Genomic DNA, 54,809 nt, shown 5'->3' on the forward strand with positions numbered 1-54,809 from the left:
ACGCATGGTGTTTCTCCTGTCTCTTGTTGTAGTTGCAAAGACGCGGTTGGCCTTTGTTCCTACTGGAGCAAGGGTTGGGCCAGAGTGCCGGAAATGCCTTTCCAGAGCGGTTTGGCGACAGCATCGCGTGCCTCCGTGGCAAGGGCTGTGGCAGGCCTGGCACAACTGAGAGTGACACTCTGTCACGTATCTGGCACAGCGGCTGACCAGCGGGTCCGGCGGCCATTGCAAAGGTACCTGCGCTAGGGGATGCTGCGTCGATGCGGGTGCCGTTCGACGGCCAGGGCTGCCTCCCGGGAAGCCCGCACTGGAGAAGAACAACAATGCAGAATCCTCTCAGTCGTCACGCCCAACAGGTGATGACCCTGGCACAGGGGAAGGCGCAGGCCAGCGGGCCGGCAGCCGACCCGTCCATCGCTCGCTCCTGGCTGCGTTGCCTGGAGGACTACCACCTCGATCCAGCCCGGGCGGTGGCGCCCACGGTGCTGGAGCACGGGCGCATGCTCGAATGCCGCGAGCGCATGCAGCAGGTGCTGGAGGTGGCCAATGGCGAGATGAACAACCTCTACCGCCAGCTCTCCGGGGCCGGCCATGCCGTGCTGCTGACCGATTCGCGCGGGGTGATCCTCAACTGCGTGACCGCCCATGCCGAGCGCCCCACCTTCGAGCGCGCCGGGCTCTGGCTCGGCGCCGACTGGAGCGAGGCCAGCGAGGGCACCAATGGCATCGGCACCTGCGTGGTGGAGCGTCAGGCGCTGACCATTCACCAGGACGAGCATTTCCGCAGCCGCCACACCGGCCTCACCTGTTCTGCCAGCCCGGTGTTCGATCCCCAGGGCGACCTGATGGCGGTGCTCGATGTGTCATCCGCGCGACACGATGTTTCGCGCCAGAGCCAGTTCCACACCATGGCGCTGGTCAACCTCTCGGCCAAGATGATCGAGAGCTGCTATTTCCTGCGCCGCTTCGAAGGCGAATGGCTGCTGCGCTTCCACCTGCAGGCCGAGTACATCGGTCTGTTCAGCGAGGGCCTGCTGGCGTTCGACGGGGAAGGGCGGATCAGTGCGGTCAACCAGAGTGCGATCAACCTGCTGGGCCTGCCTCGCGAGCGGCTCATCGGCCAGCCGGTGGAAGCTTTCTTCGATTGCCGCCTGGACGATCTCCTGGGCCGCGCCACGCCGCAACCGGTGACCAGCTGGCCGCTGCGCACACGCAATGGCCGCTCCCTGTTCGCCGCCCTGCGCGGCCAGCCTCGCAGCGTACTGCAACCGATTCCGCCGGAACCGCCGAAAGTGGCGCGCCCCGGCATCTGCCTGGGCGATGCAGCACTGCAGAACGACTTCCGCCGCGCCCTGCGCGTGTACGAACGGGACGTGCCGCTGCTGATCAATGGCGAAACTGGTTCCGGCAAGGAAGCCTTCGCCCGCGCCCTGCATCAGGCCAGCTCCCGCGCCGAACGGCCCTTCGTGGCGTTGAACTGCGCGGCCATTCCGGAAACCCTGATCGAGAGCGAGCTGTTCGGCTATCGCGGCGGCAGCTTCACCGGTGCGCGCAAGGAAGGCATGCGCGGCAAGCTGCAGCAGGCTGACGGCGGCACCCTGTTCCTCGACGAGATCGGCGACATGCCGCTGGCGCTGCAGACCCGCCTGCTGCGGGTGCTGGAGGAGCGCCAGGTAGTGCCCATCGGCGGCGAGCCGCTGCCGGTGGACGTGCGCATCATCAGTGCTACCCACCGTGCACTGGAAGAACGGGTGCAGAGCGGCGGCTTCCGCGAGGACCTGTTCTACCGCCTCAACGGCCTGATCCTCGACCTGCCGCCCCTGCGTGAGCGCAGCGACAAGCCGGAGCTGCTGCACTACCTGCTGGCCGAAGAGGCGCGGGGGATGCGCGTCGTGCTCACCGAAGAGGCACGCCAGGTGCTGCTGGATTACCACTGGCCGGGCAACGTGCGGCAGATGCGCAACGTGCTGCGTACCCTGGCGGCATTGTGCGAGGACGGCATCATCCGCCTGTCCGACCTGCCCCGCGAAGTGCTGCGCGCAGCGCCCAGGCCCTCAGCCCCGGAGCCCGTGGCCAGCCCGTTGGACGACGCCGAGCGCACGGCATTGCTGAATGCGCTGGAGAGCCAGCGCTGGCACATGACCCGCACCGCCGAACAGCTCGGCATCAGCCGCAACACCCTGTACCGCAAGCTGCGCAAGCACGCCATCGCAACGCGGGGGTAACGAGATTCACCGCACCCCTGTGGGGGCGAATTCATTCGCGAATGAGTTCGCCCCCACAGAATCAGAAAAGCCCGGCCCCTGAAAAGGGGCCGGGCTTTTGCGTTGCAGGTGCGGGCATCCCTGCCCGCCGGGGAGGGGCCGACGGCAGACCCCGGTTCCAGTCAGGCGCCTTGCGGGGTTTCGCCGCGGGCCAGGCGTTTGTTGATGTCGTCGATCACATCCGGCAGGTCGGCGATGGTGTCGATCAGGTAGTGCGGGCGGGAGCCTTCGAACATCTGGCCGATGCGCGCGCGCTCCTGGTCCAGCTTGTCTTTGGGCAGCGCCTTGAACTGCTCCCAGGTCAGGCCCAGTGCGTTGCCCGAGCAGGTCAGGGCCACGGTCCACATGCCGGCGCTGCGGCCTTCGAGGATGCCCGGCCAAGTGTCATCCACCTTCACGCAGGCGGCCACGTCGTCGATGCCCAGGGCGATCACGTTGGCCAGGGCCTGGGCCGGGTGCGGGCGGCCGTTGGGCACTTCGTCGGTGGCCACCACGTGGTCCGGGGTGTAGCCGTTCTCGCGGGCCAGTTCCACCACCTTGGCCATTACCACCGCCGGGTAGCCGGAGCAGGTGCCGATCTTCAGGCCCTTGCTGCGCAGGCTGGCGATGGTGTCGAGGGCACCGGGGATCAGCGCCGAGTGCAGGCCGATCTTCTCGATCTGCAGCGGCATGAAGCGCTCGTAGATGGCGGTGACGTCATCGTCGGTGGGCAGGCGGCCGAAGGCGGCGCGATAACGCTCGGCGATGGCCGGCACGTCGCAGAGGGTGCGGATGTGGTCCCACTTGCCCATGCCCATCGGGCCGCGGGCTTCTTCCAGGGAGACGGCGACGCCGAACTCGGCGAAGGCCTCGACGAAGATCTGGGTCGGCGCGAAGGAACCGAAGTCGACGACGGTACCGGCCCAGTCGAGGATCGCGGCTTTCAGTTGAGTGGGTTGCTTGTAATGCATGGTGAGGACTCCAGCGGATGGCAGGTTATGTAAGGGCATTCAGGTTCTGGCCCCGGCGATGGCCGGTTGACCGTTGGCCGGGAGGTTGTCCGGCGTTTTCAGGGGTTGCGGGCGGCTGTTCCAGAAGGGCACCAGCATCAGGCTGGCCAGCAGCGCAGCGCCGGTGAACACCAGGAACACCGTGGTCGTGTCGAAGTAGCCCGGCAGCAGACCTCCGAGGATGGCGCCTACCGAGCCGCAGCCGTTGACGAAGCCCGCGGCGGTGCCGGCGGCTTCCTGGGTGCCGAAGTCGATGGCGGCGGAGCTGCTGATCATCGAGTCCGGCCCGTAGAGGGTGATGCCCATCATGAACAGCAGGCCGACCACCAGGTACAGGCTGCCGCTCTGCATGGCCGGGACGAACAGCGCCAGGCAGGCGGTGAGGGCGACCAGGCTGAACACGCAGGCCGGCATGCGGCGGGCGCCGAAGAGCTTGTCCGAAGCGATGCCGATGAGGATCGGGCCCACCAGACCGGCCAGCTCGAAGGCGGTGGGGACGATGGCCGACGCGACCTTGCCGATGGCGGGCATGCGTTCGTAGACGATCACCGGGCCCCACAGGAGGATGGCGTAGCGAGCGGGCTTGAGCAGGAAGTAGGCCAGGCCCAGGACCAGCACGGTGCGGTTGCGCATCACCTTGCGCAGTGCATCCCAGTGACCTTCACGCGGGCCGCTGCTGGTGGCTTCCACTTCAATCGGGGCGTGGCCCACGTCTTCCGGCTTATTGCGCTGCAGGAAGAAGAACAGCACGGCGACGGCACCCACCACCAGGGCGGAAGAAATGAACGCCATGCGCCAGTCGTGGAACACGTCATAGGCCCACCAGCCGGCGAAGGGCGTGGCCACCAGGCCGCCGAAGGCGTAGCAGGTGCTCCAGTAGCCCAGCACACGGCCGCGTTCGCGGGTGGCGAAGAAGCTGCCGATGTTCTTGCACAACCCCGACCAGCCGGTGGACTGCGCCAGGCCCTGGACCACCATGCAGGTGGCGAAGATCGGCAAGGTGGCGAAGGTGCCCATGGCGAGCGCTGCCAGGGCGGAGATCACCAGGCCGCCAAGCACCACCACGCGTGGGCCGAAGCGGTCGGCGAAGATGCCCCAGGTGAACTGGCCCACCGCGTAGGCGGCGAGGTAGAGGGCGTCGAGGTTGGCCATCGCGGCCTTGTCGAGTTCGAACCCCGGGTCTTCGCCAATGCCGAGCTTGGCGACGGAGAAGGCTTTCCGGGTGAAGTAGAAGGCCGCGTAAGCCAGCCAGGTGATGAGGAAAATCTGGACGCGCCAGCGCTGGAGGGATTTCCAGCCGCTTGCGAAGGCACCTGCATTGTTGTTCATGGTTCTGACCCCGTATGGGTATGCCGGACAGTGCACATGGGAAAGTTGTTGTTGTTTTGCTGCTGGGCTGTCTAAACGCACGACCTTGGTCAGATGGCAGCGGCCGTGGCGTCAGGCGGATGGATAAGGTTCTGCGTTACCGAGGCCCCCTGCCCGGCGTCTCCGAGCGATCGGTTTACTAAGGATTTGTTTCAGAAAAAGGTCACCGCACCACACTTCCGCTACCCGCAGCGGGAGCCGTCCAAGGACGGTGGGTGACCTTGAATGGGTTTGCCTCTCGACTCAGGCAGACCGTTTTGGCGCTGGGTTACTGCATGTCCACGCCCATCACCTCCAGGGTGTCGGTGATGGCGCGCAGCAGCTGGCGAACGACGTGCTCGTCGATCTGCCCGATGCAGCCGATGCGGAAACTCTCGGCCTGGGTCAGCTTCCCGGGGTAAATGATGAAATTGCGGGCCTTCAGCTCCTCGTAGAAGCGCTTGAACTCGAAGTTCGGATGCTCCGGACTGAAGAAGGTGGTGATGATCGGCGACAGCCACTGGTCTTCCAGCAGGGTCTTGAAGCCGATCTCGCGCATGCCGGCCACCAGCACGTCGCGGTTGTGGCTGTAGCGTGCCAGGCGGCCTGCCACGCCACCCTCGGCGGCGTGCTGTTCCAGCGCCGCGCGGAAGGCCACCACGCTGTGGGTCGGCGGGGTGAAGCGCCACTGGCCGGTGCGCTCCATGTAGAGCCATTGCTCGTAGATATCCAGGGCCAGGGAGTGGGCGCGGCCCTTGGCGGCTTCCAGCACCGAGCGGCGGATGATCACGAAGCCGAAGCCGGGGATGCCTTCGATGCATTTGTTGGCGGACGACACCAGCACGTCGAAGGCGATTTCATTCACGGTCAGCGGCACGGCGCCGAAGGAGCTCATGGCGTCGACGATCAGGCTCTTGCCGTGGGCCTTCACCACGTCGGCGATTGCGCGCAGCGGGTTGAGGATGCCGGAGCTGGTTTCGCAGTGGACCAGGAAGACGTTGGTGACGTCCGGATTGGCCTTCAGCAGGACGTCCACTTCGTCGGGCTGCGGCGGCAGGTAGTCGCCCTTGTCCAGAGTGATGTAGGCGCGGCCGAGGTAGTCCAGGGTCTTGGCGGCGCGCTGGCCGTAGGCACCGTTCATCAGGATCAGGCACTTGCCGTCGCGGGGGATGGCGGTGGCCAGGGCGGCTTCCACCGAGAAGCTGCCGCTGCCCTGCAAGGGGACGCAGGCGAAGCTGTCGTCCTGCACGCCGGCCATGGAAAGCAGTTCCTGGCGCACTTCGGCGGTGACCAGGTTGAATGCGCCGTCCCACGAGCCCCAGTCACGCAGCATGGCTTCCTTGGTGGCCTTGGACGTGGTCAGCGGACCGGGGGTGAGCAGGTAGGGTTCGCCGAGGGCGGGGGCCGCCAGCGGTTGGGTGTTGGTGGGGAATTCGGCTTTGGTCATGGTCGTCTCCGGCGTTCTTCTGGTGAGTGCGCGTTGCGATGGAGAGATAGAACCAATTCCCTAAAAATAAAAAAAATCGATTTATAGTATTTCAAATATAAGTTGGGCTTATTTGTAGAGGCACAGGCCGATGACGGTTTCCCAGGCACAGCTCAAGGCCTTCCACGCGGTGGCGGTGCACGGCAATTTCACCCGCGCGGCCGAGGCGCTGTTCCTCAGTCAGCCGGCGGTTTCCGACCAGGTGCGCAAGCTGGAGGAACGCTTCGGCATCCTGTTGTTCAACCGCAACAAGCGCTCGGTGCAACTGACCGACCTGGGCGAGCGGCTTCTGGCCATCACCCAGCGGTTGTTCGCCGCCGAGGCCGAAGCCGAGGAGCTTTTGTCCACCTCACGCGCTCTGGAAACCGGCAGCCTGACCCTGGCGGTGGATTCTCCGGTGCATCTGCTGGGGTATATCGCGCGCTTCTGCGAGCGTTACCCGGGCATCCGTGTGAGCCTGGTCACCGGCAACAGCGACGAGTGCCTGCGCCGGCTGCAGGAATACAAGGCGGACTTCGCGCTGCTCGGTCGGGTGGTGGAAGACGACAGCCTGATCACACACGTGCTGAGCAGTGACCCGCTGGTGGCCTTTGTCGCCCATTCGCACCCCTGGGCTACGCGGGACTCTATCGTCCTCGCCGACCTGGGAAACATGCCGATGGTGCTGCGCGAGCGCGGCTCGATGACCCGGCAGATCCTCGAAGAGGAGATGCGCCGGGCCGGCATCGCCATCCGCCCGGCCATCGAAGTGGAAGGCCGCGAGGCCACCTTCGAGATGGTCGCCGCCGGGCTTGGCGTCGGCCTGGTGTCGGCGGCGGAAGTGGGTGCCAGTGCCAACGTCCATGTGCTGCCGATCCGCGATTGCCTGCAGCGCATGACCGAAACCCTGGTATGCCTGCGGGAGCAGGGTTCCCGGCGCATCATCGAGGCCTTCTTCGAGGCGGTGCGCGGGAAGCGCCCCTAACGCCGCCTGGTTGGGCGCGGAATCTGCTCCAGCCTGCCGTGGAAGGCGGCCCGCAGGTCCTCGGTGGGCGGCGGGGTGAAACGCAACCTGGAGAACAGTCCGTTCAGGTGCCGGGCCATGAGTTCGCAGGCCTGATCCGTATCGCCTTCGGCCAGGGCATTGAGCAGGGCCTGGTGTTCGTCGCAGGACGCTTCGGTATAGGCCCGGCTGCGGCTCAGTGAGATGTTCAGCGCGGCGCGGGGCAGCAGCCTGGAGAGGAATTCCACCAGCCAGGGGTTGCCGGCATGCTCGGCCAGCCGGAGGTGGAACCGGTTGCTCTGGTTGAGCAGACCGGCATGGTCTCCGCTTGCCAGACACTGCCGCTGACCGTCGACCAGGGCGCGCAATTCGGCCAGTTGCTCCCGTGTGAGGCGGTTGCCGAGCAGGCGGATGACCCGGCTCTCGATCGTCAGGCGAGCTTCGAGGATTTCACGCGCATGCCGCTCGCTGGGGCGGGCGATGGACGCTACCTGGTTCGGCGCCAGTTCTACGGCGCCTTCTTCGGCCAGACGGTTGAGGGCGCGCTGGACGGTACCGGTGCTGACGCTGAAGATCCGCCCGAGGGTCTCCTTGCTGAGCCGGGTGCTGGGCGCCAGGCGGCGGTCGAGGATCGCCGTGTAGAGGGCTTCGTAGACCTGATGTCCGGGGGCGCGCGAATGGCCCGGGGCGGCGCTGCCCGTCATGCTGTGGCCGGCAGTGATTTCGATGTTGTGCATGGTCCCACCTCGCATCGCGTGAAGTGTCGACTGGGTGGCCCCTTCCGGGGCCGTTGGGAGAATCCGGCGCGCAGTCGCGCGTCGTGTCAGGTCTCTGGCAGGCGCAGGTCGATGTTCATCCGCACGCCCTCATTGAGAATGTGCTGGCGCATGGCCCGGCTGGCCTGCTCGCTGTCGTGGCGGCGAATGGCGCGCAGGATGGTCTCGTGTTCCTCGAGTACCTGTTCGGCATGCTCGGGGCTGTGCAGGATCTTTCCTTCGCTCTGCTCCAGGGCCGTGCCGATCTGCTGGGAAACACTGAGGAAAATGGGGTTGGAGGTGATCGCCACCAGCTTGCGGTGAAATGCCGAGTAGACGCTCGCCAGCATCGTGGGGTTGCGATCCTCCACCGCCTCGCGCATGTCCAGGATCAACAGGCGCAACTGGCTCAGGGCCGATTCGTCCACCGTCTGCGCCACCAGGCCGGCGATGAAGGGTTCCAGGGCATAGCGCAGCTGCAGCACATCTTCGGTGGTGGCCGCGCCCGGCACCTTCACGTCATCCAGGAGCTGGCCCTTGCGCTCCAGCACCATCACACCCTTGCCGGGGAGTGAACGGACCACACCGAGGGTCTCCAGCACCGTGATGGCTTCGCGCAGGCTCGGACGGCTGATCTCCAGCTGTTCGGCCAGTTCCCGTTGCCCCGGCAGCATCTGGCCGGCAGCCCACTGACCCTGCTCGATGGGCTCGAGCAGCTTCTGCACGATCGAGTTGACCCGTTTGGATGACGAGAACATTGAGCCTCCTGGTTGTTGGAATCCTCGACGGATCGGCGCCCCGCGCGGGGGCGCCGGTCGCCGTCAGGCATCCGTCTTGCCTGGTTGTGCCAGTTGCGTACGCAGTTGCATGGAGCCGTCGTCCTGGCTGGCCTTGCCACCGGCGAGCACATCCTGGGCACGCTGGATGTCGATGTCGTTTTCCCAGCGGGCGATGCTGACAGTGGCGACGCAATTGCCGATGAGATTGGTCAGGGCCCGGCCGATGCCCATGAACCAGTCGACGGAGAGTACCAGTACCAGGCCGGCGGCGGGGATGGCCGGCACGGCGGTGAGGGTTGCGGCAAGGATCACCAGAGCCGAGCCCGGGATGCCGTGGGCACCCTTGGAGGTGACCAGCGAGACCAGCAGGATGGTCAGCAGGTCGCCCGCCGACAGCGGCGTTCCAGTGGCATGGGCGATGAATACCACGGCCAGGGTCAGGTAGATGGAGAAGCCGTCGAGGTTGAAGGAGTAACCGGTGGGGATCACCAGGCCCACGGTGGAGCTGCGGATGCCCATGCGTTCGAGCTTGCGCATTACCTGCGGCAGCACGGCGTCGGAGGATGCGGTGCCGACGACGATCAGCAGTTCCTCGCGGAAGTAGCGCAGGAAGGGCAGCAGGGGAACGCCGCACAGGCGCAGCACCCCACCCAGTACCAGCAGGACGAAGAGCGCACAGGTCAGGTAGAACATGGCCACCAGGGCGCCGAGGTGGCTCAGCGAGTCGAGCCCGTAACGGCTGGTGGTGAAGGCGACGGCACCGAATACGCCGAGGGGCGCCAGGCGCACGATCATGCCCATGATGCGGAAGATCACGTGGCTGATTTCGCCGATGAGCCGGGAGACGCTGCTAGCCTGTTCGCCGACCAGGTTCAGGGCGCTGCCGAACAGCACCGCGAACAGCAGCACCTGGAGGATGTTGTTCTCGGCAAAGGCGCTGAACACCGATGAGGGGATCAGGCCCATGATGAAGTCCACCGGACCGTGCAGCTGCTTGTCGGCGGCCCCATAGATGGCCACGTCGCCGCTTTGCAGGCTGGACAGGTCGATGTTGGCGCCGGAACCCAGCCCCAGCCCGTAGGCCACGGCAAGGCCGAGCACCAGTGCGATGGTCGTCAGCACTTCGAAGTAGATCACCGACTTCAGGCCGATGCGGCCGACCTTTTTCAGGTCGCCGGCGCCGGAGATCCCGTTGACGACCACGCAGAACACGATGAGGGCGATGAGCATCTTGATCAGCTTGATGAAGCCATCGCCCAGGGGTTTGAGTTGAGAGGAGAATTCGGGGAGGCCGACGCCGAACAGCACGCCAATCACCAGGCCAATCACGACTTGCAGGAATATCGAGCGGGTGCAGAGCTTGAAGAGCATCGCAGGGGTCTCCGTTCGGCGTCTCCGTGCGGTCGGGATCGATGCAGGGAGACTTTTCATTGTTGTGGTATTACCGGTCAGACCAGTTCAGCCTATTGCCAATCCGGGAGTCTTGGCAAGCGCCATTTGTCATGGCGTCGTGAAACGGATTCAGGCGAGCCTGAGCAGCCGATCTTTTCTTCGGCGCCGAGGTCCAACGGCGGCTGGCTGCGGGCTTCCACAGAATCGTGGAGGCCCAATAGGGGCGGCAGGGCCGCTGTGCTAACCTGCGACAAGTTTTTTCCGGGCCGGGGCGGCCCGTTTCAGAGGTCATCCATGCATATCCACATCCTCGGCATCTGCGGCACCTTCATGGGGTCGCTGGCAGTGCTGGCCAAGGAACTTGGCCACCGTGTCACCGGCTCCGACGCCAATGTCTACCCGCCCATGAGCACCCAGCTGGAGGCCCAGGGAATCGAGCTGATGCAGGGGTACGAGCCCGCCCACCTGGAGCCGGCACCGGACCTGGTGGTGGTCGGTAACGCCCTGTCCCGCGGCAATCCCGCCGTGGAATACGTGCTGAACAAGGGCCTGCCCTATGTTTCCGGCCCGCAGTGGCTGGCCGACCACGTGCTGCAGGGGCGCTGGGTGCTGGCGGTGGCCGGTACCCACGGCAAGACCACCACCACCAGCATGCTGGCCTGGGTGCTGGAGCATGCCGGCATGAGCCCGGGCTTCCTGATTGGCGGCGTACCGCAGAACTTCGGCGTGTCGGCGCGCCTGGGCGGCACGCCTTTCTTCGTGGTGGAGGCCGACGAGTACGACAGCGCCTTCTTCGACAAGCGCTCCAAGTTCGTCCACTACCGTCCGCGTACCGCCATCCTCAACAACCTGGAATTCGACCACGCGGACATCTTCCCCGACCTTGCCGCCATCGAGCGCCAGTTCCACCATCTGGTGCGGACCATCCCCGGCGAAGGCCTGATCATCCATCCGACTTCCGAAACCGCCCTCAAGCGCGTGCTGGAGATGGGCTGCTGGACCCCGGTACAAACCACTGGCGAAGGCGGCCAATGGCAGGCGCGCCTGCTGGCCGAGGACGGCTCGCGCTTCGAGGTGCTGTTCGAGGGGGCGGTCGCTGGCACCGTTGACTGGGAACTGACCGGCCAGCACAACGTCGCCAACGCCCTGGCCACCCTGGCCGCCGCCCGCCATGTGGGTGTGGTGCCGGAGCTGGGCGTCGCCGCGCTGTCCGCCTTCAAGAGCGTCAAGCGGCGCATGGAGAAGGTGGCTGAAGTCAACGGCGTGACCATTTACGACGACTTCGCCCACCATCCCACTGCCATCGCCACCACCCTCGACGGCCTGCGCAAGCGCGTGGGCGACGCACCCGTGGTGGCGGTGATCGAGCCGCGCTCCAACTCCATGAAGCTCGGTGCCCACCGCGATGGCCTGCCAGACTCGGTGAAGCTGGCCGACCAGGTGTTCTGGTACGCGCCGCCGAATCTCGGCTGGGACCTGGCCGCAACCGCGATCGCCTGCCCGGTACCGGCGCAGGTCTGCACTTCGCTGGAGAGCATCATTGCCGAGGTCAAGGCGCTGGCCCGCCCCGGTACCCAAGTGGTGATCATGAGCAACGGCGGTTTCGGCGGCCTGCACGGCAAGCTGGCCAAGGCGCTCGAAGTGTAAGGAATTGGCGATGACCGGACCTTCCCGCATCACCCTGGCCATGACGGGCGCCTCCGGCGCCCAGTACGGCCTGCGCCTGCTGGACTGCCTGATCCAGGAAGACCGCGAGGTGCATTTCCTGATTTCCAAGGCGGCGCATCTGGTGGTGGCCACCGAGACTGACGTGACCCTGCCCACCAAGCCCCAGGCCATGCAGGCCTTCCTCAGCGAATACACCGGCGCCGCGCCGGGGCAGATCCGCTGCTACGGCAAGGAAGACTGGATGTCCCCGGTGGCCTCCGGCTCGGGCGCGCCGGCGGCCATGGTGGTGGTGCCCTGTTCCACCGGAACGCTTTCGGCAATCGCCACCGGCGCCTGCAACAACCTGATCGAACGCGCCGCCGACGTGACCCTGAAGGAGCGCCGCCAGTTGATCCTGGTGCCGCGCGAGGCGCCGTACTCCAGCATTCACCTGGAGAACATGCTCAAGCTGTCCAACCTGGGGGCGGTGATCGTGCCGGCCTCGCCGGGGTTCTATCACCAGCCGCAGACCATCGATGACCTGGTGGACTTCGTGGTCGCACGCATTCTCAACCTGCTGGATATCCCCCAGGACATGCTGCCGCGCTGGGGCGAGCACCATCAGGGCGTCGATGACTAAGCCGCTCGCCGCGCCCCTTCTTGCGCTGGCGCTGCTGCAGGGCTGCGCCAGCGTCGGCACCCTCAATGCCGCCAAGCCGGGGGCGCCGATCATCTATTCCGGCACCCGCCTGGACTGGTATGCGCTCAATGGCGGCTGCTGCCCGATGGACCGGTTCGGCGTCGAGCCGCCGGCCTATCCGGCCCTGGACCTGCCGGCCAGCGCCCTGACGGATACGCTGCTGCTGCCCTTCGCGGTGGCGGCGGAGCTGGGGGTGGTGCTGGGTGTCAGCGGTGGGTACTGACCTGTAGGGGCGGTTCCCGCTCGTGATTCAAGCCGGCTCCTGGCAGACATCCACCCAATTCGCTTCCACCAGCTCGGCCATGTAGTCCGGGGAGATGCGTACCGCGCTGTGCACGGCGCCGGCCGCCGGCACCACTTCGTCGAAGGCCTGCAGGGAACGGTCGCAGTAGACCGGCAGCGGGGTGGCCAGGCCGAACGGGCAGACGCCGCCTACCGGGTGGCTGGTCAGGGCTTCCACGGTTTCGGCATCCAGCATCCTGGCCTTGGTGCCGAAGGTTTCCTTGAACTTGCGGTTGTCGATGCGCGCATCGCCGCGGGCCACCACCAGCACGGCGTCTTCGCCAACGCGGAAGGCCAGGGTCTTGGCGATGCGGCCGGGCTCGACGCCGTGGGCCTCGGCGGCCAGGGCTACGGTGGCGGTGCTGGTATGCAGTTCGATGATGTCGATTTCCGGCGCCTTCCCGGCGAAGAAGGCGCGGACCGATTCAAGACTCATGGGCGATCCCTTCTGCTGAAAGGTCTGAATCCTTGTGCAGGCAGAGGGCCTGCGTCAATCCGGATTCAGCGGCCCAGCCGGCGCAGTTCGTCCGATTCGATGATACGGACCCCGTCGTCCTCCTCCAGCGCCAGGCGCCAGAGCGCGCGGGCCAGGGTGCAGACGTCGATGCCCCGGTACTTGCCCGGCAGCCAGCGCATGACGGCCGCCGCAAGTCGCTCGCCGAAGCGGAACTCGCTGCGCGGTCCCATCAGCAGAGAGGGGCGGGCGATGGTCAGCTGCGGCCAGTCCATGGCTTTGAGGGCCTCTTCCATTTCGCCCTTCACCTTGTTGTAGAAGATCGGCGATGTCTGGCTGGCGCCCACGGCGCTGATCACGATGAAATGCCGTGCGCCCAGTTCGCGGGCGCGCCGGGCGGCGGCCAGGACCAGATCCAGGTCGACCGCGCGGAAGGCTTCCTGGGAGCCGGCCTGGCGGATGGTGGTGCCCAGGCAGCAGAAGGCGACATCGATCCGGCCGTCCAGCTGCGGCAGCAGTTCGACCAGGGGCCCGACGGGATTCTGCAGGTGCGGGTGCTCGGCCAGAGGACGACGGGTCGGCGCCAGGACCCTCGCGACCGTGGGTTCGTTGAGCAGGCGGTCGAGCAGGTGCTCGCCGGTCAGTCCAGTGGCGCCGGCGAGCAGTACGTGCTGGGGCGTCAGATGCATAGTGTTTCTCCGCTGATACACCCTGAGCTTAGTGGTTGCGCGCGCTTTTGTCGGCGTTCGCGCTGCTCTGCGCGGTCAGGGCCTGTTCCGCCTGGCGTTCGCGCAACGCTCGCCAGTGGGCGGTGACGGCCTTCGGCGCCCAGATCTGCGGTTCCGACGCTTCGAAGTCGTCGGTCTTTTCGCGCTCGGCGACTTTTTCCCTGGCGATGCCGAAGGCGCGCTCCAGGTCATCGGTTTCGCTGAAGGCGTCGGCGAACAGGGCGCGGCCGAAGTAGGTGAAGTCGTTTTCTTCGGAGCAGCCGAAGGACACGCGATCGGAGCGGGCGGCGGTCATGATCAGGGTCTTCTCATCCTTCAGGGGTGGAATGAAACCGCCGGAGTAACAGGCGGAAATCACCAGCACCTTGTACCTGTCCTTGAGAGGAGCGAGCAGGCTCGCGAGTTCCTGCGCCGGCAGGTGGCCCAATTGCAGGCCGGGCTGCTCCAGGGCCAGTTCGTGGGTCGGCGAGCCGTGGCTGGTCAGGTAGATGAACACCAGGTCTTCCGGGCCGCTGCGCCGGGCGACCGCCTGGATGGCCCGGGCAAGACTTTCGCGGGTGGCCAGGGGGCGGTCGGCGATGTGCTCGCGGTGGTTGACCAGGGTGATCTGGCCATGGGCGCCGAAGCGTTCGGCCAGGAGCCTGGACACATAGTCGGCTTCCCGCAGGAACACGCTCTGGCGGCCGTCGCCGGCGAGGCTGATGGAGTAGAGCTCCACCTCCGGGGTGGAGGCCGGCATGGCTTCGATGGCCTGCTGGAGCAGATCGCCCTGGGCCAGCAGACCGACCTCCAGGGGATCGGGCAGGGCTTTTCCCTGTTCGTCGCGGATGCGTATGCCGTTCTGCCAGACGCCCGTTTCATGCGTGCCGTCCGCCCGTGTCAGCGTGCCGGTGCCGCTGTAGAGGCCATCGTCGAAGTGTCCCTGGTAGCGGCTGCCGTCGGCCAGGGACAGCTTGCCTTCACCCATGTAGCGCCAGTGCCTGAAGTGGCCCTGGTAATGACTGCCGTCGGCGCCGAAGAATTCGCCTTCGCCAACCAGGTTGCCTTCCTTGAACCGGCCGCTCCAGACATCGCCGTCGGCACTGGTGAAGCGGCCCTTGCCATCGAACAGGCTGTCCTTGAACTCGCCGATGTAATGGGAGCCGTCTTCGCCCTGGTAGGCACCCAGGCCCTGGAGCTGGCCGCGCTTGAAGCGGCCGCTGAAGCGGTTGCCGGCTTCGTCGGTGCGGACCCCTTCGCCGTCCGGCATGCCGGCACTGAAGAGGCCCTGGTAGTTGCTGCCATCGGGCCACTCGAGGCTGCCGAAGCCTTGGTACTTGTCGTTGCGGAACTGGCCGCGATAGGTGATGCCGTCCTGGCGCAGGGTGCCTTCGCCGTCGAACTGGTTGTGGGCGAAACCGCCTTCGTAGCTGGTGCCGTTGCCGTAGACGAGGCGGCCCTGGCCATGGAACAGGCCGGCCTTGAACTCACCGCTGTAGACCAGCCCGTTGGGGCCGTGCCATTCGCCCTGGCCGTCCGGCTGGCCATCCTTGAACCGGCCCTCGAACCAGGTGCCGTTGCTGTAGTCCAGGCGCCCCGGACCTTGCAGCAGGCCGTCGACCAGTTCGCCGCGATAACGGGAGCCGTCCGGCAGGCGGGCGTCCGGCGGGGTCAGGGGTTCTCCTTCGCCGCAGGCCGCGAGCAGCAGTGCGAGCGTGAGGGGCAGAAGCGGCTTCATCGGGTGTCCTTTACCTGGCATCTGCCCTTCAGTTTGGCGCAAAAAAGCCCGCTGCTGCGGGCTTTTTTGGCGGCGAGCCGGAACTCAGACGAAACAGAGGCTGAGGGATTCGGCGATGTAGGCGGGCTTCTGCTGGCCTTCGATTTCCAGGGTGCAGAGGGCCTTGATCAGCCACTGTCCGGGGTTCTTCTCGTTGACGTCGATGACCTTCACGGCCAGGCGCACGCGGGAATCCACCTTTACCGGCTGGATGAAACGCACGCTGTCGAGGCCGTAGTTGACCACCATCTTCGCCCCTTCGGGCAGGACCAGCAGGCCGTCGATCAGCTTCGGAATCAGCGACAGGCTGAGGAAGCCATGGGCGATGGTGGAACCGAAGGGGGTCTGCTTGGCGCGTTCCGGGTCGACGTGGATGTACTGGTGGTCTTCGGTGCAATCGGCGAACTGGTTGATGCGGTTCTGGTCGATGCTGATCCAGTCCGAGTGGCCCAATTCCTTGCCAACGTAGTTCTTCAGTTCCGCTACTGGTACATACGCCATACGTCATCCTCCGTGGATGCGGTGTTGTAATTCTTCTGGTCCGGGGCTGGGCCCCTCGCTTGCGTGCACGGCGTAGATCAACACGCCGGAAGGGACCGGTCAAGGCGACATGCCCCCTGCGAATGGCGGGCTATAGCGCGGCGGCGGGCAAGCCTATAATGCGCACCGTCCCGGCCGAGGCCCGCCTGGCCGGACCTGACCCGTGGAGAACCTCATGCTGTTGCGCGGACTGACCTGGCTGGTGCTGTTCCAGCTGATCGGTAGCGGGCTCAATGCCCTGTTCCTGTCCATGCTGCCCGGGCCCATCATCGGCCTGGTGCTGCTTTTCTTCTTTCTGTTGGCGCGTGGCGAAGTGGGCGAGCCGCTGAGCGTGGCCGCCAGCAGCCTGCTGCGTTACCTGCCGCTGCTGCTGGTGCCCCCGGCGGTAGGCGTGATGGTCTATGCCCAGGCCATCTGGGCGGACTTCTGGGCCATTGTCGGTGTCCTGGTGCTGTCCCTGCTGGCCACCTTCATCTTCTGTGGCTGGTTGATGCAGAAGCTCATCGAGCGCCAGGCGCGCCGTGGGGAGGATGCATGAGCCTCGATTGGCAAGCCGCCGTGCAGGCGGTGGTGCATCACCCCCTGTTCGGCTTCGGCATGACCCTGGCGGCCTACCAGCTGGCCCTGGCCGCCTATGAGAAGACCCGCTGGGTGTTCCTGCAGCCGGTGCTGCTGTCCATGTTGCTGCTGATCGGTGTATTGCTGGCGTTCGGCATCACCTACCAGGAGTACCGCCAGAGTACCCAGCTGCTGACGGTGTTCCTCGGCCCGGCCACGGTGGCGCTGGCGGTGCCGCTGTTCCTCAACCTGCGGCGGATTCGCCAGCTGTTCTGGCCCACCCTGCTGACGCTGGTGTTCGGCGGGCTCTTCGCTACGCTGTCGGTAGCGGCGCTGGGCTGGTGGTTCGGCACCGAGCGCATGGTGCTGATGACCCTGTTGCCGAAGTCGGTGACCTCGCCCATCGCCATGCTGGTGGCCGAACAGCTCGGCGGGGTAGCGGCCCTGGCGGCGGTGTTCGTGCTGCTCACCGGCGTGCTCGGCGCCATACTCGGACCGGAGCTGCTGCGCCGTTGCGGGGTGCGCCATCCGGCCGCCCAGGGCATGGCCCTGGGGCTCACCGCCCACGCAGTGGGTACTGCGCGGGCGTTGCAGGAAGGCGAGGAGTGCGGTGCCTTCGCTGCCCTGGCGATGAGCCTGATGGGCGTCGCCACCGCGGTGCTGCTGCCGCTGGCCGTTGCCATGATTGCTTGAGGTCGATGCATGAAGCTGCCGCTGTTTCCGCTCAACACCGTGCTGTTTCCCGGCTGCACCCTGGATCTGCAGATCTTCGAGGCGCGCTACCTGGACATGATCGGGCGCTGCATGAAACGAGGCGAAGGCTTCGGTGTGGTGTGCATCCTCGAAGGCCAGGAAGTGGGCGAAGCCGCCAGCCGTTTCGCCGCCATCGGTTGCGAGGCACTGGTCCGCGACTGGCAGCAGCGCCCCAATGGTTTGCTGGGCATTCGCGTGGAGGGCGGCCGGCGCTTCCATGTGAGCCGGGCGGAAGTGCTGCACGACCAGCTGACCCTGGCCGAGGTGGAATGGCTGGATGACGAGCCCGAGCGACCGTTGCGTCCGGAACACGCCGATCTCGCCGCCTTGCTCAATGCCCTGGCCGAGCATCCGATGGTCCAGGGGCTGGGCATGGGGGGCGTGGTGCATGGGCAGCAGGCGCTGGCCAACCAGCTGGCCTATCTGCTGCCCTTCCATATCAAGGAAAAGATTCATCTGCTGACCCTGGGCGATCCGGACGAACGCCTGGATTTCCTCCAGGGGTTGCTGGATCAGCTGCAGGGCGAGTCGATCGCCTGATCCAGGCAGGAGCCAGCCTGCTGGCGCAGTACGTTCGCCAGCAGGCAGGCCTCGCTCAATAGCTGTAGCGTGCCAGGGCTTCGGGCAGCGCCCAGACAGCGGCGGTGCCCAGCATGGCCAGGCAGGCCGGCAGGACCAGCAGCCAGATGCGCGGTGCTATCGCAGTGAGCGGTGCGGCGCGCTGCATCAGCGCCAGGCCCGCCGAAGCGATGCCCCCTGCCAGCAGGGCGCCGGCGAGGATGTCGGTGGGCCAGTGCACGCCGAGGTAGACCCGCGACAGGGCGATGGCCAGGGCCGGCAGGCAGGCCAGCAGCAGCCAGGTCAGACGCAGGCGTCCCGGCTGGCCGCGACCGGCCAGTATCCCCAGCACCAGGAAGAAGGCGAAGGCCGCCGAGCTGTGCCCGCTGGGGAAGCTGAAACTGGTCAGGGGCTCGGTGAGCACGTCCGGCCGCGCCCGCGCGAAGAAATACTTGAGCCCGGTATTGGCCAGTGCTGTCGTCACCAGGGTGCCGATGGCGAAGCAGGCGGCCCGCCACTGGCGCAGCAACAACAGCAGGCCCCCAAGCAGGGCGCCGGCGAGGAGCTGGGTGGTCAGGTCGCCGAGGCGCGTGACCAGCACCATCAGCTGGTCGAGACCGGTATGGCGCTGTTCCTGGACCAGCGCCATCAGGCCCTGGTCCAGGTCCTGCAGGTGCGGCCAGCCGATCAGCAGGGCACCCAGCGCCGCCAGGCACATGCCGGCCGCCAGGGGGTTGGCCCAACGCCTTTCATGCAGCGTGTTGTAGGCGATCAGGCCCAGCATGGCCAGCGCCGCGACTATCACCACCCCGGCTTCGCTCCAGAAGCCTTCTGGCAGCGGCAGGCGCAGGGCAGCGCCGGTGGCCCAGCCAGGGATCAGGTAGGCCACGGCCCAGCCGGCGGCGGCCAGCATGCTCACGGCGACGAAGCGCGGGAAGGGCATGTCAAGCATGCCGGCGACCATCGGCAACATGGGCCGCAGCGGGCCGATGTAGCGCCCCAGCAGCAGGCTGGCGATGCCGTAGCGCTGGAAGTAGTTCTCGGCGCTGCTGATCCATTCCGGATGGTCCCGCAGCAGCGGCAGGTTACGGATGTTCTGGTGGAAGCGGCGGCCCACACCATAGGAAATCACGTCGCCCAGCAGCCCGCCGGTGTAGGCCAGCAGCAGGGTTTCCCAGAGCTCCAGCGCGCCGTTGCCGGCCATCACGCCGACGGCGAAGAGCAGGGCGACGCCCGGTACCACGATGCCGGCGATGGCCAGGCATTCGATGCAGGCGATCAGGAAGATGGCCAGGCCCAGCCATTCCGGATTGGCGCCGAGCCAGGCGGTGACCTGGTCGAACCATTGACTCATGGGCGAAGGTCCTCGATCAGGGTGAAGTCGCGTCCTTCGACCTGCCCGCGGCGCAGCGGATTGCGCGTGCAGTGGCGGGCGTAGGCGGCATCGACGAAGCGGTAGGGCAGGTGTTCGTCGCGACCGTGGGGAATGCCCAGGCGCGCGGTCTGGATGATGGTGGCGGGGCGCTCGCCGACGTCTTCGACGAACAGGCGCTGCCAGTCGAAGCGCTGGCCGTCCCAGTCGGGCACCTTGAGGCCGAGGGCGCGGCACAGCAGGGTCTGGCCGGCGCAGAGGCGTTCGACCGGGCGCGGCCCGCCGCGGGCGTCGGGGTTGTTGCGCTGCATGGCGGCAAGTGCGCCGGCGGGGGATATGTCGTCCACCCAGGGATGGCCGGACTTGATCAGTACCGCGTTGCCGGCGCCGTGGGCGCTGAAGTTGAGCGAGTCGCCGCCGCGGGCGTAGTACATGTAGATGTGCCCGCCATCGAGAAACAGCGCGCGGCGCTTGTGGGTGTAACCGAGGGACGCATGGCTGCCCTTGTCCATCAGGTAGTAGGCCTCGGTCTCGATGATGCGCGCGGACAGCCAGAGGTCATCGACCCGGTGGCGGATGACCTTGCCCAGCAACTCGCGGGCCACCTGCTGGGCGTCGCGGTCGAAGAAGGCATCGGTCAGCGGGCGGGCGCCAGGCCAGGGCAAACTGAGGATGGGGTCGCGGGACATGGGGCTGTCGTTGGGTTACCGGTCGGAATTGGCTCGCGATTATACGGAAGCATGCTGAGCCGGAGCTGAAAGCCGGCGTCGGAATCGTCACGCGAAATTAACAAAGGCCCGGTGCCATGTCCCGGGCCCCCAGCGAGCCGAAGCCCCGGCGTCACCCCTTCGGGCGCTTGGCCCGGGGCTTGCTGGAATCGGCTGTCTACCATCCGCCCGACGTCGCTGGGCGCGGACGAGCGCGGTCGCTATAATCAGCCGCTTTCCCTTCGCCAGAACACGAGACCATGACCGAGTCCGTTCTCGATTACATGACCCGCCTGGGTCGCGCTGCTCGCGCCGCCTCGCGCGTGGCCGCCCGTGCCAGTACCGCGCAGAAGAACCGCGCCCTGCTGGCTGCCGCCGATGCACTGGACGCAGCTCGTGCCGAGCTGACCGTCGCCAACGAGCAGGACCTGGCCAATGGCCGGGCCAATGGCCTGGAGCCGGCCATGCTCGACCGCCTGGCGCTGACCCCGGCACGTATCGACGACATGATCGAGGGCCTGCGTCAGGTCGCCACCCTGCCGGACCCCATCGGCGAAATCCGCGACATGCGCTACCTGCCGTCCGGTATCCAGGTGGGCAAGATGCGTGTGCCGCTGGGCGTGATCGGCATCATCTATGAGTCGCGGCCGAACGTGACCATCGATGCCGCCAGCCTCTGCCTGAAGTCCGGCAACGCCACCATCCTGCGTGGTGGTTCCGAGGCCATCCATTCCAACCAGGCCATCGCCGCCTGCATCCAGAAGGGCCTGGCCGAGGCCGGCCTGCCCAGCGAGCTGGTGCAAGTGGTGGAAACCACCGACCGCGCCGCCGTGGGGGCGCTGATCAGCATGCCGGAGTATGTGGACGTGATCGTCCCGCGCGGCGGCAAGGGCCTGATCGAGCGCATCAGCCGCGAGGCCAAGGTGCCGGTGATCAAGCACCTGGACGGCATCTGCCACGTCTACATCGACGTTGCCGCCGACCTGGACAAGGCCATCCGCGTGGCCGACAACGCCAAGACCCAGCGTTACGCGCCGTGCAACACCATGGAAACCCTGCTGGTGCACGAGGGCATCGCCGCGCGCGTACTGCCGCCGCTGGCTGCCATCTACCGCGACAAGGGCGTGGAGCTGCGTGGCGACGCCGCCACCCGTGCCCTGCTGGGCGCTGATGTGCTGGAAGCGAGCGAAGAAGACTGGCGCACCGAGTACAACGCGCCGATCCTCTCGATCCGCATCGTCGACGGCCTGGAGCAGGCCATCGAGCACATCAACACCTACGGCTCGCAGCACACCGACGCGATCATCACCGAGAACTTCAGTGATGCGCGGCGTTTCCTCACCGAAGTAGACTCCGCCTCGGTGATGGTCAACGCCTCGACCCGCTTCGCCGACGGCTTCGAATATGGCCTGGGTGCGGAGATCGGCATTTCCACCGACAAGCTGCACGCCCGTGGCCCGGTCGGCCTGGAAGGCCTGACCAGCGAGAAGTACGTGGTTTTCGGCGACGGTCACGTACGTACCTGATGGGCAAGCGCATCGGCCTCTTCGGCGGCACCTTCGATCCCGTGCATATCGGCCACTTGCGGGGTGCCCTCGAGGTGGCCGAGCAGTTCGGCTTCGATGAGCTGCGCCTGATCCCCAGCGCCCGCCCGCCGCACCGCGGAGCTCCGCAGGTTTCGGCGGCCCAGCGTCTGGAAATGGTGCAGCTGGCGGTGGCCGGGGTCGCCCCGCTGGTGGTGGATGATCGCGAGCTCAAGCGTGAGCGGCCGTCCTGGACCATCGAAACCCTGGAATCCCTGCGGGCCGAGCTGGACGCCGATGACCAGTTGTTCCTGCTGGTCGGCTGGGACGCTTTCTGCGGCCTGCCGAGCTGGCACCGCTGGAGCGAGCTGCTGGACCATTGCCATATCCTGGTGTTGCAGCGTCCGGATGCCGACAGCGAGGCGCCGGAAAACCTGCGCGACCTGCTGGCAGCGCGCAGCGCGGCCGATCCGCAATCCCTGCAGGGACCGTCCGGGCAGATTGCTTTCGTCTGGCAGACGCCCCTGGCGATTTCCGCCACCCAGATCCGCCAATTGCTGGGGGAGGGCCGCTCGGTGCGCTTTCTCGTACCCGACGCCGTATTGGCCTATATCCATGCGCACGATCTGTACCGTGCGCCGAACTGATTCACTGAGGTAGTTGAACCCGATGCAAAACGAAGAACTCGTCAAGGTCGCCATCGCGGCCCTGGAAGACCTGAAAGGTCAGGAAATCACCACCATCGACGTACGTGGCAAGACCAGCATCACCGATTTCATGGTGATCGCCAGCGGCACCTCCGGCCGTCACGTCAAGTCCCTGGCCGAGAACGTCCTGGAAAAGACCAAGGAAAAAGGCGTGCGCGCCCTGGGTAGTGAAGGTCTGGACGGCGGCGAGTGGGCCCTGCTGGACCTGGGCGATGTGGTGGTGCATGTGATGCAGGTGGCCACCCGCCAGTTCTATGACCTGGAGCGCCTGTGGCAGGGCGCCGAGCAGAGCCGCGCCCACCACAGCCACGAGTAGGCGGGGCTCCCTTGCGTCTACGTCTGATCGCCGTTGGCACGCGGATGCCGCGCTGGGTGGAAGAGGGCTGGCATGAATACGTCAAGCGCCTGCCTTCCGAGCTCAGCCTGGAACTGGTGGAGATTCCCCTGACCACGCGCGGCAAGAATGCCGACGTGGCGCGCATGATCCGCCAGGAAGGCGAGGCCATGCTGGCCAAGGTCCAGCCGGGGGAACGCATCGTCACCCTGGAAGTCCAAGGGCGGCCCTGGAGCACCGAGCAGCTGGCGGCCGAACTGGACCGCTGGCGCCTGGATTCGCGCACCGTCAACCTCATGGTCGGCGGCCCGGAAGGGCTGGCGCCGGAAGTCTGCGCCCGTAGCGAGCAGCGCTGGTCGCTGTCGCCCCTGACGTTGCCGCACCCGCTGGTCCGCATCCTCATCGGTGAGCAGATTTACCGCGCCTGGACGGTGTTGTCCGGCCACCCCTACCACAAGTAAGCGCCGTCCATGCCGCAGCCGATTCGCCTCAAAGATCACGAGAAGGACGCCCGTCTGGTACGCCAGCGCGTGATCGTGGGCGCGGTGGCGGTGTTGCTGCTGACCTGCGTGCTGATCGCCCGTCTCTATTACCTGCAGGTGATCCAGTACGAGTACCACTCGACCCTGTCCGAGAACAATCGCGTCCACGTGCAGCCGATTCCGCCCACCCGTGGGCTGATCTTCGACCGCAACGGCGTGATCATCGCCGACAACCGGCCCAGTTTCAGCCTGAGCGTGACTCGCGAGCGTGCCGGCGATTGGCAGCAGGTGCTGGACGTGATTGTCGAGGTGCTGCAGCTGACCCCGGATGACCGGGCGCTGTTCGAGAAGCGCATGAAGCAGGGACGGCGCCCATTCGAGCCGGTGCCCATCCTCTTCGAGCTGACCGAGGAGCAGATCGCCCGCATCGCGGTGAACCAGTTCCGCCTGCCCGGCGTCGAGGTGGTGGCGCAGCTGGTGCGGCATTATCCGCAGGGCGCGCATTTCGCCCATTCGGTGGGCTATGTCGGCCGGATCAACGAGAAGGAGCTCAAGCAGCTCGACCCGGTGAACTACAGCGGCACCCACCACATCGGCAAGACCGGCATCGAGCGTTTCTACGAAGACCAGTTGCACGGTGAGGTGGGGTACGAGGAGGTCGAAACCAACGCCCGCGGCCGCGTGTTGCGTGTGCTCAAGCGCACCGACCCGAAACCCGGCAAGGACCTGGTGCTGACCCTCGACGTGCGCCTGCAGGAGGCCGCTGAGCAGGCTCTGGCCGGCCGTCGTGGCGCCATCGTGGCCATCGAACCGTCCAGCGGTGACGTGCTGGCGATGGTCAGCCAGCCAAGCTTCGACCCCAACCCCTTCGTCACCGGCATCAGCTTCAAGGCCTATGCCGAGCTGCGCGATTCCATCGACCGGCCGCTGTACAACCGCGTGTTGCGCGGCCTGTATCCGCCGGGTTCGACCATCAAGCCGATGGTGGCCGTGTCGGGCCTGGATGCGGGCGTGGTGACCACGGCCTCGCGGGTGTTCGACCCCGGCTTCTATCAGCTGCCCAATTACGATCACAAGTACCGCAACTGGAACCGGTCCGGTGACGGCTGGGTGAACATGGAAACCGCGATCATGCGGTCAAATGACACCTATTTCTACGATCTTGCCCACAAGATGGGCATCGATCGCCTGCATGACTACATGAGCCGCTTCGGCTTCGGTCAGCGCGTGGCCCTGGACATGTTCGAGGAATCCGCCGGCCTGATGCCGTCCCGCGACTGGAAGCGCGCGCGCTACCGCCAGGCCTGGTATCCGGGCGAAACGCTGATCCTCGGCATCGGCCAGGGCTACATGCAGGCCACCCCGTTGCAGCTCGCCCAGTCGGTTGCGCTCATGGCCAACCGCGGCAAGTGGATCCGCCCGCACCTGGCCAAGACCATCGAAGGCCAGCCGCCGCAGGACCCGAACCCGATGCCGGACATCGTCCTGCGTGACCCGAAATACTGGGATGCCGGCCGTAACGGCATGGAGCAGGTGGTTCACGGTGCCCGCGGCACGGCGCACAAGGTGGGCGCCAAGTCCGTCTACCGCATCGCCGGCAAGTCCGGTACCGCCCAGGTGGTCGCCATCAAGCAGGGCGAGAAGTACGACCGCAACAAGCTGCAGGAGCGCCATCGCGACCACGCCCTGTTCGTCGCCTTCGCCCCGGCGGAGGACCCGAAGATCGCTGTGGCGGTGATGGTGGAGAACGGCGAATCCGGCTCCGGCGTTGCCGCGCCGGTGGTCAAGCAGGTCATGGACGCCTGGCTGCTCGGTGAGGACGGCCAGCTGAAACCCGAGTTCCGACCGCCGCAGCCGCTGGCGGAACAGCAGAGCGCCAATCGATGAACAGCAACTTCGACCGCACCATCTCCCAGGAGGACGTGCTTAAGCGCCGCGCCACGCTGCTGCAGCGCCTGCACATCGACGGCTGGCTGCTGCTGATCATCCTGATGCTGGCCGCCGGCAGCCTGTTCGTCCTCTATTCGGCGAGCGGCAAGCACTGGGACCTGCTGATGAAGCAGGCCAGTTCCTTTGGCCTGGGCATCGGCGCGATGATCGTCATCGCCCAGTTCGAGCCGCGCTTCATGGCGCGCTGGGTACCGCTGGCCTACGTGGTCGGGGTTGCCTTGCTGCTGGCCGTGGAGATCATGGGCCACACGGCCATGGGCGCCACCCGCTGGATCAACATTCCCGGGGTGATCCGCTTCCAGCCCTCGGAATTCATGAAGATCATCATGCCGGCGACCATCGCCTGGTACCTGTCGCGGCACAATCTGCCGCCCAAGCTCAAGCACATTGTCGTCAGCCTGGTGCTGATCCTGGTGCCCTTCGTGCTGATCCTGAAGCAGCCCGACCTCGGCACCGGGTTGCTGATCCTGGCCTCCGGCGCCTTCGTGCTGTTCATGGCCGGCCTGCAGTGGCGCTGGATCCTCAGTGCGGTGGCGGCCGTCGTGCCGGTGGCGGTGGCCATGTGGTACTTCGTCCTGCATGACTACCAGAAGCAGCGGGTGCTGACCTTCCTCGATCCGGAGAGTGACCCGCTGGGCACCGGCTGGAACATCATCCAGTCCAAGGCGGCCATCGGCTCGGGCGGTGTGTTCGGCAAGGGCTGGCTGCTGGGTACCCAGTCGCACCTGGATTTTTTGCCCGAAAGTCACACGGACTTTATCATTGCGGTTCTCGGCGAAGAGTTCGGCCTGGTGGGGGCTTGCCTGCTGCTGTTGGTCTACCTGCTCCTGATCGGCCGTGGCCTGGTGATCACCGCCCAGGCCCAGACCCTGTTCGGCAAGCTGCTGGCGGGCAGCCTGACCATGACCTTCTTCGTGTACGTGTTCGTCAATATCGGCATGGTCAGCGGGCTCTTGCCGGTCGTGGGGGTGCCCCTGCCCTTCATTAGCTACGGCGGAACCCATCTGGTGACGCTGCTGTCAGGGTTTGGGGTATTGATGGCGATCCAGACTCATCGCAAGTGGATCGCCCAGGTTTGAAGCGAGTGAAAGATTTGAAAGCACTGCGCACTTGGATGCGGTTGGGGGTCTCCGGGGCTGCCCTGGTCGGACTGCTGGGGGCAGCCGTGCCGGCGTTGTCGGGGGATTACGAGGGATCGCCGCAGGTGGCCGAGTTCGTCTCCGAGATGACCCGCGACTATGGTTTCGCCGGCGAGCAGCTGGTGGACCTGTTCCGCGAGGTGGAGCGCAAACAGTCCATTCTCGATGCCATCTCCCGCCCCGCCGAGCGGGTCAGGTCCTGGAAGGAATACCGGCCGATCTTCATCACGCCGGCGCGCATCCAGAAAGGCGTGAACTTCTGGAACCAGCATGCCGACGCGCTGGCCCGTGCCGAGAAGGAGTACGGCGTACCGGCCCAGGTGATCGTCGCGATCATCGGTGTCGAGACCTTCTACGGCGGCAATACCGGCAACTTCCGCGTGATCGATGCCCTGTCCACCCTGGGCTTCGACTACCCGCCACGTGCCGACTTCTTCCGCCAGCAGCTCAAGGAATTCCTCCTGCTGGCCCGCGAAGAGCAGGTCGATCCGCTGATGCTCAAGGGCTCCTATGCCGGCGCCATGGGCCTGCCGCAGTTCATGCCGAGCAGTTTCCGCGCCTATGCGGTGGATTTCGACGGCGACGGCCACATCGACATCTGGAACAACCCGGTGGATGCCATCGGCAGCGTCGCCAGTTACTTCAAGCGCCACGGCTGGGTGCACGGCGCCCCGGTGGTCAGCCGCGCCCAGGTTCGCGGTGAACGAGTCGACGAAGGGTTGACCCAGGGACTGGACCCGGTGAAGAACGTCGGCGATCTTAGGACGCTGGGCTGGGCAAGCGATGACGCGCTGCGCGATGATGTGCCGGTCACGGCCTTCAGGCTGGAGGGTGATGAGGGGGCGGAGTACTGGATGGGACTGCCGAACTTCTACGTCATTACCCGCTACAATCGCAGCGCGATGTACGCCATGGCCGTGCATCAGCTTTCCGAACTGCTGGTCAACGCAAGGGGCGGGCGTTAACCGATGCCACAACCGATAAGAGTCGCTGTCTACGGCGCCGTAGCACTGTTGCTGGCCAGCTGCTCGAGCAGCCGCGCGCCGGAGCCGATCCAGCCTGGCGGGCCGATTTCCGGCCCCGGCAATTATTCGCGTCCGCACAAGGACGGTGCACCCTGGTGGGACGTGGACGTGTCGCGCATCCCCGATGCCGTACCCATGCCGCACTACGGTTCGGTAAAGGCCAATCCGTACACCGTGCTGGGCAAGACCTACTACCCGATGAGCGATGCACGCCGCTACCAGGCAGTGGGCACCGCGTCCTGGTACGGCACCAAGTTCCACGGTCAGGCCACCGCCAACGGCGAGGCCTATGATCTCTACGGCATGACCGCCGCGCACAAGACCCTGCCGCTGCCGAGCTACGTCCGGGTGACTAACCTGGACAACGGCCGCAGCGTGATCCTGCGGGTCAACGACCGTGGCCCGTTCTATTCCGACCGCATCATCGACCTCTCCTTCGCCGCGGCGAAGAAGCTCGGTTATGCCGAGTCCGGCACCGCCCGGGTCAAGGTCGAGGGCATCGATCCCCATGAGTGGTGGGCGGCCCAGGGCCGTCCGGTGCCCATGGTCCTGGCGCAGCCGAAGATGGCCGCCCAGCCGCAAGCCAAGCCGCAGCCGGTCGCCCAGGTGGCCAGCGCGCCGATCGAGCAGTACACCCCGCCGCCGCAGCAACATGCCGCCGCCGTGCTGCCCGTGCAGATCGACGCAAAAAAAAACGATTCACTCGCAGCCTCTGGCCTGTATCTCCAGGTGGGCGCCTTCGCCAATCCGGACGCTGCGGAACTCCTCAAGGCCAAGCTGAGCGAGACGGTGACTGCCCCGGTCTTCATCAGCTCGGTCGTGCGCAACCAGCAGATTCTGCACCGGGTACGCCTGGGGCCGATCGGAACTCAGGGTGAAGCCCAGCAGGTGCAGGACTCGGTGCGCCTGGCCAATCTCGGCCAACCCACCCTCGTGAAGCCGGACTGACGGCTTCGTTTTTGCCCGCAAGGGCCTGTCAGACCATTAGTTGTATATAGAGAGACGGATGAACATCTTCAGCTTCGCCAAACGCCTACTACTGCCCGCAGCCCTGCTCATCATCGCGCCGGTTTCCATGGCGGCCCAGCAGATCATCCCGTCGCCGCCGCAACTGGCAGCCAAGTCCTATGTGCTGATGGATGCCCAGAGCGGCCAGGTGCTGGTGGAAAACAACGGTGACCAGCGCCTGCCTCCGGCGAGCCTGACCAAGCTGATGACCGCCTACATCGCCACCCTGGAAATCCGCAAGGGCCAGATCGGCGAGACCGATCCGGTGACCATCAGCGAGAACGCCTGGCGTACCGGCGGTTCGCGCATGTTCGTCCAGGTCAACACCCAGGTGTCCATGAGCGACCTGCTGCACGGCATCATCATCCAGTCAGGCAACGACGCCAGCGTGGCCGTGGCCGAGCACATCGCCGGCAGCGAAGACGCCTTCGCCGACATGATGAACGCCACTGCCGAGAAGCTCGGCATGACCGGCAGCCACTTCATGAACGCCACCGGCCTGCCCAATCCGGAGCACTACTCCACCGCCCATGACATGGCGACCCTAGCCCGCGCGATCATCTACGAAGACCCGGCCCACTACGCCATCTACTCCCAGAAGGAATTCTTCTGGAACAACATCAAGCAGCCCAACCGCAACCTGCTGCTGTGGCGCGACAAGACCGTCGACGGCCTGAAGACCGGTCACACCGAGGAGGCCGGCTATTGCCTGGTGGCCTCCGCCATGCGTGACAACATGCGCCTGATCGCCGTGGTGTTCGGCACCAACAGCGAGCAGGCCCGCGCCGCCGAAACCCAGAAGCTGCTGACCTACGGCTTCCGCTTCTTCGAAACCCAGACCTTCTACCAGAAGGGCGCCGAGCTGGCCAAAGCCCAGGTGTGGAAGGGCGCGGCCCGTGAGATCAAGGCCGGCCTCGCCCAGGACCTGACCATGACCCTGCCGAAAGGCCAGCTCAAGAAGCTGCAGGCCAACATGACCTTGAATCCGCAGCTGATCGCCCCCATCAAGCAAGGCGATGTGATCGGCAAGGTGGAAGTCAAGCTGGAAGACCAGGTAGTCCACAGCGCCGACCTGATCGCCCTGGAGACCGTCGAGGAAGGTGGCATCTTCCGCCGCCTGTGGGATAGCATCCGACTGTTCTTCTACGGCCTGTTCAACTGACCTTCTGAGCCGCCGCCTCGTGCCTTGCCTGGGCACGGGGCGTCCGCCTCGCGGACTACGAGTCCGCCGCTGCCATGACCGATACTCCTGACGTACAAGCCCCGAAAATCGAATTCCCCTGCGAGCGCTACCCGATCAAGGTGATCGGTGATTCCTTCGATGGTTTCTCCGACCTGGTGATCGAAATCATCCAGCGCCATGCTCCCGATCTCGACGCCACCACCCTGGTGGTGCGCGACAGCCGCAACGGCCGCTTCCTGTCGGTGCAGGTGCTGATTACCGCTACCGGCGTCGAGCAATTGCAGGCCATCCATGTGGACCTGCGCGCCACCGGCCGCGTGCACATGGTGCTCTAGTGGCATCTGCCGAACTCATCGTGCGCAATCTGGGTCTGGTGGACTATCTGCCGACCCTGGAAGCGATGCGCCGCCTGACTGTCGAGCGCGACGAACGGACGCCCGACGAAATCTGGTTGCTGCAGCATCCCCGGGTGTTCACCCAGGGACAGGCCGGCAAGGCCGAGCATCTGCTGGCACCGGGGGACATCCCGGTGATCCAGGTAGAGCGCGGCGGCCAGGTCACCTACCACGGCCCCGGCCAGCTGGTGGCCTATCTCATGCTGGATCTGCGTCGCCTCGGACTGGGCGTGCGCGAGCTGGTCACGGCCATGGAGCAAAGCCTGGTCGATGTGCTGGCCAGCTATGGCGTCGAAGCCGCGCCCAAGGCGGATGCGCCCGGCGTCTATGTCAAAGGTGACAAGATCGCCTCGCTGGGGCTGCGGGTTAGCCGGGGCTGCTCCTTCCACGGCCTGGCGTTCAATGTGGACATGGACATGTCGCCCTTCATGCGGATCAACCCCTGCGGCTATGCCGGGCTGAAGATGGTGCAGCTCAAGGACCTGATCGAGACGCCACCGCACCTTGATGAGGTGGCCCGGCGCCTGGAGCAGGCCCTGCGCCGGCGGCTGGGCTACACGCAGTAAGGGCATTCCCGAAAAGGCAACGGCCCCCTCTTCCATCGGGAGAGGGGGCCGTTTCGTTTGAGCGCGTCCTGTTGCCCGCAGCAATCACCTCAGCCCTCTCCATCCGGAGCGGGCTGGGCCGTACTCAACCCAGGTTGAGTGTCGGGATGATGCTCGAATCGACGCTCTGGCCCGGTACCGGAGCCGGTGCCGCCAGGCCCAGGTTGTTCTTCTCGAACACCCGGTCGGCCCTGTAGCTGGAGCGCACCAGCGGGCCGGCGGCGACTTCCATGAAGCCCTTCTCGAGGCCGATATCGCGGAAGCGGTTGAACTCCTCCGGGCTGACCCAGCGCTTCACCGGCAGGTGGTTGCGGGTGGGTTGCAGGTACTGGCCGAGGGTGAGGATGTCGACGCCAATGGCGCGCAGGTCGTCCATGGTCTCGATGATTTCTTCGTCGGTCTCGCCCAGGCCCAGCATCAGGCTGGTCTTGGTCAGCACGTCCGGGCGGTGGCGCTTGGCGTGCTCCAGCACGCGCAAGGTCTTCTCGTAGCCGGCGCGCGGGTCGCGCACGACATGGGTCAGGCGCTTGACCGTCTCGACGTTCTGCGCGAATACCTCGAGGCCGGAGTCCACGACTCGCTCGATGGCTGCGTGGTCGCCGTTGAAGTCCGGAGTCAGGGCTTCGACGACCACCTGCGGAGTGCGCTCCTTGATGGCGCGTACGCACGCGGCGTAGTGGCTGGCGCCGCCATCGTCCAGGTCGTCGCGGTCGACCGAGGTCAGCACGATATAACGCAGGGCCATGAGCTCGACCGACTTGGCGGTGTTCTGCGGCTCTTCCAGATCCAGCCAGCCATTGGGGTTGCCGGTGTCCACGGCGCAGAAGCGGCAGGCGCGGGTGCACACCGAGCCCATCAGCATGATGGTGGCGGTGCCGTTGGACCAGCACTCACCCATGTTCGGGCAGTGGGATTCCTGGCACACGGTGCTCAGGCGATGCTCGCCGACGTTACGCTTGACCGCGTCGAAGCGGCTGCCGCCCGGCGCCTTTACCCGCAGCCACTTGGGCTTGGGCTCGAACACCTGGGGTTCGGCGGAATTGCGGCGCTTCTGGCCATCCTTGATCGCGGTGATGCCCTGGGCAGTACGAAACTTTTCGCCGCTGGCGACGGGTTTGGACGAGGCTGTATCGGACATCGGAAATCAGGCTCCGCTAGAGGCTCCGTGGGCTGCCGCAGGGGCAAAAGGGGGTGGCGCAGTGTATCACAAAGGTGCCTGTGCAGGCGGGCGGCCGTCCGGCGGCGGGAGCCGGGATGGCCGCCATGCTGACGGGGGTTCAGCGCCCCTCGCGCAACTGCCTGAGCAGCTCCAGGTTGGGGTAGCCGTCTGCGGGCCAGCCCAGGCGCTGCTGATAACTCCGGATCGCCTTGCGGGTATTGGCACCGATGATGCCGTCGGCCGCCCCCGGGTTGTAGCCGGCCGCAGCCAGCGACTCCTGCAGTTCGACCCGCTCGGTACGGCTCAGCGGGCGCTCGTCGCGGGGCCAGCTGCCGGTGAGCTGGCCGCCACCGTTGAAACGCTCGCCCAGCAGGCTGACCGCCAAGGCGTAGGACGAGGAGTTGTTGTACTTGAGGATGGCGCGGAAATTATTCAGCACCAGGAACGCCGGGCCGCGATGGCCGGCGGGCAGCAGCAGGGACGCGGATTCGCTGGCCAGGTCCGCGGCCCGGGGACCGGCTTGCACGCCCATCGCCTGCCACTGGGCCACGGAATTGCGGATGTCCCCGTCGGCATGGGCATAGTCGAAGCCATCGGGCAACTGGACCTGGATCGCCGCAGGTTGGCCCTTGCGCCAGCCGGAGGCCTGCAGGTAGTGGGCGGCCGAAGCCAGCGCGTCGGCCTGGGAGTTCCAGATGTCGCGGCGGCCATCGCCATCGAAGTCCACGGCGTAGCTGTTGTAGGTGGTGGGGATGAACTGGGTCTGGCCCATGGCGCCGGCCCAGGAACCGAGCATGCTGCCCGGCTGGATGTCGCCATGCTGGAGGATCTGCAGGGCGGCCAGCAGTTGTGCGTGGGCGAATTCGGGGCGGCGGCCTTCGTAGGCAAGGGTGGCCAGGGAGCGGATCACCGACTTGTCGCCCATGAACTGGCCGAAGCTGCTCTCCATGCCCCAGATGGCCACCAGGGGCTCACGGTCCACACCGAAGCGTTGCTCGATGGCGTCCAGGGTCGTCGCGTTTTCCGCCATCAGGGCCTGGCCCTTGCGTACCCGGTAGGGCGAGATGGCGCCTTCCAGGTATTCCCACACCGGCCGGGTGAATTCGGGCTGGCTGCGATCGGCGCGGATCACGCTGGCGTCGGGGGTTACGCCGGCGAAGGCGCGATCGAAGGTGGCGGCATCGATACCCCTGGACAGGGCTTGGCGGCGGAAACCGTCACGCCAGGCGCTGAAACTGATGGCCGGCATCACCACCGGGGCCGGACTGTCCTGTGCGGGCGCCGGGGCGGGTGTGGTCGCCGGTTGGCTGGCCTGGGGCTGGGGGGCGGTAGCGGGTTTGCGGGGCGGAGCCTCGGCGCAGGAGCTGAGCAGGGTAAGGGCGGAGACCACGGCCAGGCAGCGGAACATCGGGCCGGGGGCGGGGGCATCGAACATACGCGAGTCTCGAAGCAGACGAATCGAGCCGCGACCTTAACACGTTCCAGTCTTTTCAGGCCGCCATAAACGACGAAGCCTCCCAATCGTGGGAGGCTTCGCGGCGGTAACTTCCTTTGCCTTTCCGGGGCTTTTCCTGGCGGCAGCGGAAGAGTGGCTGGGCTACCAGGGATTTGGCGCGGTCGGGCGCGCCCTGCTTGCGTTTCTTGGCCATGGCCGATCCTCGATTGGCGCCCGCACCAGCGCGGGCGGACGCATCATCGGCTTCTGCTCAGAAATTGTCCAGTCATTCGGCGGGCAATGGCAGGCGCTGGCCGGCCAGCAGCAGGGCGAGGCGTGCAAGGCCATTCCAGGGATCGCCCGGCGCCTGGCCCTTGATCTGCGCGTCGATGCGCTGGGCATCCTGCAGCAACTGGTTCCAGCGCGACGCCGGGTGGCGTTGCAGGGCGCGGCTGACCAGCGGACGGCGCTTGTCCCAGACCGGCGGGCGGGCGGCGGCAAAGGCTTTCTCCAGGGGCATGCCCTGGCTGTATTGCTGGGCCAGGCCGGCCAGCAGGCGCAGTTCCCGTGCCAGCGCCCAGAGGATCACCGGCGGTTCCACCCCTTCGCCGCGTAGGCCTTCCAGGGTACGCAGGGTGTGGGCGGGTTCACCGTTGAGGGCCGCGTCGATCAGGCCGAAGACGTCGAAGCGCGCGCTGTCGGCCACCGCGGCCTGTACTGTCGCGGCATCCACCTGGCCACCTTCGGCCAGCAGCTTGAGTTTTTCGATCTCCTGCGCGGCGGCCAGCAGGTTGCCTTCGACCCGTGCGGCAATCAGGTCCACCGCTTCCTGGTTGGCGGCCAGGCCAGCCTGGGACAGGCGCTGGCGGATCCACTGCGGCAGGTTGTGCGGCTCGATGGGCCAGATCTGGATGAACTGGGCATCCGCCCCATCGATCAGCGCCTTGGCCCACTTGGTTTTCTGGGTGCTGCCGTCGAGCTTGGGCAGGCTCATCAGCAGCACGGTGTCTTCCGGCGGCCGGGACAGGTATTCCAGCAGTGCGGCGGCACCCTTGTCCCCCGGCTTGCCCGAAGGCAGGCGCACTTCCAGCAGACGCTTCTCGGCGAACAGCGACAGGCTGGCACCGGCTTCCAGCAGCAGGCCCCAGTCGAAGTTGGATTCGGCGTTGAACACCTGGCGCTCGCTGAAGTCCCGCGCGCGGGCGCTGGCACGGATGGCGTCGCAGGCTTCCTGGCAGAGCAGGGGCTCGTCGCCACTGACGACGTAGACCGGTGCCAGGGGGCCCTGCAGGTGTTTACCCAGTTGTGCGGGGTTGAGTTTCATAGGCGCAAATGACTGGGGCCGCTGTGCGGCCCCGAGTGCTTACTGGATGGGCAGTTGCAGCGGCGATTGCTGCGGTTGCTGGGCCTTCTCGGCCTGGCGCGCAGCTTCCAGCGCTTCGGCTTCGGCCTTGGCCTTGGCTTCGGCGGTCTGTTGCAGCTGGTCGAGCTCGGCCGGGCTGATCAGCTGCAGGCGCATGAGCATCTGCTGGACCATTTCCTGGCGCATTTCCTGGCGCAGCTGGGCCGCTTCCTGGTCAGAGCCGATCAGGTTGTTGCCGTCAAACGTGTAGTACTTCTGCACGGTCAGCTTGTCGTCCATCAGCAACAGGTTGTTGTTGCCGCGGATTTCGTACTGCAGGGTCTGGGTCAGTTCGTACTCGGCGCTGCGCGCGCCAGTGGTGTAGCTGGCCGTACGCTGGGATTCGTCCTCGCGGGCCAGCACCAGGGTGTAGGGCGCGCCGGCATGGACGTTCACACCGCTGTCCACCAGGGCCTCGCGCACGGACTTGACGGTCTGGCCGTACAGGTTGCGGCCCGTCACATCCATTTCGGTCAGGGCGAACTTGGCTTCGCCAGTGCCGCGCAGGTGAAAGCCGCACGCGCTCAGCAGCACGGTGAGGCCCAGGACCAGCAGATTCCGTTTCATCATTTCTTGCTTTCCCCTTGCGAACAGTCCGGCGCCGCTCCCGGAGGAGGGCGCCGGATTCGATCAGTTGGCGACGATATTGACCAGCTTGCCAGGCACCACGATGACCTTGCGGATGGTCAGGCCGTCGGTGAAGCGCAGCACGTTCTCGTTGGCGCGTGCGGTGGCTTCCACGGCTTCGCGGCTGGCGTCGGCCGGCACTTCGATATGGCCACGCAGCTTGCCGTTGACCTGAACCACCAGTTGCAGGCTGTCCTGCACCAGGGCGGCTTCGTCCACGGCCGGCCAGGCGGCGTCGATGATGGCGCCGGAATGACCCAGTTCGTTCCACAGCACATGGCTGATGTGCGGGGTGATGGGGGCCAGCAGCAGGGCCACGGTTTCCAGGCCTTCCTGCAGCAGGGCGCGGTCCTCAGCGGTGACCTGCGGAGCCTTTTCCAGGACGTTCATCAGGGTCATCACGGCGGCGATGGCGGTGTTGAACTTGTGGTGCTGGCCGATATCCTGGCTGGCCTGCTTGATGGCCAGGTGGATGGCGCGGTGCACGGCCTTCTGCTCGTCGTTCAGCGCGCTGCGGTCCAGTGCTGCCGGCAGGCCGGCGGCGACGTGGGCCTGGGCGAGGCGCCAGACGCGGCGGAGGAAGCGGCTGGCACCTTCGACGCCGGAGTCGGACCACTCCAGGCTCATGTCCGGCGGGGAGGCGAACATCATGAACAGGCGGCAGGTGTCGGCACCGTACTGGTCGATCATCGCCTGCGGGTCGACGCCGTTGTTCTTGGACTTCGACATCTTCTCGGTGCCGCCGATTTCCACCGGCAGGCCGTCGGTCTTCAGGCGCGCGCCGATGACCTTGGCCTTGGCGTCACGCTCGACTTCGACGTCGGCCGGGTTGAACCAGTCCTTGCCGCCGTTGGCTGCAACGCGGTAGTAGGTCTCGGCGACCACCATGCCCTGGGTGAGCAGGTTCTTGAACGGCTCGTCGGAGCTGACCAGGCCTTCGTCACGCATCAGTTTGTGGAAGAAGCGCGCATAGAGCAGGTGCAGGATCGCGTGCTCGATACCGCCGATGTACTGGTCCACCGGCAGCCAGTGGTTGGCCGCGGCCGGGTCGACCATGCCTTTGTCGTAGTTCGGCGAGGCGTAGCGGGCGAAGTACCAGGAGCTCTCCACGAAGGTGTCCATGGTGTCGGTTTCGCGCTTGGCCGCGGTTCCGCATTTCGGGCAGGTGCAGGAGTAGAACTCGGGCATCTTCGCCAGCGGGCTGCCGGCGCCATCCGGCACCACGTCTTCCGGCAGTACCACCGGCAGCTGGTCTTCCGGCACCGGTACGTCGCCGCAGCTCGGGCAGTGGATGATCGGGATCGGGCAGCCCCAGTAGCGCTGGCGGCTGATGCCCCAGTCGCGTAGGCGGAACTGGGTGCGGGCCTGGCCGAGGCCTTTCTTCTGCAGGGCCACTTCGATGGCGTCGAAGGCGCCCTGGTAGTCCAGGCCGTCGAATTCGCCGGAGTTGATCAGTTGACCATGCTCGGCGTAGGCGTCCTGCCACGGGGCCGGGGTTTCGTCGCCTGCGGAGGTGCGGATCACAGCCTTGATCGGCAGGTCGTACTTGTGGGCGAAGGCGAAGTCGCGCTCGTCGTGGGCCGGCACGGCCATCACGGCGCCTTCGCCGTAGTTCATCAGCACGTAGTTGGCGACCCAGACGGGCAGCTTGTCGCCGGTCAGCGGGTGCTCGACGAACAGCGGAGTGGGCAGGCCCTTCTTCTCCTGGGTGGCGATGTCGGCCTCGGCGACGCCGCCGCGCTTGCATTCGTCGATGAAGGCCTGCAGTTCGGCTGCCTTGTCGGCCGGCAGCTTCTGCACGGCGAGGGCGGCCAGCGGGTGCTCGGCGGCGACGGCGACGTAGGTGGCGCCCAGCAGGGTGTCCGGACGGGTGGTGAAGACCTTCAGCGCACCTTCCTGGCCGATGCTGGCCTGGTCAAAGGGGAAGCTGACTTCCATGCCGCGGGATTTGCCGATCCAGTTGCGCTGCATGGTCTTGACCTGTTCGGGCCAGCCGTCCAGGTCGTCGAGGCTGCTCAAGAGTTCATCCGCGTAGGCGGTGATCTTGAAGTAGTACATCGGGATCTCGCGCTTCTCCACCAGCGCGCCGGAGCGCCAGCCGCGACCGTCGATGACCTGCTCGTTGGCGAGGACGGTCTGGTCCGCCGGGTCCCAGTTGACGGTGCCGTTCTTGCGGTAGATCACGCCCTTCTCGAACAGCCTGGTGAACAGCCACTGCTCCCAGCGGTAGTAGTCGGGCTTGCAGGTGGTGACTTCACGGGACCAGTCGATGGCCAGGCCCAGGCTTTTCAGCTGGGTCTTCATGTAGTCGATGTTCTCGTACGTCCACTTGGCCGGCGCGACGTTGTTCTTCATCGCGGCGTTTTCCGCCGGCATGCCGAAGGCGTCCCAGCCCATGGGCTGCAGCACGTTCTTGCCGAGCATGCGCTGGTAGCGGGCGATCACGTCACCGATGGTGTAGTTGCGCACGTGCCCCATGTGCAGCTTGCCGCTCGGGTAGGGGAACATCGACAGGCAATAGAAGGTGTCCTTGCCGGGTTGCTCACTCACTTCAAAGGATTTGTGCGCGTCCCAGTGGGCTTGCGCGGCGGCTTCTATTTCGCGGGGCTGATACTGTTCGTGCATGGCTACTGGCGCTGGAGGATGGAGTTCCCTGGGCGGGCGACGCTGGCCTTGGCCGCGCTGCCGGCCCCCGGAGGAAACGGAAATTCAAGCGCCGTAGCATACATGACCCCCAATGGCCTAGGGAAACCCTGATTGCGCGGGCGGGCGTCCGTCGGCTATCGCGCCACCGTTTGTCGCAGGCACCTTGCAGCAGATAAGCGAACGCTAAGCTTTTCATAAGCAACGCAAGCGTTTACGCGGTTCGAGGTGTTGGATGGGTGAGTTGCGGCGGGTGGATACAGGGAGCGGGCTTTACGAGCGGTTATTGCATCGGTTGGCCCTGGCGCTGGATGAAGCGGATACGGCGACTCGCTTGCGCGACGAGGAGCCGCTCGAATTGGAACTCAAGGGATTGACCCCTGCCGAGATGGAACTGATTCGCGCCTATCTGGATCGCGATACGCGCTGGTTGCGGGGTTGGCACGCTGCTGCCGAGGAGCTGGCCGCCATCGAGGCGCTGCCGCGACGCTCAGTGTCGTCAGGCGAGAGGGGCCCACCCAAGACCTTCGCCCTCAAGCCCAAGCCCGTGCTCAAACGCCGCCAGCAGCTGTGCTGTGCCATGTGCGGCACACCGGCCACCTGGCAACGCGGCCAGGGTGTGCAGGCGTGCATGTCCTGCGGTTCGCAGCTTTTCCGAACGTCGAATCCCCGTTAGGCTCCGGGCACCCTGGAGGTGCCCATGCCGATTCGCTACATCATCAAACAATTCCTGCTGCCGCCCGGCGGACTTCTGTTGTTGCTCCTGCTCGGCTGGTGGCTGCGCCGGCGCATGCCGCGCCTGTCCGCAGCCTGCTTCGTGGCCGGGTTCGCTGGCCTGTGGTTGATGAGCCTGCCCATCGTCGTCGAATGGTCGGCCAAGGTGCTAGAGCGCGAGCCGCCACTGGCCGAAGCCGAGTGGACGCAACTGCCCGGGCGGGTGGATGCGATCGTGGTGCTGGGTGGCGGCCGGGACCGTGACGACCCCGCCTGGGGAGCGGACCAGCCTTCCCCCCTGGCCCTGGAGCGGCTGCGTTATGCCGCGCGCCTGGCGCGTGCCAGCGGCTTGCCGCTGCTGACCAGTGGCGGCTTGCACTTCGGTGAGCCACCCAGCGAGGCGAAGATCATGGCCGATACGCTCAAGCGCGATTTCGGCGTGGACGTGCGCTGGCAGGAAGAGGAAAGCCGAACCACCTGGGAAAACGCCACCTTCAGTGCGAAGTTGCTCCAGCCGGCAGGCATCCGTCGCGTGCTGCTGGTGACCCAGGCGTCCCACATGCCCCGGGCCCGCTGGTGTTTCGAGCGAGCCGGGTTCGAGGTGGTGGCGGCCCCCATGGGCTATCTCGGCGTCCCCAACGGTCGGCCGGCAGGCGGCTGGCTGCCGGAGGCCAAGGCAGTCTGGCAGAGCGGGATACTGCTCAATGAAGCGATTGGCCTGCTGGCCTATCCGCTGGCGTACGACTGAACTTTTTCTGTAGCAGCGAGCTTGCTTGCGATCATTTCGCGAGCAAGCTCGCTCCTACGCGGGGCTTACACCGTCTTGGCGATGCGGCTGGCCATCAGCGCCCAGGCGAAGAGCAGGCCGCAGAGGATCACCAGCGGCCAGGCCCGCCACTGCAGGTAGGGCGTCAGGCCCTGCATGGGCAGCACTTCGCCGTAGAGCACGCCCTGCTGGAACTGCGGGATGCCCTCGGTGACCTGGCCGAACGGGTCGATCAGCACGGTCACGCCGTTGTTGGTGGCGCGAATCATCCAGCGGCCGGCTTCCAGGGCGCGCATCTGCGCCATTTGCAGGTGCTGCAGCGGACCGATGGAAGTGCCGAACCAGGTGTCGTTGCTCACCGTCAGGAGAATGTCGCTCCGGGCGGCCAGGCTGGCGGCGAACTCGGGGTAGACCACTTCGTAGCAGATGTACGGGGCGATGCGGTAACCCTTGGCCAGCAGCGGGCCCTGGTCGGAATCGCCGCGGGCGAAGTCGGACATGGGCAGGTCGAAGAAGGCGATCAGCCCGCGCAGCACTTCCTGTAGCGGCACGTACTCGCCGAAGGGCACCAGCTTCTGCTTGAGGTAGGTGCCTTCGCCCTGGCCGACCACGGTGATGCCGTTGTAGTAGCGCTTCTCGCCACGGTCGTTGTTCTGCCGGATCGGCACGCCGGTAATCAGCGCGGACTGGCGATCATTGGCGAAGCGGTTCATCACGCCGAGGTAGCCGTCGACGAACTCCTTGAGTACCGGCACGGCGGTTTCCGGCCAGACGATCAGGTCGGCTTGCTGCGCGCTGAAGGTCATGTCGCGATAGAGCGCGAGCTGGGCGTTGAGCTGCTCCGGGTCCCACTTCAGGTTCTGTTCGATATTGCCCTGCATGGCGGCGACCTTCAGCGGTGCGCCGGCGGGCTGGGTCCAGGCGTGGCCCTTGAGTGCCAGGCCGATAGCCCAGGGGGCGATCAGCAGGACGACGCCGGCAGCGAGGAAGGCCGGACGGCTGCGCAGGCGCGCGAGGTTCACCAGCAGTGCGGCGCTGAGCGCCAGGGTGAAGGACACCAGCCAGACGCCGCCCACCGGCGCCAGTCCGGCCAGGGGGCCGTCGAGCTGGCTGTAGCCGGCGTAGAGCCAGGGGAAGCCGGTGAGGAACCAGCCGCGGAACGCCTCCTGGGCAAGCCACAGCGCGGCAAAGGCGAGGGTGTCGGCCAGGGCCGCTTCGCTGCGGCGTATCCAGCGCGCCCAGAGCAGCGCAGGCAGGGCGAAGAACAGCGCCACGCCGGCACTGAAGCCGACGGTGAGGAAGCTGGCCAGGGGCGCTGACGCCGCACCGTAGTCGTGGATGCTGACGTAGATCCAGCTGGTGCCGGCCAGGAACAGGCCGAGGCCGTAGCACCAGCCGCGCCAGAACGCGGCCTTGGGCGCCAGGTCGCGCAGTCCCAGGTAGAAGAGCGCCAGGGACAGCAGTTCCAGGGGCCATAAATCGAAGGGGGCGAAGGCCAGGGGCGTCAGGGCGCCAGCGGCCAGGGCCAGCAGGTTGCCCGGCCAGCCGGGGCGGGTGATCCAGTTCATGCTCGGTCCTTGGGCGGATGGGGAGCTGGAATAGCATGCGCGGCGAGCCTTTCGTTGCCCGCTCGGGGCGCGATTATCCACGGGCGCCCCTCTGCTGTGGAGGGGCGCGCTGCCATCAATGGGATAGCGGAGAGAGGCGCAGCAGGTGGATGCGGCGGCTGTCGGCGTTGAGCACGCGGAAGCGGAACTCGCCGATCTCGGTGGTTTCGTTGCGCTTGGGCAGGTGGCCGAAGGCACCCATGACCAGGCCGCCGACGGTGTCGAACTCCTCTTCGGAGAAGTCGGTCTCGAAGAACTCGTTGAAGGCGTCCACCGGGGTCAGCGCCTTGACGATGAAGTCGCCGCTGGGGAGCGGCTTGATGTAGCTGTCTTCCTCGACGTCGTGCTCGTCCTCGATATCGCCGACGATCTGCTCCAGCACGTCCTCGATGGTCACCAGGCCGGCGACGCCGCCGTATTCGTCGATGACCACGGCCATGTGGTTGTGGTTGGCGCGGAATTCGCGCAGCAGCACGTTGAGACGCTTGGATTCGGGCACGAAGGTGGCCGGGCGCAGCAGGTCCTTGATGTTGAAGGGCCGGTCGCCGTCATGGAGGATCAGCGGCAGCAGGTCCTTGGCCAGGAGGATGCCCATGACCTCGTCGAGGCTTTCGCCGATGACCGGGTAGCGGGAGTGGGCGGCGTCGATGATCGCCGGGAGGAACTCCTTCGGCGTCTGGGTGGCCTTGATGCTGATCATCTGCGAGCGCGGCACCATGATGTCGCGTACTTGCAGGTCGGCGACCTGGATCGCACCTTCGACGATCGACAGTGCTTCGCTGTCGAGCAGTTTGTTCTGGTGGGCTTCGCGCAGCAGCTCGAGGAGCTCCTGGCGGCTTTTCGGCTCATGGGCAAAGGCCTGGGTCAGCTTTTCCAGCCAGGACCTGTGCCCGTTGCTCGATCGATCTTCGCTCATATGTCCTTTGCTCGGTGCTTCTTATTGGTCTTCGTCGTCTCGGTAAGGGTCGGGGTGGCCAAGTTCAGCCAGCAATTCCCGTTCCAGGGCTTCCATTTCCTCGGCTTCCTCGTCCTCGATGTGGTCGTAGCCGAGCAGGTGCAAACAGCCGTGGATCACCAGGTGCGCCCAGTGCGCCTCCAGGGCCTTGCCCTGTTCGGCGGCTTCCCGCGCTACCACCGGCGCGCAGATCACCAGGTCGCCGAGCAGCGGGATGTCCAGCAGCTCGTCCGGTACGTCTGCGGGGAAGGAGAGCACGTTGGTAGCGTAGTCCTTGTGTCGCCAGGTGCGGTTCAGTTCGCGCCCTTCGGGCTCGTCCACCAACCGGATGGTCAGCTCGGAGTCGGCGCTGCGCTGGCGCAGGGCCAGTTCGCACCAGCGACGGAAATCCGTCTCGCTCGGCAGGCCCTGGGCCTCGCTGGCGAGTTGCAGGTCAAGTTCAAGCATTGTCGTCTATGGCGCCTGGATCGTTGTCGGCCGGCTTGGCCTTCGGTTGCTGCGCCTGGCTGTCGAAGCGGTCGTAGGCTTCGACGATGCGCTGGACCAGCGGGTGGCGTACCACGTCATGGGACTTGAAGTGGGTGAAGCTGATGCCCGGTACGTCGCGCAGTACGTCGATCACGTGGGTCAGGCCGGAACGGGTGCCGCGCGGCAGGTCGATCTGGGTGATGTCGCCGGTGATGACGGCGGTGGAGCCGAAGCCGATACGGGTCAGGAACATCTTCATCTGCTCGACGGTCGTGTTCTGGCTTTCGTCGAGGATGATGAAGCTGTTGTTTAGGGTGCGACCGCGCATGTAGGCCAGCGGGGCGACCTCGATCACCTGCTTTTCGATGAGCTTGGCCACATGGTCGAAGCCGAGCATCTCGTAGAGCGCGTCGTAGAGCGGACGCAGGTACGGGTCGATCTTCTGGGCAAGGTCGCCGGGGAGGAAGCCGAGCTTCTCGCCGGCTTCGACTGCCGGGCGTACCAGCAGGATGCGGCGCACCTGTTCGCGCTCCAGGGCGTCCACGGCGCAGGCTACCGCCAGGTAGGTCTTGCCGGTGCCCGCCGGGCCGATGCCAAAGTTGATGTCGTGGTCGAGGATCGACTTCACATAGCGCTGCTGGTTGGCGCCGCGCGGGCGGATGTTGCCCTTGCGGGTGCGCAGGCTGACCGCTTCGGCCTTGGGATTGACCTCGTCCATGCCGGTTTCGCGCAGGAACAGGTGAACCATGTCCGGCGAAAGCTCGATGGCTTCGGTTTCGCGGTAGAGGCGGCGCAGGAGGTTTTCCGTGGAGCGGGTGCGTTGCGGGTCGCCGACCAGTTCGAACTGGTTGCCACGGTTACGAATCTCGATGCCCATGCGCTGTTCGATCAGGCGAAGGTGCTCGTCGAACTGGCCGCACAGATTGGCGAAGCGGCGGGCTTCAAAGGGTTCCAGGGTGAAGCGGTGTAAATCCAGGGAGGCGTTCAATGTCGTGTGTTCGCCCTTGGGCGCAAGGAAGGGATGACAGGAAGAATAACTCCGGGGGCCCGCCTGGAAAAGCACGGGCCCGGAGGTTTGTCAGTGCAGGGCCCCTTCGATCAGGGTGCCGCGCAGGGAGTGGGGCAGGGCGTCATCGATGTGCACGTCGACGAACTGGCCGATCAGGCGCGGGTTGGCGCTGCGGAAGTTGACGATGCGGTTGTTCTCGGTGCGGCCCTGGAGCATGCCGGGGTCCTTCTTGGAGAAGTCGCTGACGAGGATGCGCTGGACGCTGCCGACCATTCGTCGGCTGATCTCGAAGCCCTGCTGGTTGATGCGGCCCTGGAGGATCTGCAGGCGCTGCTTCTTCACCTCTTCCGGCGTGTCGTCCACCAGGTCGGCGGCCGGGGTGCCGGGACGCGCGCTGTAGATGAAGGAAAAGGAGAAGTCGAAGCCGACGTCTTCCACCAGCTTCATGGTGGCTTCGAAGTCCTTGTCGGTCTCGCCGGGGAAACCGACGATGAAGTCCGAGCTGATGCAGATATCCGGCACGGCGGCCTTCAGCTTGCGGATGCGCGACTTGTATTCGAGCGCGGTGTGGTTGCGCTTCATGGCCGCGAGGATGCGGTCGGAACCGGCCTGCACCGGCAGGTGGACGAACTTCACCAGTTCCGGCACTTCGGCGTGGGCCTGGATCAGCGCGTCGGAGAATTCCAGCGGGTGCGAGGTGGTGTAGCGGATGCGGTCGATGCCCTCGACGGCGGCGACTACGCGGATCAGCTCGGCGAAATCGGCGATGCGGCCGTCATGGGTCAGGCCGCGGTAGCCGTTCACGTTCTGGCCCAGCAGGGTCACTTCGCGGACGCCGTTCTCGGCCAGGTGGATGACTTCGGCCAGGACGTCGTCGAACGGGCGGCTGACTTCCTCGCCACGGGTGTAGGGCACGACGCAGAAGGTGCAGTACTTGCTGCAGCCTTCCATCACCGAAACGAAGGCGCTGGGGCCGTCGACGCGCGGCTCGGGCAGGCGATCGAACTTCTCGATCTCGGGGAAGCTGATGTCCACCTGGGGTTTGCGGGTGACCCGGGCGGCGTCGATCATTTCCGGCAGGCGGTGCAGGGTCTGCGGGCCGAACACCACGTCCACGTAGGGCGCGCGATCGCGAATTGCGGCACCTTCCTGGCTGGCCACGCAACCGCCGACGCCGATCACCAGCTCCGGGTTCTGCTGCTTCAGCTCGCGCCAGCGGCCAAGTTGCGAAAACACCTTCTCCTGCGCCTTCTCGCGAATCGAGCAGGTATTGAGCAGGATCACGTCGGCTTCTTCCGCGCGATCGGTGACCTCCAGTGCCTGATGTTCGCCGAGCAGGTCGGCCATGCGCGAGCTGTCGTACTCGTTCATCTGGCAGCCGTGGGTTTCGATATAGAGCTTCTTGGCCATGAACTTAGGAATCAGGTGGTTCGAAGAACCGCGCATTATAGTCGCCATCCCTCCGGTGTTCCTAGCACCGGCTGCCTGACGGCTATGCTATGATCTGCGCCCTCGAAATTCCCTCAAGACGACCCGCCGATTCCCCATGAGCAAGTCCGACCCTATCTACAAGGTGATCTTCCTGAACCAGGGCCAGGTGTACGAGATGTACGCCAAGCAGATCTACCAGAGCGATCTGTGGGGCTTCCTGGAAGTGGAAGAGTTCGTCTTCGGCGAGCGCACCCAGGTGGTGGTCGATCCCAGCGAAGAGAAGCTCAAGGCCCAGTTCGAAGGCGTGGTGCGCAGCTTCCTGCCGATGCATTCGATCATCCGCATCGACGAAGTGGAGCGCCTGGGCACGCCGAAGATCAGCGAGGCCAAGGGCGGGGGTAACGTGATGCCCTTCCCGATGCCGATGCCCGAGAAGTAAGGGCCGGTTGCAAGCCCTTGTCGTCAGGGCAGGGGCGAGAAAGGCGAGCCGCCGTCGGCGGCCTGCAGCTCCAGCAGGTAGTTGCGGAAGATCTGGCCCAGCACCTGGGTGGCGATTTCCAGCTCATCACTGCGCATTTGCGCGGCCACCAGGTCGGCGCTGTCCATCGCTTCATCCGAACCATTCACCGCCGCCATCTTCAGCACGATGTAGGCCTGCACATTGTTGGCCGGTACGCCCTCGCCCCGGAAGAACATGTTGCCCAGGCGCAGCTGGGCCTGGGCGTGGCCTTTCAGGGACGCCTGCTCGAACCATTGCAGGGCCTGGGTCAGGTCGCGCGGGGTGCGTTTGCCGTCGTAGTAGAACTCGCCGAGCTCGTACTGGGCTTCGGCGTCTCCGCCCTTGGCGGCCTGTTGGCAGGCGGAAACGGCTTCCGAGAGGTTTTCCGGCAGGCTGTTGAGGTTGCAGCGGCCAGTCGCCGGGATCAGCAGGGAGTTGCCGCCGGCATTGGCCAGCAGCGGCAGGAATAGCAACAGGCTGCCCAGGATCAGGGTTCGGCCGGTGCGGTTCATGGGGATCACAGCGCCTCGGAAGCAATGCGGGCATCATGCCCGGCCGGCGAGAAACGCGCCGACGGTCACATTATGAAATAAGCCGGGGTGATCTTACAAAGCCTTTGCGGGGGTGGGACGTGTCGGTCCGTCCGGAAGGCGTGGGCGTACGCTGCGTTGTTGCGGATCGCCGAAGGCGGGGCCGCCCGGCCAGCACTGGCCGGGCGGTTGCGGGGTCAGGCTTGCTTGAGTCTGGCGAAGGCGCGCTCGGCGGCGTCCAGGGTGATCGCCAGCTCCTTTTCGCCGTGGGCGATGGAGGTGAAGCCGGCTTCAAAGGCACTCGGCGCCAGGTACACGCCGCCTTCCAGCATCAGGTGGAAGAAGCGCTTGAAGCGCTCGGCATCGCTGGCCATCACGTCCTGGAAGGTGACGATATCGTCCGCGCCGCTGAAGTAGAGGCCGAACATGCCGCCCGCCTGGGTGGTGACGAAGGGAATGCCGGCAGCATCGGCGCGCTGCTGCAGGCCGTCGAGCATGCGGGTGGTGTAGTCGGTCAGTTCGGCGTGGAAGCCCGGGCGGCTGATCAGCTTCAGGGTGGTCAGGCCCGCGGCCATCGCCAGCGGGTTCCCGGACAGGGTGCCGGCCTGGTAGACCGGGCCCAGCGGGGCGATGTGCGACATGATTTCGCGCTTTCCGCCGAAGCAGCCGACCGGCATGCCGCCGCCGATGATCTTGCCGAAGGTGGAGAGGTCGGGGGTGATGCCGTAATGGGCCTGGGCACCGCCGAGGGCCACGCGGAAGCCGGTCATCACCTCGTCGAAGATCAGCACTACGCCGTGCTTGTCGCACAGGCTGCGCAGGCCTTCGAGGAAGCCCGGGGCCGGCGGCACGCAGTTCATGTTGCCGGCCACCGGCTCGACGATGATGCACGCCACGTCCTGGCCCACTTCGGCCAGGGTCTTCTCCACCGCGGCGATATCGTTGAACGGCAGGGTCAGGGTGTGCTTGGCGAAGTCTGCCGGCACGCCGGCCGAGCTCGGCACGCCCTGGGTCAGCAGGCCGGAGCCGGCTTTTACCAGCAGGCTGTCGGAGTGGCCGTGGTAGCAGCCTTCGAACTTGATGATGCTGTCACGGCCGGTGTAGCCACGGGCCAGGCGGATGGCGCTCATGGTGGCTTCGGTGCCCGAGCTGACCATGCGCACCATCTCCATGGACGGCACCAGGGAGCAGACCTGGTCGGCCATTTCCACTTCCAGCGCGGTCGGCGCGCCGTAGGACAGGCCGTGGTCCAGCTGCTTGCGTACGGCGTCCAGCACGTCCGGATGGCTGTGGCCGAGGATCATCGGACCCCAGGAGCCCACGTAGTCCACGTAGCGCTTGTCGTCCTCGTCCGTCACATAGGCGCCTTCCGCGTGTTTGAAGAACAGCGGGGTGCCGCCGACGCTCTTGAAGGCGCGGACCGGCGAGTTGACGCCCCCGGGGATGTGTTTCTGGGCGTTGGCGAACAGGGTTTCGGAACGGGACATGGCAGGTCTCTCTTTCAAGCGAAATCGGGGTCAGACGGTGTCGAACAGGGCGCTGAAGGCACGGGCGCGGCGTTCCACCTCGGCAGCCGAGTCGGCGCCGAACAGGGCGTGGATCACCGCCACCATGCTGGCGCCACGGGCGATCAGCTCCGGGGCGTTTTCCAGGGTCACGCCGCCGATGGCGACGATCGGCGAATGGAAGCGCTGGCTGGCCTGCTCCAGCAGGTCCAGGGTGGCAGCGGGTGCGCCCGGCTTGGTCTGGGAATTGTAGAAGCGGCCGAAGGCGATGTAGCTGGCGCCTTCCTTGAGCGCTGCGTCGGCCAGGTCGAGGCTGGCGTGGCAGGTGCCGCCGATGATGGCCTGGCGGCCGAGCAGGGCGCGCGCCGCAGACAGTGAGCCGTCGCCCTGGCCCAGGTGCAGACCGACGCCGAGGCGCGCGGCCAGTTCGGCGTCATCGTTGATGATCATCTGGGCGCCGTAGCGGGTGCAGAGTTCGCCCAGGGCTTCCGCTTCGCGCAGGCGACGGGCTTCGTCACCGGACTTGTCGCGGTACTGCAGCAGCCTGGCGCCGCCTTTCAGGGCGGCTTCGACGTAGGGCAGCAGCTTGCCGCCAGCCAGCAGCTGGCTGTCGGTGATGGCATAGAGGCCGCGCAGTTTCATTGGCAGAAGTCCAGCGGCAGGCGGCGCGGCACGTATTGGCCGTGGCCGGGTTGTTCGGCGTCGCGCAGGGTGCGCCAAGTGTAGTCGAGGGCGCTACGTACCGCGCTGGACAGTTCTTCGCCCAGGGCGAGGCGGCCGGCGAGGGCGCTGGCCAGGGTGCAGCCGGAGCCGTGGTAGCTGCCGGGCAGTCGCTGGCAGGTGTAGGTGAAGCGCCCGCCATCCTGGGTGTACAGGCGGTTATGCACTTCGGTCTCGTCGCCGTGGCCGCCGGTGATCAGCAGGTTGTGGCAGAAGGGCAGGAGCTTTTCCGCGCACTCGTCCGAAGTACCTTCCGGGAGTTCGGCGAGGATACGTGCCTCCGGCAGGTTCGGCGTGGCAATGGCGGCTACCGGGAGCAGGCGCTCGCGGATCGCGTATCCCACTTCGTCCTTGCCCAGGGCACCACCGCCGCCGGCGCGCAGCACCGGGTCGCAGACCAGCGGAACACCGGGCAGGGACTGCATGATCTCCAGCACGGTTTCGACCATCTGCACCGAGCCGAGCATGCCCAGCTTGACGGCGGCCACCGGCAGGTCGGCGATCACGGCGTTGGCCTGGGCCAGCACCCAGTCGCGGTCGAGGACGCGGAAGTCGGAAACGTTGACGGTATCCTGCACGGTCAGGGCGGTCACTGCCGGTGCGGCGTGGCAGCCTTGGGCGATCAGGGCTTCGATATCCGCCTGGAGGCCGGCGCCACCACTGGGGTCGTGGCCGGAAAGGCAGAGGACTACGGGGCGAGAGTTGGTCGTTTTCATGGTCGGCGAGCTTACCATTAAACACTTCACCGGGCCGCACCGGCGGCGCATTGCCTCAGAGACGCCAGGCTTGGCTTCGCTGGATGGGCTGCAAGGCCCGGGATAGAGATGTTCTGATGTGATGGCAATGTGCAGCTTTCAGCCGCCCTGCGCTGTGCTAGAGTGCGCTTTTCGAACAACCTGGCCCCGCATGGCACGTCGGATGAAGGAGGTGGAGCTCCGGGACGTGGTCAAGAGGCCATTGCGGGGCTGCATGCGTATCCTCCTTTTCCTGTCCCTTTGCCTGCTCGCCGGCCTGGCCAACGCCGTGGAGTTCGACGAGCAACTGCGCAGCCTCCCGCTGGGTCAGCACATGGACGTCTTCGAAGACGTTCGTGGCGATGCCGGAATCGACGACATCACCTCACCGGCCCTGGACAGTAGCTTCCGCCGCAATGAAAAGCCCGTGCTCAATGCCGGTTATTCGCGCTCGGTGTTCTGGCTGCGCGTCGACCTGGAATACCGTCCGCGCGAGCTCGGCGGCCAGCAGCCCTGGCTGCTGGAGCTGGCCTACCCGCCGCTGGACCACCTCGACCTCTACCTGCCCGATGGCCAGGGCGGTTTCCGCCTCGCCCAGCGCACGGGGGATGCGCTGCCGTTCGACAGCCGGCAGATCAAGCAGAACAACTACGTCTTCAACCTCGACCTGCAACCCAACCAGCCCACGCGCATCTACCTGCGCATGCAGAGCGAGGGCTCGATTCAGGCGCCGCTGACCCTATGGTCGCCCCAGGCCTTCCTCGAAGCGCAGCCGGAACGCATCTACGTGCTCGGCATCATCTACGGCGTGCTGCTGGTGATGCTGGTCTACAACCTGTTCATCTACCTCAGCGTCCGCGACACCAGCTATCTCTATTACATCCTCTATATAGGCTCGTTCGGGCTGTACCAGATTTCGGTCAATGGCGCCGGTATCCAGTACTTCTGGCCCGACAATCCCTGGTGGGCTAACGCGGCGACACCTTTCCTGATCGGTTCGGCGGCGCTGTTCGGCTGCCAGTTCGCACGCAGCTTCCTGCATACCGCCGAGCACAGTCCCTGGATCGACCGCGCGCTGCTCGGCCTGATGGTCCTGGGCGCGCTGGCGATGGTCCTGGCGCTGACCGCCAGCTACGGCCTGGCCTTGCGCCTGGCCACCTCGCTGGCGCTGATCTTCACCGTGGTGATCTTCTCCGCCGGTGTGCTGGCCTGGTTGCGCGGCATGCGCGTGGCGCGCTACTTCATCATCGCCTGGAGCGCCTTCCTCCTCGGCGGTGCCATCAACACCCTGATGGTGCTGGGCTACCTGCCGAACCTCTTCCTCACCATGTACGCCAGCCAGATCGGCTCCGCACTGGAAGTGGGGCTGCTGTCACTGGCCCTGGCCGACCGCATCAACGCCATGAAGGAAGAGCGCGCGCGCATCCTCCAGGACGCCGGACGCAAGCTGGAAGCGCTCAACCAGGAACTGGCCAACAGCAACCGCCTGAAAGACGAGTTCCTCGCTACTGTCACCCACGAGCTGCGCACCCCGATGAATGGTGTGATCGGCTCGCTGGAACTGATGGAGACCCTGCCGCTGCACGAAGAGCTGGAGCAGTACCAGCGCACGGCCGCCGGCTCGGCGCGGGACATGATGCGGCTAGTCAACGACATCCTGGCGATGACCGAGCTGCAGGCCGGCAAGCTATACCCGCGACGGGAGCCGTTCAGCCTGCGCGGCCTGGCGGACAGCCTGCGGGTGCAGTACGGCCCGCGTGCGCAGGAGAAGGGGCTGGCCTTCCATGTGGAACTCGACCAGCGCCTGCCGGACGTCCTCGAGGGTGACGCCGGCAAGCTGGCCCAGACCCTGGGCTACCTGCTGGACAATGCCATCAAGTTCACCAGCCGTGGCAGCGTCGGTGTGAATATCAGCGGCCAGGAAGCTGTCGATGGCAGCCTGGCGTTGCGCATCGAGGTCACGGACACCGGCATCGGCTTTTCCGCGGCGCCGGACGGGCTGATCTATCGGCGCTTCTATCAGCTCGACGGCTCCATGACCCGCGAGTACGGCGGCCTCGGCATTGGACTGGCCCTCAGCCAGCAACTGGTGGTGCTGCTCGGCGGCAAGCTTTCGCACCAGTCCCAGCCGGGCCGTGGCAGTACCTTCATCCTGGAACTGAATGTTTCCTTGCCGGCCCAGGCCCCGGTCGTGCCCATGCGCCGTCCCGGCGGCCAGCCACTGCGGCGGCCGGAGCAGTGCACCGTGCTGGTGGTGGAAGACAACGCCATCAACCAGCTGGTGACCCGCGGCATGCTGCTCAAGCTCGGTTACCGCGTGCGCACCGCTGACAACGGCGCCGAAGCGCTGGAGCAGATTCGCCGCGAGCCGGTCGATGCCGTGCTACTGGACTGCCAGATGCCGGTGATGGACGGTTTCGCCACCTGCCGCGCTCTGCGTGCCATGCCCGGTTGCGCCGACCTGCCGGTGCTGGCCATCACCGCCCACAGCCACAGCGGCGACCGCGAACGTTGCCTGGCGGCCGGCATGAGCGACTACATGGCCAAGCCGGTGAAGTTCGAGGAGCTGCGCGCCTTGCTCCACGACTGGCTGCTGTGCAAGCCGGTGGAGTCCGTTCGCTCGGTAACCTGAGTTTTTATCCCGTCGCTGATCCGCGACGTAAATGCCATCAGACGCGGCATATATCCCGCTTTCTGCAAGGTCTGAATCCTGATTCACTGAAACAAGTGAATCAGGATTCAGACCATGCCCTACCGCACCACCGCTTCCCGAATCGACCGTGACCAGGCGCTGCGCAGCCGCATCCTGGCCTGTGCCCACGCGCGGGTGGTGGAGGGCGGGTTCGCGGCGCTGACCATGCAGGCCCTGGCCGAGGACGTCGGCATCGCCACCGGCAGCCTGTACCGCCACTTCGGCAACAAGGGCGAACTGGCTGCGGAGGTCTTCGCCCGCGCCAGCCAGCTGGAAGTGGACAGCCTGGGCGAGGTACTGCGCGGTGAAGGTTCTGCTGCCGAACGCCTGGCGCGCGGCTTGCGCCAGTTCGCCGCGCGCGCCTGGCATAGCCGCCAGCTGGCGTTCGCCCTGATTGCCGAACCGGTGGACCCTGAAGTCGACGAACAGCGCCTGCGCTATCGCGAGGCCTACGCCGAGCTGTTCTGCCGCCTGCTGGAAGACGGCCGCGCCCGTGGCGAATTCCAGGTTCCCTCGATTCCCCTGACCGCTGCCTGCCTGGTCGGCGCCATCGCCGAATCCCTGGTGGGCCCGCTGTCGCCCCCGGCCCGCGCCCTGCGTGAGACCGGCCAACGGCCGGACGACCTCGAAAGCGTCTGCGCCAACCTCACCACCTTCTGCCTGCGCGCCCTGGGCGCCGGCCAATCTGCCCCGGAGACCTGAGATGAGCCTGCACGAGTTCGCCGAAACCCATGAAGTCATCAACCAGGTGCCGCCACTGGATGGCGCCAACCTCTATCGCGTCGACCTGCCGCTGCAGGAGTGGGTGCGCCGTTACCACGGCGGCTGGGCGGAAAGCCGCCTGGACAGCTACGGTGCCCTGGCCGGCGGGCCGCTGATGGCAGCGGGATTCCTCGCCAACGAGAACAAGCCGGTATTCAAGAGCCATGACCGCTATGGGCACCGCATCGACCTGGTGGAATTCCACCCGGCCTATCACGAGCTGATGCGCGCTTCCATCGAGAGCGGCATCCCGTCCATGCCCTGGACCGATCCGCGCGCCGGTGCCCAGGTGGCCCGCGCCGGCCTCAGCTACCTGCACAGCCAGGCCGAAGCCGGCACCGGCTGCCCGCTGACTATGACCTTCGCCTGCGTGCCGGCCCTGCGCCTGCAGCCGGATATCGCCGAGAAATGGCTGCCGAAGATCCTCGCCACCGAGTACGACCCGCGCAACCTGCCCATGGAGCAGAAGACCGGCCTGACCATCGGCATGGCCATGACCGAGAAGCAGGGCGGCACCGACGTCCGCGCCAACACCACCCGCGCCTATTCGGTGGGCATTCCGGGGCCGGGGCAGGCCTACGAACTGGTCGGCCACAAATGGTTCTGCTCGGCGCCCATGTGCGACGCCTTCCTCACCCTGGCCTACACCGACAAGGGGCTTTCCTGCTTCCTGCTGCCGCGCCATCGCCCGGATGGCCGCCGCAACGAGTTCTACATCCAGCGCCTGAAGAACAAGCTGGGCAACTGGTCCAACGCCTCCAGCGAGGTGGAGTACCGCGGCGCCCTGGCCTGGATGGTGGGCGAGGAGGGGCGTGGCGTGGCGACCATCATCGAAATGGTCGCGCTGACCCGCTTCGACTGCATGATCGGCTCCAGCGCGCTGATGCGTCAGGCACTGACCCAGGCCGCCCATCACTGCGCCTATCGCAAGGTCGGCGGGCGTGTGCTGGCCGAGCAGCCGCTGATGCAGAACGTGCTGGCCGACCTGGCCCTGGAAAGCGAAGCCGCGCTGGCGCTGACCATGCGCATGGGCCGGGCGCTGGACAACGCCCACGACGAACAGGAAGACAAGTTCGCCCGCCTGGTCACCTCCGTCGGCAAGTACTGGATCTGCAAGCGCGCCCCCGCGATGATCAACGAGGCCGCCGAGTGCCTGGGCGGTGCCGGCTATGTGGAAGACACCATTCTCCCGCGTCTCTACCGCGAAGCCCCGGTGAACTCCACCTGGGAAGGCTCAGGCAACGTGCAGTGCCTGGATGTGCTGCGGGCCCTGTCCAAGGAACCGGGCGTGCTCGATGCCCTCTTCGCCGAACTGGGCGATGGCCACGGCGATGCACGCCTGGCCGCCTTCATCGGCGAGTTGAAGAAAGGCTTCGCCGACACTGCCGACATCCAGTTCCGCGCCCGTCAGCTCACCGAAGACGTGGCCGTGGCCCTGCAGGCCAAGCTGCTGCTGGAGGCCGGCAACGCTACTGTTTCCGACGCCTTCATCGGCAGCCGCCTGGCCGGTCATGGCCGCGTCTACGGCACCCTGCCGCGCGGCACCGATGCCGAGGCCCTGTTGGCGCGCAGCACCCCGCATCTGGCTTGAGAACGGGTTCCGGGTCAGGCGGTGCGGGTGACGTAGCGCCGACCACGGGTCAGCGCGGTCACCACGAACAGGGCTGCCGCCAGGCACAAGGCCAGCGGCAGCCCTTGCGGGCCGAGCCCCATCAGCGCACCGCTGAACAGCGGGCCGACCAGGCTGCCAATGCCCCAGAGCATGCCCACGCAGGCATTCGCGGTGACCAGGTCCTGGCCGCTGAAGCGTTCGCCGATCAGCACCAGGGCCAGGGTGTAGACGCCGCCCGCCACCGCGCCAAGCATCACCAGCGCCGGCCACAGCAGCCCCGGAACCTCCATCAGCCAGGGCAGCGCCACGCCGATGGCGAGGGCGGCCATGCCGCAGCACAGGTGCAGGCGACTGCGCTCGGTGCGGTCGGCGAGCCAGCCGAGCGGCACCTGGCAGACCATGTCTCCCAGCAGGATCACCGTGACCATGAAGGCGGCGATGCCCACCCCAAAGCCGTGGGCGCTGGCGTACACGGGAAACAGCGACAGCACCACCGCATCGAAGAAGGCGAAGAACAGCACGCCGGTGCAGAGCGCCGGGGCCACCCGCAGGAAGCCGGCGAGGGAGAAGGTTCGCGCGTCATCCTCGGCCGCCTGCGCCCAGTCGTCCGGCAGGCTGTGCCAGATCAGCGCCAGGGCCGACAGGCTGGCCAGGGTCACGATCATCACCAGCCACGGGCCCTGGGTGCCGATCAGGCCGATCAGCGCCGGGCCGCCCAATTGGCAACCGGTGAAGCAGGCGGCATAGAAGGCCACCACCTGGCCGCGATTGTCTTCATCGCACAGTTCGTTGACCCAGGATTCGCCGAGGATCACCGCCACCCCCATGCCGACCCCCAGCATCAGGCGCGCCAGGGCCAGCAGGGGGCGCGATTCCGGCAGCCACTCCAGGGCGCTGGCGCTGAGGGCGCAGAGGGCGAAACAGACGAGATAGAGGCTCCGGCCGGAAAAGCGTCGGCACAACGGGTGGACGAGGAAGGCGGCGAGGATCATGCCGGCCGCCGGCATGGCGCCGAGGATGCCGATTTCCAGAGTGGAGGCGCCGGCCTCCAGCAGGCGCAGGGAGACCAGCGGCAGGGTGGCGCCCATGCCGAGGCCGATGACCGACACGGCGAAGATCAGCACGCCCAGCAACCAACG

The 54,809-nt window shown here is 66.2% G+C and carries 53 protein-coding genes (1 of these 53 running past the window's edge); 25 read left to right on the plus strand and 28 right to left on the minus strand.

Translation table 11 applies throughout. From position 1 onward, the window contains the following. Positions 1-323 precede the first annotated feature (323 nt). Complete coding sequence (locus tag ACFW0B_RS20440) at positions 324-2,225, plus strand: sigma-54-dependent Fis family transcriptional regulator (RefSeq protein ID WP_449150809.1); 1,902 nt, start codon at positions 324-326, stop codon at positions 2,223-2,225. Between the two features lie 161 nt (positions 2,226-2,386). On the opposite strand, the gene phnX is transcribed toward ACFW0B_RS20440, so the two are convergent. The 3 genes from phnX to ACFW0B_RS20455 all read right to left on the minus strand — a co-directional run bounded on the left by phnX (position 2,387) and on the right by ACFW0B_RS20455 (position 6,047). After that, positions 2,387-3,214 carry a phosphonoacetaldehyde hydrolase gene (phnX, locus tag ACFW0B_RS20445; RefSeq protein WP_449150810.1) on the minus strand — a complete coding sequence of 276 codons (828 nt, stop codon included), beginning with the start codon at positions 3,212-3,214 and terminating at the stop codon, positions 2,387-2,389. A gap of 39 nt (positions 3,215-3,253) precedes the next feature. After that, the gene (locus tag ACFW0B_RS20450; RefSeq protein ID WP_449150811.1) at positions 3,254-4,582 is read right to left on the minus strand and encodes an MFS transporter; all 1,329 of its coding nucleotides are present in this window, start codon (positions 4,580-4,582) and stop codon (positions 3,254-3,256) included. Between the two features lie 307 nt (positions 4,583-4,889). Then, entirely contained in the window at positions 4,890-6,047 is a 1,158-nt protein-coding gene (locus ACFW0B_RS20455) for a 2-aminoethylphosphonate--pyruvate transaminase (RefSeq protein WP_449150812.1), read from the minus strand. A gap of 130 nt (positions 6,048-6,177) precedes the next feature. On the opposite strand from ACFW0B_RS20455, the gene ACFW0B_RS20460 reads away from it, so the two are divergent. Beyond that, the gene (locus tag ACFW0B_RS20460; RefSeq protein WP_449150813.1) at positions 6,178-7,050 is read left to right on the plus strand and encodes a LysR substrate-binding domain-containing protein; all 873 of its coding nucleotides are present in this window, start codon (positions 6,178-6,180) and stop codon (positions 7,048-7,050) included. Here the strand turns inward: ACFW0B_RS20460 and ACFW0B_RS20465 are convergent. The 3 genes from ACFW0B_RS20465 to ACFW0B_RS20475 form a co-directional block, all read right to left on the minus strand. Beyond that, on the minus strand, positions 7,047-7,772 hold the full coding sequence (locus ACFW0B_RS20465) for a GntR family transcriptional regulator (RefSeq protein ID WP_449150866.1): 726 nt from the start codon (positions 7,770-7,772) through the stop codon (positions 7,047-7,049). The two genes, ACFW0B_RS20460 and ACFW0B_RS20465, sit on opposite strands and share 4 nt — an antisense overlap. Before the next feature lie 119 nt (positions 7,773-7,891). Next, the gene (locus ACFW0B_RS20470; RefSeq protein ID WP_449150814.1) at positions 7,892-8,581 is read right to left on the minus strand and encodes a FadR/GntR family transcriptional regulator; all 690 of its coding nucleotides are present in this window, start codon (positions 8,579-8,581) and stop codon (positions 7,892-7,894) included. A gap of 63 nt (positions 8,582-8,644) precedes the next feature. Then, a complete protein-coding gene (locus tag ACFW0B_RS20475) occupies positions 8,645-9,973 on the minus strand; it encodes a C4-dicarboxylate transporter DctA (RefSeq protein ID WP_449150815.1) in 1,329 nt (442 codons plus the stop codon). Between the two features lie 315 nt (positions 9,974-10,288). Between ACFW0B_RS20475 and mpl the strand changes: the two genes are divergently transcribed. From mpl to ACFW0B_RS20490, 3 genes are read left to right on the plus strand one after another with little or no spacing between them, the layout of a single operon-like run. Further along, entirely contained in the window at positions 10,289-11,641 is a 1,353-nt protein-coding gene (gene mpl / locus ACFW0B_RS20480) for a UDP-N-acetylmuramate:L-alanyl-gamma-D-glutamyl-meso-diaminopimelate ligase (protein ID WP_449150816.1), read from the plus strand. A 10-nt stretch (positions 11,642-11,651) separates the two neighbouring features. Continuing rightward, on the plus strand, positions 11,652-12,281 hold the full coding sequence (ubiX, locus tag ACFW0B_RS20485; protein WP_449150817.1) for a flavin prenyltransferase UbiX: 630 nt from the start codon (positions 11,652-11,654) through the stop codon (positions 12,279-12,281). Beyond that, on the plus strand, positions 12,274-12,564 hold the full coding sequence (locus ACFW0B_RS20490; protein WP_449150818.1) for a YceK/YidQ family lipoprotein: 291 nt from the start codon (positions 12,274-12,276) through the stop codon (positions 12,562-12,564). The genes ubiX and ACFW0B_RS20490 overlap by 8 nt, the downstream gene beginning before the upstream one ends. Positions 12,565-12,591: 27 nt before the next feature. Here the strand turns inward: ACFW0B_RS20490 and ACFW0B_RS20495 are convergent, their stop codons facing one another. The 4 genes from ACFW0B_RS20495 to ACFW0B_RS20510 all read right to left on the minus strand — a co-directional run bounded on the left by ACFW0B_RS20495 (position 12,592) and on the right by ACFW0B_RS20510 (position 16,062). Continuing rightward, complete coding sequence (locus ACFW0B_RS20495; protein WP_449150819.1) at positions 12,592-13,059, minus strand: YbaK/EbsC family protein; 468 nt, start codon at positions 13,057-13,059, stop codon at positions 12,592-12,594. A gap of 65 nt (positions 13,060-13,124) precedes the next feature. Next, a complete protein-coding gene (locus ACFW0B_RS20500; RefSeq protein WP_449150820.1) occupies positions 13,125-13,766 on the minus strand; it encodes an oxidoreductase in 642 nt (213 codons plus the stop codon). 28 nt (positions 13,767-13,794) lie between these two features. Beyond that, a complete protein-coding gene (locus tag ACFW0B_RS20505) occupies positions 13,795-15,522 on the minus strand; it encodes a C13 family peptidase (protein WP_449150821.1) in 1,728 nt (575 codons plus the stop codon). An 84-nt stretch (positions 15,523-15,606) separates the two neighbouring features. After that, positions 15,607-16,062, minus strand: coding sequence for a MaoC family dehydratase (locus ACFW0B_RS20510; RefSeq protein ID WP_449150822.1), 456 nt, complete (start codon positions 16,060-16,062; stop codon positions 15,607-15,609). A 214-nt stretch (positions 16,063-16,276) separates the two neighbouring features. On the opposite strand from ACFW0B_RS20510, the gene ACFW0B_RS20515 reads away from it, so the two are divergent. The 3 genes from ACFW0B_RS20515 to ACFW0B_RS20525 are packed head-to-tail and all read left to right on the plus strand — an operon-like array spanning position 16,277 to position 17,952. Next, positions 16,277-16,639 (plus strand): CidA/LrgA family protein, encoded by a 363-nt coding sequence (locus tag ACFW0B_RS20515; RefSeq protein ID WP_449150823.1) that lies wholly within the window; start codon positions 16,277-16,279, stop codon positions 16,637-16,639. Continuing rightward, on the plus strand, positions 16,636-17,352 hold the full coding sequence (locus tag ACFW0B_RS20520; RefSeq protein ID WP_449150824.1) for an LrgB family protein: 717 nt from the start codon (positions 16,636-16,638) through the stop codon (positions 17,350-17,352). The genes ACFW0B_RS20515 and ACFW0B_RS20520 overlap by 4 nt, the downstream gene beginning before the upstream one ends. Positions 17,353-17,361: 9 nt before the next feature. Further along, complete coding sequence (locus ACFW0B_RS20525; RefSeq protein WP_449150825.1) at positions 17,362-17,952, plus strand: LON peptidase substrate-binding domain-containing protein; 591 nt, start codon at positions 17,362-17,364, stop codon at positions 17,950-17,952. A gap of 55 nt (positions 17,953-18,007) precedes the next feature. On the opposite strand, the gene ACFW0B_RS20530 is transcribed toward ACFW0B_RS20525, so the two are convergent. Together ACFW0B_RS20530 and ACFW0B_RS20535 are read right to left on the minus strand one after the other, a co-directional pair. After that, positions 18,008-19,324 carry a bifunctional DedA family/phosphatase PAP2 family protein gene (locus ACFW0B_RS20530; protein WP_449150826.1) on the minus strand — a complete coding sequence of 439 codons (1,317 nt, stop codon included), beginning with the start codon at positions 19,322-19,324 and terminating at the stop codon, positions 18,008-18,010. Continuing rightward, a complete protein-coding gene (locus ACFW0B_RS20535) occupies positions 19,321-20,031 on the minus strand; it encodes a DNA-3-methyladenine glycosylase (RefSeq protein WP_449150827.1) in 711 nt (236 codons plus the stop codon). Before ACFW0B_RS20535 ends, ACFW0B_RS20530 begins: the two co-directional genes overlap by 4 nt. 278 nt (positions 20,032-20,309) lie before the next feature. Here ACFW0B_RS20535 and ACFW0B_RS20540 point away from each other — a divergent pair, with 278 nt between their 5' ends. The 11 genes from ACFW0B_RS20540 to lipB all read left to right on the plus strand — a co-directional run bounded on the left by ACFW0B_RS20540 (position 20,310) and on the right by lipB (position 30,361). Then, positions 20,310-21,575 carry a glutamate-5-semialdehyde dehydrogenase gene (locus ACFW0B_RS20540; protein ID WP_449150828.1) on the plus strand — a complete coding sequence of 422 codons (1,266 nt, stop codon included), beginning with the start codon at positions 20,310-20,312 and terminating at the stop codon, positions 21,573-21,575. Beyond that, on the plus strand, positions 21,575-22,219 hold the full coding sequence (nadD, locus tag ACFW0B_RS20545; RefSeq protein WP_449150829.1) for a nicotinate-nucleotide adenylyltransferase: 645 nt from the start codon (positions 21,575-21,577) through the stop codon (positions 22,217-22,219). Before ACFW0B_RS20540 ends, nadD begins: the two co-directional genes overlap by 1 nt. Positions 22,220-22,241: 22 nt before the next feature. Continuing rightward, positions 22,242-22,595 carry a ribosome silencing factor gene (gene rsfS / locus ACFW0B_RS20550; RefSeq protein ID WP_449150830.1) on the plus strand — a complete coding sequence of 118 codons (354 nt, stop codon included), beginning with the start codon at positions 22,242-22,244 and terminating at the stop codon, positions 22,593-22,595. An 11-nt stretch (positions 22,596-22,606) separates the two neighbouring features. Continuing rightward, positions 22,607-23,074 (plus strand): 23S rRNA (pseudouridine(1915)-N(3))-methyltransferase RlmH, encoded by a 468-nt coding sequence (gene rlmH / locus ACFW0B_RS20555; protein ID WP_044872302.1) that lies wholly within the window; start codon positions 22,607-22,609, stop codon positions 23,072-23,074. Between the two features lie 9 nt (positions 23,075-23,083). After that, complete coding sequence (gene mrdA / locus ACFW0B_RS20560) at positions 23,084-24,982, plus strand: penicillin-binding protein 2 (protein ID WP_449150831.1); 1,899 nt, start codon at positions 23,084-23,086, stop codon at positions 24,980-24,982. Further along, positions 24,979-26,124, plus strand: coding sequence for a rod shape-determining protein RodA (rodA, locus tag ACFW0B_RS20565; RefSeq protein ID WP_449150832.1), 1,146 nt, complete (start codon positions 24,979-24,981; stop codon positions 26,122-26,124). The genes mrdA and rodA overlap by 4 nt, the downstream gene beginning before the upstream one ends. Positions 26,125-26,159: 35 nt before the next feature. Then, positions 26,160-27,149, plus strand: coding sequence for a lytic murein transglycosylase B (gene mltB / locus ACFW0B_RS20570; RefSeq protein ID WP_449150867.1), 990 nt, complete (start codon positions 26,160-26,162; stop codon positions 27,147-27,149). Positions 27,150-27,152: 3 nt separating this feature from the next. Further along, positions 27,153-28,157 (plus strand): septal ring lytic transglycosylase RlpA family protein, encoded by a 1,005-nt coding sequence (locus ACFW0B_RS20575; protein ID WP_449150833.1) that lies wholly within the window; start codon positions 27,153-27,155, stop codon positions 28,155-28,157. A 58-nt stretch (positions 28,158-28,215) separates the two neighbouring features. Next, entirely contained in the window at positions 28,216-29,379 is a 1,164-nt protein-coding gene (locus ACFW0B_RS20580; protein ID WP_449150834.1) for a D-alanyl-D-alanine carboxypeptidase family protein, read from the plus strand. A 74-nt stretch (positions 29,380-29,453) separates the two neighbouring features. After that, positions 29,454-29,735, plus strand: a complete 282-nt coding sequence (locus ACFW0B_RS20585) for a DUF493 domain-containing protein (protein WP_449150835.1) — start codon at positions 29,454-29,456, stop codon at positions 29,733-29,735. After that, a complete protein-coding gene (lipB, locus tag ACFW0B_RS20590) occupies positions 29,735-30,361 on the plus strand; it encodes a lipoyl(octanoyl) transferase LipB (RefSeq protein WP_449150836.1) in 627 nt (208 codons plus the stop codon). The genes ACFW0B_RS20585 and lipB overlap by 1 nt, the downstream gene beginning before the upstream one ends. Before the next feature lie 124 nt (positions 30,362-30,485). On the opposite strand, the gene lipA is transcribed toward lipB, so the two are convergent. From lipA to leuS, 6 genes are all read right to left on the minus strand, one after another. After that, entirely contained in the window at positions 30,486-31,538 is a 1,053-nt protein-coding gene (gene lipA, locus ACFW0B_RS20595; protein ID WP_449150837.1) for a lipoyl synthase, read from the minus strand. A gap of 139 nt (positions 31,539-31,677) precedes the next feature. After that, entirely contained in the window at positions 31,678-32,994 is a 1,317-nt protein-coding gene (locus ACFW0B_RS20600) for a lytic murein transglycosylase (protein WP_449150838.1), read from the minus strand. A 55-nt stretch (positions 32,995-33,049) separates the two neighbouring features. After that, positions 33,050-33,208, minus strand: a complete 159-nt coding sequence (arfA, locus tag ACFW0B_RS20605) for an alternative ribosome rescue factor ArfA (protein WP_449150839.1) — start codon at positions 33,206-33,208, stop codon at positions 33,050-33,052. Positions 33,209-33,280: 72 nt separating this feature from the next. Next, complete coding sequence (gene holA, locus ACFW0B_RS20610; protein ID WP_449150840.1) at positions 33,281-34,318, minus strand: DNA polymerase III subunit delta; 1,038 nt, start codon at positions 34,316-34,318, stop codon at positions 33,281-33,283. Between the two features lie 39 nt (positions 34,319-34,357). Continuing rightward, complete coding sequence (locus tag ACFW0B_RS20615) at positions 34,358-34,966, minus strand: LPS-assembly lipoprotein LptE (RefSeq protein WP_449150841.1); 609 nt, start codon at positions 34,964-34,966, stop codon at positions 34,358-34,360. 60 nt (positions 34,967-35,026) lie between these two features. After that, entirely contained in the window at positions 35,027-37,648 is a 2,622-nt protein-coding gene (leuS, locus tag ACFW0B_RS20620; RefSeq protein ID WP_449150842.1) for a leucine--tRNA ligase, read from the minus strand. 253 nt (positions 37,649-37,901) lie between these two features. Here leuS and ACFW0B_RS20625 point away from each other — a divergent pair, with 253 nt between their 5' ends. Further along, positions 37,902-38,342 (plus strand): hypothetical protein, encoded by a 441-nt coding sequence (locus tag ACFW0B_RS20625; protein ID WP_449150843.1) that lies wholly within the window; start codon positions 37,902-37,904, stop codon positions 38,340-38,342. A gap of 24 nt (positions 38,343-38,366) precedes the next feature. Then, the gene (locus tag ACFW0B_RS20630; protein WP_449150844.1) at positions 38,367-39,128 is read left to right on the plus strand and encodes a YdcF family protein; all 762 of its coding nucleotides are present in this window, start codon (positions 38,367-38,369) and stop codon (positions 39,126-39,128) included. Between the two features lie 65 nt (positions 39,129-39,193). On the opposite strand, the gene lnt is transcribed toward ACFW0B_RS20630, so the two are convergent. The 5 genes from lnt to miaB all read right to left on the minus strand — a co-directional run bounded on the left by lnt (position 39,194) and on the right by miaB (position 44,595). Then, positions 39,194-40,714: an apolipoprotein N-acyltransferase gene (gene lnt / locus ACFW0B_RS20635; protein ID WP_449150845.1), complete on the minus strand. Its 1,521-nt coding sequence runs from the start codon at positions 40,712-40,714 to the stop codon at positions 39,194-39,196. A gap of 115 nt (positions 40,715-40,829) precedes the next feature. Then, complete coding sequence (locus ACFW0B_RS20640; protein ID WP_449150846.1) at positions 40,830-41,669, minus strand: HlyC/CorC family transporter; 840 nt, start codon at positions 41,667-41,669, stop codon at positions 40,830-40,832. A gap of 21 nt (positions 41,670-41,690) precedes the next feature. Further along, a complete protein-coding gene (gene ybeY, locus ACFW0B_RS20645) occupies positions 41,691-42,155 on the minus strand; it encodes an rRNA maturation RNase YbeY (protein WP_449150847.1) in 465 nt (154 codons plus the stop codon). Then, complete coding sequence (locus ACFW0B_RS20650) at positions 42,148-43,164, minus strand: PhoH family protein (protein WP_449150848.1); 1,017 nt, start codon at positions 43,162-43,164, stop codon at positions 42,148-42,150. Before ACFW0B_RS20650 ends, ybeY begins: the two co-directional genes overlap by 8 nt. Before the next feature lie 90 nt (positions 43,165-43,254). Further along, on the minus strand, positions 43,255-44,595 hold the full coding sequence (miaB, locus tag ACFW0B_RS20655) for a tRNA (N6-isopentenyl adenosine(37)-C2)-methylthiotransferase MiaB (protein ID WP_449150868.1): 1,341 nt from the start codon (positions 44,593-44,595) through the stop codon (positions 43,255-43,257). Between the two features lie 136 nt (positions 44,596-44,731). On the opposite strand from miaB, the gene ACFW0B_RS20660 reads away from it, so the two are divergent. Next, complete coding sequence (locus ACFW0B_RS20660) at positions 44,732-45,055, plus strand: DUF1820 family protein (RefSeq protein WP_449150849.1); 324 nt, start codon at positions 44,732-44,734, stop codon at positions 45,053-45,055. 23 nt (positions 45,056-45,078) lie between these two features. Here the strand turns inward: ACFW0B_RS20660 and ACFW0B_RS20665 are convergent, their stop codons facing one another. The 4 genes from ACFW0B_RS20665 to ACFW0B_RS20680 form a co-directional block, all read right to left on the minus strand. Continuing rightward, positions 45,079-45,627, minus strand: coding sequence for a tetratricopeptide repeat protein (locus ACFW0B_RS20665; RefSeq protein ID WP_449150850.1), 549 nt, complete (start codon positions 45,625-45,627; stop codon positions 45,079-45,081). 215 nt (positions 45,628-45,842) lie between these two features. Then, positions 45,843-47,132 carry a glutamate-1-semialdehyde 2,1-aminomutase gene (gene hemL / locus ACFW0B_RS20670; RefSeq protein ID WP_449150851.1) on the minus strand — a complete coding sequence of 430 codons (1,290 nt, stop codon included), beginning with the start codon at positions 47,130-47,132 and terminating at the stop codon, positions 45,843-45,845. A 30-nt stretch (positions 47,133-47,162) separates the two neighbouring features. Then, positions 47,163-47,792, minus strand: coding sequence for a thiamine phosphate synthase (gene thiE / locus ACFW0B_RS20675; RefSeq protein WP_449150852.1), 630 nt, complete (start codon positions 47,790-47,792; stop codon positions 47,163-47,165). Further along, positions 47,789-48,586, minus strand: coding sequence for a hydroxymethylpyrimidine/phosphomethylpyrimidine kinase (locus ACFW0B_RS20680; protein ID WP_449150853.1), 798 nt, complete (start codon positions 48,584-48,586; stop codon positions 47,789-47,791). The genes thiE and ACFW0B_RS20680 overlap by 4 nt, the downstream gene beginning before the upstream one ends. 253 nt (positions 48,587-48,839) lie before the next feature. Here ACFW0B_RS20680 and ACFW0B_RS20685 point away from each other — a divergent pair, with 253 nt between their 5' ends. From ACFW0B_RS20685 to ACFW0B_RS20695, 3 genes are all read left to right on the plus strand, one after another. Then, on the plus strand, positions 48,840-51,236 hold the full coding sequence (locus ACFW0B_RS20685) for a hybrid sensor histidine kinase/response regulator (RefSeq protein ID WP_449150854.1): 2,397 nt from the start codon (positions 48,840-48,842) through the stop codon (positions 51,234-51,236). Between the two features lie 114 nt (positions 51,237-51,350). Next, on the plus strand, positions 51,351-51,998 hold the full coding sequence (locus tag ACFW0B_RS20690; RefSeq protein WP_449150855.1) for a TetR/AcrR family transcriptional regulator: 648 nt from the start codon (positions 51,351-51,353) through the stop codon (positions 51,996-51,998). Position 51,999: 1 nt separating this feature from the next. Then, complete coding sequence (locus ACFW0B_RS20695; protein ID WP_449150856.1) at positions 52,000-53,649, plus strand: acyl-CoA dehydrogenase family protein; 1,650 nt, start codon at positions 52,000-52,002, stop codon at positions 53,647-53,649. 14 nt (positions 53,650-53,663) lie between these two features. Here the strand turns inward: ACFW0B_RS20695 and ACFW0B_RS20700 are convergent, their stop codons facing one another. Then, positions 53,664-54,809: the 3' portion of an MFS transporter gene (locus tag ACFW0B_RS20700; RefSeq protein ID WP_449150857.1), read on the minus strand. The gene runs 9 nt beyond the window's last position; the window shows 1,146 of its 1,155 coding nt (coding positions 10-1,155); the start codon falls outside the window, past its right edge; the stop codon is at positions 53,664-53,666.

Origin of the sequence: Metapseudomonas phytobenefica, from assembly GCF_043392685.1 — a bacterium.
GTDB lineage: Bacteria > Pseudomonadota > Gammaproteobacteria > Pseudomonadales > Pseudomonadaceae > Metapseudomonas.

What these genes read in the sequence shown, in the direction of transcription:
- ACFW0B_RS20440 (WP_449150809.1), top strand. Translation starts at nt 324, where the DNA reads ATGCAGAATCCTCTCAGTCGTCACGCCCAACAGGTGATGACCCTGGCA.
- phnX (WP_449150810.1), bottom strand. Translation starts at nt 3,214, where the DNA reads ATGCATTACAAGCAACCCACTCAACTGAAAGCCGCGATCCTCGACTGG.
- ACFW0B_RS20450 (WP_449150811.1), bottom strand. Translation starts at nt 4,582, where the DNA reads ATGAACAACAATGCAGGTGCCTTCGCAAGCGGCTGGAAATCCCTCCAG.
- ACFW0B_RS20455 (WP_449150812.1), bottom strand. Translation starts at nt 6,047, where the DNA reads ATGACCAAAGCCGAATTCCCCACCAACACCCAACCGCTGGCGGCCCCC.
- ACFW0B_RS20460 (WP_449150813.1), top strand. Translation starts at nt 6,178, where the DNA reads ATGACGGTTTCCCAGGCACAGCTCAAGGCCTTCCACGCGGTGGCGGTG.
- ACFW0B_RS20465 (WP_449150866.1), bottom strand. Translation starts at nt 7,772, where the DNA reads ATGACGGGCAGCGCCGCCCCGGGCCATTCGCGCGCCCCCGGACATCAG.
- ACFW0B_RS20470 (WP_449150814.1), bottom strand. Translation starts at nt 8,581, where the DNA reads ATGTTCTCGTCATCCAAACGGGTCAACTCGATCGTGCAGAAGCTGCTC.
- ACFW0B_RS20475 (WP_449150815.1), bottom strand. Translation starts at nt 9,973, where the DNA reads ATGCTCTTCAAGCTCTGCACCCGCTCGATATTCCTGCAAGTCGTGATT.
- mpl (WP_449150816.1), top strand. Translation starts at nt 10,289, where the DNA reads ATGCATATCCACATCCTCGGCATCTGCGGCACCTTCATGGGGTCGCTG.
- ubiX (WP_449150817.1), top strand. Translation starts at nt 11,652, where the DNA reads ATGACCGGACCTTCCCGCATCACCCTGGCCATGACGGGCGCCTCCGGC.
- ACFW0B_RS20490 (WP_449150818.1), top strand. Translation starts at nt 12,274, where the DNA reads ATGACTAAGCCGCTCGCCGCGCCCCTTCTTGCGCTGGCGCTGCTGCAG.
- ACFW0B_RS20495 (WP_449150819.1), bottom strand. Translation starts at nt 13,059, where the DNA reads ATGAGTCTTGAATCGGTCCGCGCCTTCTTCGCCGGGAAGGCGCCGGAA.
- ACFW0B_RS20500 (WP_449150820.1), bottom strand. Translation starts at nt 13,766, where the DNA reads ATGCATCTGACGCCCCAGCACGTACTGCTCGCCGGCGCCACTGGACTG.
- ACFW0B_RS20505 (WP_449150821.1), bottom strand. Translation starts at nt 15,522, where the DNA reads ATGAAGCCGCTTCTGCCCCTCACGCTCGCACTGCTGCTCGCGGCCTGC.
- ACFW0B_RS20510 (WP_449150822.1), bottom strand. Translation starts at nt 16,062, where the DNA reads ATGGCGTATGTACCAGTAGCGGAACTGAAGAACTACGTTGGCAAGGAA.
- ACFW0B_RS20515 (WP_449150823.1), top strand. Translation starts at nt 16,277, where the DNA reads ATGCTGTTGCGCGGACTGACCTGGCTGGTGCTGTTCCAGCTGATCGGT.
- ACFW0B_RS20520 (WP_449150824.1), top strand. Translation starts at nt 16,636, where the DNA reads ATGAGCCTCGATTGGCAAGCCGCCGTGCAGGCGGTGGTGCATCACCCC.
- ACFW0B_RS20525 (WP_449150825.1), top strand. Translation starts at nt 17,362, where the DNA reads ATGAAGCTGCCGCTGTTTCCGCTCAACACCGTGCTGTTTCCCGGCTGC.
- ACFW0B_RS20530 (WP_449150826.1), bottom strand. Translation starts at nt 19,324, where the DNA reads ATGAGTCAATGGTTCGACCAGGTCACCGCCTGGCTCGGCGCCAATCCG.
- ACFW0B_RS20535 (WP_449150827.1), bottom strand. Translation starts at nt 20,031, where the DNA reads ATGTCCCGCGACCCCATCCTCAGTTTGCCCTGGCCTGGCGCCCGCCCG.
- ACFW0B_RS20540 (WP_449150828.1), top strand. Translation starts at nt 20,310, where the DNA reads ATGACCGAGTCCGTTCTCGATTACATGACCCGCCTGGGTCGCGCTGCT.
- nadD (WP_449150829.1), top strand. Translation starts at nt 21,575, where the DNA reads ATGGGCAAGCGCATCGGCCTCTTCGGCGGCACCTTCGATCCCGTGCAT.
- rsfS (WP_449150830.1), top strand. Translation starts at nt 22,242, where the DNA reads ATGCAAAACGAAGAACTCGTCAAGGTCGCCATCGCGGCCCTGGAAGAC.
- mrdA (WP_449150831.1), top strand. Translation starts at nt 23,084, where the DNA reads ATGCCGCAGCCGATTCGCCTCAAAGATCACGAGAAGGACGCCCGTCTG.
- rodA (WP_449150832.1), top strand. Translation starts at nt 24,979, where the DNA reads ATGAACAGCAACTTCGACCGCACCATCTCCCAGGAGGACGTGCTTAAG.
- mltB (WP_449150867.1), top strand. Translation starts at nt 26,160, where the DNA reads ATGCGGTTGGGGGTCTCCGGGGCTGCCCTGGTCGGACTGCTGGGGGCA.
- ACFW0B_RS20575 (WP_449150833.1), top strand. Translation starts at nt 27,153, where the DNA reads ATGCCACAACCGATAAGAGTCGCTGTCTACGGCGCCGTAGCACTGTTG.
- ACFW0B_RS20580 (WP_449150834.1), top strand. Translation starts at nt 28,216, where the DNA reads ATGAACATCTTCAGCTTCGCCAAACGCCTACTACTGCCCGCAGCCCTG.
- ACFW0B_RS20585 (WP_449150835.1), top strand. Translation starts at nt 29,454, where the DNA reads ATGACCGATACTCCTGACGTACAAGCCCCGAAAATCGAATTCCCCTGC.
- lipA (WP_449150837.1), bottom strand. Translation starts at nt 31,538, where the DNA reads ATGTCCGATACAGCCTCGTCCAAACCCGTCGCCAGCGGCGAAAAGTTT.
- ACFW0B_RS20600 (WP_449150838.1), bottom strand. Translation starts at nt 32,994, where the DNA reads ATGTTCGATGCCCCCGCCCCCGGCCCGATGTTCCGCTGCCTGGCCGTG.
- arfA (WP_449150839.1), bottom strand. Translation starts at nt 33,208, where the DNA reads ATGGCCAAGAAACGCAAGCAGGGCGCGCCCGACCGCGCCAAATCCCTG.
- holA (WP_449150840.1), bottom strand. Translation starts at nt 34,318, where the DNA reads ATGAAACTCAACCCCGCACAACTGGGTAAACACCTGCAGGGCCCCCTG.
- ACFW0B_RS20615 (WP_449150841.1), bottom strand. Translation starts at nt 34,966, where the DNA reads ATGATGAAACGGAATCTGCTGGTCCTGGGCCTCACCGTGCTGCTGAGC.
- leuS (WP_449150842.1), bottom strand. Translation starts at nt 37,648, where the DNA reads ATGCACGAACAGTATCAGCCCCGCGAAATAGAAGCCGCCGCGCAAGCC.
- ACFW0B_RS20625 (WP_449150843.1), top strand. Translation starts at nt 37,902, where the DNA reads ATGGGTGAGTTGCGGCGGGTGGATACAGGGAGCGGGCTTTACGAGCGG.
- ACFW0B_RS20630 (WP_449150844.1), top strand. Translation starts at nt 38,367, where the DNA reads ATGCCGATTCGCTACATCATCAAACAATTCCTGCTGCCGCCCGGCGGA.
- lnt (WP_449150845.1), bottom strand. Translation starts at nt 40,714, where the DNA reads ATGAACTGGATCACCCGCCCCGGCTGGCCGGGCAACCTGCTGGCCCTG.
- ACFW0B_RS20640 (WP_449150846.1), bottom strand. Translation starts at nt 41,669, where the DNA reads ATGAGCGAAGATCGATCGAGCAACGGGCACAGGTCCTGGCTGGAAAAG.
- ybeY (WP_449150847.1), bottom strand. Translation starts at nt 42,155, where the DNA reads ATGCTTGAACTTGACCTGCAACTCGCCAGCGAGGCCCAGGGCCTGCCG.
- miaB (WP_449150868.1), bottom strand. Translation starts at nt 44,595, where the DNA reads ATGGCCAAGAAGCTCTATATCGAAACCCACGGCTGCCAGATGAACGAG.
- ACFW0B_RS20660 (WP_449150849.1), top strand. Translation starts at nt 44,732, where the DNA reads ATGAGCAAGTCCGACCCTATCTACAAGGTGATCTTCCTGAACCAGGGC.
- ACFW0B_RS20665 (WP_449150850.1), bottom strand. Translation starts at nt 45,627, where the DNA reads ATGAACCGCACCGGCCGAACCCTGATCCTGGGCAGCCTGTTGCTATTC.
- hemL (WP_449150851.1), bottom strand. Translation starts at nt 47,132, where the DNA reads ATGTCCCGTTCCGAAACCCTGTTCGCCAACGCCCAGAAACACATCCCC.
- thiE (WP_449150852.1), bottom strand. Translation starts at nt 47,792, where the DNA reads ATGAAACTGCGCGGCCTCTATGCCATCACCGACAGCCAGCTGCTGGCT.
- ACFW0B_RS20680 (WP_449150853.1), bottom strand. Translation starts at nt 48,586, where the DNA reads ATGAAAACGACCAACTCTCGCCCCGTAGTCCTCTGCCTTTCCGGCCAC.
- ACFW0B_RS20685 (WP_449150854.1), top strand. Translation starts at nt 48,840, where the DNA reads ATGCGTATCCTCCTTTTCCTGTCCCTTTGCCTGCTCGCCGGCCTGGCC.
- ACFW0B_RS20690 (WP_449150855.1), top strand. Translation starts at nt 51,351, where the DNA reads ATGCCCTACCGCACCACCGCTTCCCGAATCGACCGTGACCAGGCGCTG.
- ACFW0B_RS20695 (WP_449150856.1), top strand. Translation starts at nt 52,000, where the DNA reads ATGAGCCTGCACGAGTTCGCCGAAACCCATGAAGTCATCAACCAGGTG.